This is a genomic window from Novibacillus thermophilus (genome assembly GCF_002005165.1).
Lineage (GTDB): Bacteria > Bacillota > Bacilli > Thermoactinomycetales > Novibacillaceae > Novibacillus > Novibacillus thermophilus.
Map to the genome: position 1 here is coordinate 1439687 of NZ_CP019699.1, position 57671 is coordinate 1497357.

At 48.1% G+C, this 57671-nt stretch carries 57 protein-coding genes and 3 pseudogenes (2 of these 60 running past the window's edge); 43 read left to right on the forward strand and 17 right to left on the reverse strand.

Annotation, left to right across the window (positions count from 1 at the left end; all coding sequences use genetic code 11):
• Both spoVAD and spoVAE read left to right on the forward strand, forming a co-directional pair.
• Positions 1-258, forward strand: partial view of a stage V sporulation protein AD gene (gene spoVAD / locus B0W44_RS07205; protein ID WP_077719469.1) — the 3' portion only. 744 nt of this gene lie to the left of the window's left edge; 258 of the gene's 1002 nt are visible here — the last part of the coding sequence; the start codon falls outside the window, past its left edge; it ends in the stop codon at positions 256-258.
• A gap of 83 nt (positions 259-341) precedes the next feature.
• Positions 342-691, forward strand: a pseudogene (gene spoVAE / locus B0W44_RS07210) (stage V sporulation protein AE).
• A 31-nt stretch (positions 692-722) separates the two neighbouring features.
• Here spoVAE and trhO read toward each other — a convergent pair.
• The gene (trhO, locus tag B0W44_RS07215) at positions 723-1643 is read right to left on the reverse strand and encodes an oxygen-dependent tRNA uridine(34) hydroxylase TrhO (protein ID WP_077719470.1); all 921 of its coding nucleotides are present in this window, start codon (positions 1641-1643) and stop codon (positions 723-725) included.
• A 218-nt stretch (positions 1644-1861) separates the two neighbouring features.
• Between trhO and ytxJ the strand changes: the two genes are divergently transcribed.
• Positions 1862-2209, forward strand: coding sequence for a bacillithiol system redox-active protein YtxJ (gene ytxJ, locus B0W44_RS07220; protein WP_077719471.1), 348 nt, complete (start codon positions 1862-1864; stop codon positions 2207-2209).
• Positions 2210-2291: 82 nt separating this feature from the next.
• Here the strand turns inward: ytxJ and B0W44_RS07225 are convergent, their stop codons facing one another.
• Positions 2292-3116: a PucR family transcriptional regulator gene (locus B0W44_RS07225; protein WP_149026947.1), complete on the reverse strand. Its 825-nt coding sequence runs from the start codon at positions 3114-3116 to the stop codon at positions 2292-2294.
• On the reverse strand, positions 3047-3490 hold the full coding sequence (locus tag B0W44_RS07230) for a PucR family transcriptional regulator ligand-binding domain-containing protein (protein WP_077719473.1): 444 nt from the start codon (positions 3488-3490) through the stop codon (positions 3047-3049). Before B0W44_RS07230 ends, B0W44_RS07225 begins: the two co-directional genes overlap by 70 nt.
• A 216-nt stretch (positions 3491-3706) precedes the next feature.
• On the opposite strand from B0W44_RS07230, the gene B0W44_RS07235 reads away from it, so the two are divergent.
• From B0W44_RS07235 to B0W44_RS07275, 9 genes and pseudogenes are all read left to right on the forward strand, one after another.
• The gene (locus B0W44_RS07235; RefSeq protein WP_077719474.1) at positions 3707-5170 is read left to right on the forward strand and encodes a CoA-acylating methylmalonate-semialdehyde dehydrogenase; all 1464 of its coding nucleotides are present in this window, start codon (positions 3707-3709) and stop codon (positions 5168-5170) included.
• A gap of 23 nt (positions 5171-5193) precedes the next feature.
• Complete coding sequence (gene ald / locus B0W44_RS07240; protein WP_077721288.1) at positions 5194-6297, forward strand: alanine dehydrogenase; 1104 nt, start codon at positions 5194-5196, stop codon at positions 6295-6297.
• Positions 6298-6344: 47 nt separating this feature from the next.
• Positions 6345-7694 (forward strand): aspartate aminotransferase family protein, encoded by a 1350-nt coding sequence (locus B0W44_RS07245; RefSeq protein WP_077721289.1) that lies wholly within the window; start codon positions 6345-6347, stop codon positions 7692-7694.
• Between the two features lie 32 nt (positions 7695-7726).
• The gene (locus B0W44_RS07250) at positions 7727-8812 is read left to right on the forward strand and encodes an ABC transporter substrate-binding protein (protein ID WP_077719475.1); all 1086 of its coding nucleotides are present in this window, start codon (positions 7727-7729) and stop codon (positions 8810-8812) included.
• Between the two features lie 13 nt (positions 8813-8825).
• Positions 8826-10103, forward strand: coding sequence for an NAD(P)/FAD-dependent oxidoreductase (locus B0W44_RS07255; RefSeq protein ID WP_077719476.1), 1278 nt, complete (start codon positions 8826-8828; stop codon positions 10101-10103).
• Positions 10104-10125: 22 nt separating this feature from the next.
• Positions 10126-11226, forward strand: coding sequence for a C45 family autoproteolytic acyltransferase/hydrolase (locus B0W44_RS07260; protein WP_077719477.1), 1101 nt, complete (start codon positions 10126-10128; stop codon positions 11224-11226).
• Positions 11213-12639: pseudogene (locus B0W44_RS07265) on the forward strand (NAD-dependent succinate-semialdehyde dehydrogenase). Before B0W44_RS07260 ends, B0W44_RS07265 begins: the two are co-directional and overlap by 14 nt.
• A 42-nt stretch (positions 12640-12681) precedes the next feature.
• The gene (locus B0W44_RS07270) at positions 12682-14238 is read left to right on the forward strand and encodes a bifunctional GNAT family N-acetyltransferase/carbon-nitrogen hydrolase family protein (protein WP_077719478.1); all 1557 of its coding nucleotides are present in this window, start codon (positions 12682-12684) and stop codon (positions 14236-14238) included.
• A 136-nt stretch (positions 14239-14374) separates the two neighbouring features.
• Positions 14375-15748 (forward strand): aminotransferase family protein, encoded by a 1374-nt coding sequence (locus B0W44_RS07275; protein ID WP_077719479.1) that lies wholly within the window; start codon positions 14375-14377, stop codon positions 15746-15748.
• 61 nt (positions 15749-15809) lie between these two features.
• Here B0W44_RS07275 and B0W44_RS07280 read toward each other — a convergent pair whose 3' ends face one another.
• The 5 genes from B0W44_RS07280 to B0W44_RS07300 form a co-directional block, all read right to left on the reverse strand.
• Positions 15810-16910, reverse strand: a complete 1101-nt coding sequence (locus B0W44_RS07280) for a polyamine ABC transporter substrate-binding protein (RefSeq protein WP_077721290.1) — start codon at positions 16908-16910, stop codon at positions 15810-15812.
• 48 nt (positions 16911-16958) lie between these two features.
• Positions 16959-17828, reverse strand: coding sequence for an agmatinase (gene speB, locus B0W44_RS07285; protein ID WP_077719480.1), 870 nt, complete (start codon positions 17826-17828; stop codon positions 16959-16961).
• A 12-nt stretch (positions 17829-17840) separates the two neighbouring features.
• Positions 17841-18629, reverse strand: coding sequence for a spermidine/putrescine ABC transporter permease PotC (gene potC / locus B0W44_RS07290; protein WP_077719481.1), 789 nt, complete (start codon positions 18627-18629; stop codon positions 17841-17843).
• Positions 18629-19429, reverse strand: coding sequence for an ABC transporter permease (locus B0W44_RS07295; RefSeq protein WP_228441650.1), 801 nt, complete (start codon positions 19427-19429; stop codon positions 18629-18631). The genes potC and B0W44_RS07295 overlap by 1 nt, the downstream gene beginning before the upstream one ends.
• Positions 19430-19536: 107 nt before the next feature.
• Positions 19537-20610, reverse strand: a complete 1074-nt coding sequence (locus B0W44_RS07300) for an ABC transporter ATP-binding protein (protein WP_418304077.1) — start codon at positions 20608-20610, stop codon at positions 19537-19539.
• A gap of 207 nt (positions 20611-20817) precedes the next feature.
• On the opposite strand from B0W44_RS07300, the pseudogene B0W44_RS07305 reads away from it, so the two are divergent.
• The 3 genes and pseudogenes from B0W44_RS07305 to B0W44_RS07315 all read left to right on the forward strand — a co-directional run bounded on the left by B0W44_RS07305 (position 20818) and on the right by B0W44_RS07315 (position 24182).
• Positions 20818-22433, forward strand: a pseudogene (locus tag B0W44_RS07305) (amidohydrolase).
• A gap of 53 nt (positions 22434-22486) precedes the next feature.
• The gene (locus B0W44_RS07310; RefSeq protein ID WP_077719484.1) at positions 22487-22699 is read left to right on the forward strand and encodes a hypothetical protein; all 213 of its coding nucleotides are present in this window, start codon (positions 22487-22489) and stop codon (positions 22697-22699) included.
• 4 nt (positions 22700-22703) lie between these two features.
• Positions 22704-24182: a sodium:solute symporter family protein gene (locus B0W44_RS07315; protein WP_149026948.1), complete on the forward strand. Its 1479-nt coding sequence runs from the start codon at positions 22704-22706 to the stop codon at positions 24180-24182.
• Here B0W44_RS07315 and B0W44_RS07320 read toward each other — a convergent pair.
• From B0W44_RS07320 to B0W44_RS07330, 3 genes are all read right to left on the reverse strand, one after another.
• Positions 24145-24405, reverse strand: a complete 261-nt coding sequence (locus B0W44_RS07320; RefSeq protein ID WP_077719486.1) for a hypothetical protein — start codon at positions 24403-24405, stop codon at positions 24145-24147. The two genes, B0W44_RS07315 and B0W44_RS07320, sit on opposite strands and share 38 nt — an antisense overlap.
• Before the next feature lie 116 nt (positions 24406-24521).
• Positions 24522-25295 carry a transglycosylase domain-containing protein gene (locus B0W44_RS07325; RefSeq protein ID WP_077719487.1) on the reverse strand — a complete coding sequence of 258 codons (774 nt, stop codon included), beginning with the start codon at positions 25293-25295 and terminating at the stop codon, positions 24522-24524.
• Between the two features lie 357 nt (positions 25296-25652).
• Complete coding sequence (locus B0W44_RS07330) at positions 25653-25880, reverse strand: hypothetical protein (RefSeq protein ID WP_077719488.1); 228 nt, start codon at positions 25878-25880, stop codon at positions 25653-25655.
• A 399-nt stretch (positions 25881-26279) separates the two neighbouring features.
• On the opposite strand from B0W44_RS07330, the gene B0W44_RS07335 reads away from it, so the two are divergent.
• Positions 26280-26819 carry a DoxX family protein gene (locus B0W44_RS07335; protein WP_418304078.1) on the forward strand — a complete coding sequence of 180 codons (540 nt, stop codon included), beginning with the start codon at positions 26280-26282 and terminating at the stop codon, positions 26817-26819.
• A 105-nt stretch (positions 26820-26924) separates the two neighbouring features.
• On the opposite strand, the gene B0W44_RS07340 is transcribed toward B0W44_RS07335, so the two are convergent.
• A complete protein-coding gene (locus tag B0W44_RS07340; RefSeq protein ID WP_077719490.1) occupies positions 26925-29018 on the reverse strand; it encodes a DNA topoisomerase III in 2094 nt (697 codons plus the stop codon).
• A 177-nt stretch (positions 29019-29195) separates the two neighbouring features.
• Between B0W44_RS07340 and B0W44_RS07345 the strand changes: the two genes are divergently transcribed.
• On the forward strand, positions 29196-29678 hold the full coding sequence (locus tag B0W44_RS07345; RefSeq protein WP_077719491.1) for a glutathione peroxidase: 483 nt from the start codon (positions 29196-29198) through the stop codon (positions 29676-29678).
• Between the two features lie 72 nt (positions 29679-29750).
• Positions 29751-30848: a YifB family Mg chelatase-like AAA ATPase gene (locus B0W44_RS07350; protein WP_077719492.1), complete on the forward strand. Its 1098-nt coding sequence runs from the start codon at positions 29751-29753 to the stop codon at positions 30846-30848.
• Here B0W44_RS07350 and B0W44_RS07355 read toward each other — a convergent pair.
• The 3 genes from B0W44_RS07355 to B0W44_RS07365 form a co-directional block, all read right to left on the reverse strand.
• Positions 30790-32403 carry a recombinase family protein gene (locus tag B0W44_RS07355; protein WP_077719493.1) on the reverse strand — a complete coding sequence of 538 codons (1614 nt, stop codon included), beginning with the start codon at positions 32401-32403 and terminating at the stop codon, positions 30790-30792. The two genes, B0W44_RS07350 and B0W44_RS07355, sit on opposite strands and share 59 nt — an antisense overlap.
• 323 nt (positions 32404-32726) lie before the next feature.
• Positions 32727-33308: an ImmA/IrrE family metallo-endopeptidase gene (locus B0W44_RS07360; RefSeq protein WP_228441651.1), complete on the reverse strand. Its 582-nt coding sequence runs from the start codon at positions 33306-33308 to the stop codon at positions 32727-32729.
• Positions 33309-33436: 128 nt separating this feature from the next.
• On the reverse strand, positions 33437-33781 hold the full coding sequence (locus tag B0W44_RS07365; protein ID WP_077719495.1) for a helix-turn-helix domain-containing protein: 345 nt from the start codon (positions 33779-33781) through the stop codon (positions 33437-33439).
• A gap of 180 nt (positions 33782-33961) precedes the next feature.
• On the opposite strand from B0W44_RS07365, the gene B0W44_RS07370 reads away from it, so the two are divergent.
• Complete coding sequence (locus tag B0W44_RS07370; protein ID WP_077719496.1) at positions 33962-34156, forward strand: helix-turn-helix domain-containing protein; 195 nt, start codon at positions 33962-33964, stop codon at positions 34154-34156.
• Between the two features lie 564 nt (positions 34157-34720).
• On the opposite strand, the gene B0W44_RS07375 is transcribed toward B0W44_RS07370, so the two are convergent.
• Positions 34721-36385 carry an IS1634 family transposase gene (locus B0W44_RS07375; protein WP_077719125.1) on the reverse strand — a complete coding sequence of 555 codons (1665 nt, stop codon included), beginning with the start codon at positions 36383-36385 and terminating at the stop codon, positions 34721-34723.
• Positions 36386-36570: 185 nt separating this feature from the next.
• Between B0W44_RS07375 and B0W44_RS18060 the strand changes: the two genes are divergently transcribed.
• From B0W44_RS18060 to B0W44_RS07415, 9 genes are all read left to right on the forward strand, one after another.
• Entirely contained in the window at positions 36571-36996 is a 426-nt protein-coding gene (locus B0W44_RS18060; protein WP_169835466.1) for a hypothetical protein, read from the forward strand.
• Positions 36977-37552: a transcription termination/antitermination NusG family protein gene (locus B0W44_RS07380; protein ID WP_237087420.1), complete on the forward strand. Its 576-nt coding sequence runs from the start codon at positions 36977-36979 to the stop codon at positions 37550-37552. Before B0W44_RS18060 ends, B0W44_RS07380 begins: the two co-directional genes overlap by 20 nt.
• 210 nt (positions 37553-37762) lie before the next feature.
• On the forward strand, positions 37763-39976 hold the full coding sequence (recD2, locus tag B0W44_RS07385; protein ID WP_169835468.1) for an SF1B family DNA helicase RecD2: 2214 nt from the start codon (positions 37763-37765) through the stop codon (positions 39974-39976).
• The gene (locus tag B0W44_RS07390) at positions 39973-40815 is read left to right on the forward strand and encodes a hypothetical protein (RefSeq protein WP_077719499.1); all 843 of its coding nucleotides are present in this window, start codon (positions 39973-39975) and stop codon (positions 40813-40815) included. Before recD2 ends, B0W44_RS07390 begins: the two co-directional genes overlap by 4 nt.
• A 120-nt stretch (positions 40816-40935) precedes the next feature.
• On the forward strand, positions 40936-41592 hold the full coding sequence (locus B0W44_RS07395; RefSeq protein WP_077719500.1) for a hypothetical protein: 657 nt from the start codon (positions 40936-40938) through the stop codon (positions 41590-41592).
• A 68-nt stretch (positions 41593-41660) separates the two neighbouring features.
• Positions 41661-42155: a hypothetical protein gene (locus B0W44_RS17730; protein ID WP_149026950.1), complete on the forward strand. Its 495-nt coding sequence runs from the start codon at positions 41661-41663 to the stop codon at positions 42153-42155.
• 39 nt (positions 42156-42194) lie between these two features.
• A complete protein-coding gene (locus tag B0W44_RS07405) occupies positions 42195-42590 on the forward strand; it encodes a DUF6075 family protein (RefSeq protein ID WP_077719502.1) in 396 nt (131 codons plus the stop codon).
• Positions 42565-42951: a hypothetical protein gene (locus B0W44_RS07410; protein WP_077719503.1), complete on the forward strand. Its 387-nt coding sequence runs from the start codon at positions 42565-42567 to the stop codon at positions 42949-42951. The genes B0W44_RS07405 and B0W44_RS07410 overlap by 26 nt, the downstream gene beginning before the upstream one ends.
• The gene (locus B0W44_RS07415) at positions 42909-43349 is read left to right on the forward strand and encodes a RusA family crossover junction endodeoxyribonuclease (protein WP_077719504.1); all 441 of its coding nucleotides are present in this window, start codon (positions 42909-42911) and stop codon (positions 43347-43349) included. The genes B0W44_RS07410 and B0W44_RS07415 overlap by 43 nt, the downstream gene beginning before the upstream one ends.
• On the opposite strand, the gene B0W44_RS18065 is transcribed toward B0W44_RS07415, so the two are convergent.
• Positions 43327-43626 carry a hypothetical protein gene (locus B0W44_RS18065; protein ID WP_169835469.1) on the reverse strand — a complete coding sequence of 100 codons (300 nt, stop codon included), beginning with the start codon at positions 43624-43626 and terminating at the stop codon, positions 43327-43329. The two genes, B0W44_RS07415 and B0W44_RS18065, sit on opposite strands and share 23 nt — an antisense overlap.
• A gap of 578 nt (positions 43627-44204) precedes the next feature.
• Here B0W44_RS18065 and B0W44_RS07430 point away from each other — a divergent pair.
• The 15 genes from B0W44_RS07430 to B0W44_RS07505 form a co-directional block, all read left to right on the forward strand.
• Positions 44205-44711, forward strand: a complete 507-nt coding sequence (locus B0W44_RS07430; protein ID WP_169835470.1) for a metal-dependent hydrolase — start codon at positions 44205-44207, stop codon at positions 44709-44711.
• Positions 44712-44736: 25 nt separating this feature from the next.
• The gene (locus B0W44_RS07435; RefSeq protein WP_077719508.1) at positions 44737-45312 is read left to right on the forward strand and encodes an SAF domain-containing protein; all 576 of its coding nucleotides are present in this window, start codon (positions 44737-44739) and stop codon (positions 45310-45312) included.
• The gene (locus B0W44_RS07440; protein ID WP_149026952.1) at positions 45312-46544 is read left to right on the forward strand and encodes a TadA family conjugal transfer-associated ATPase; all 1233 of its coding nucleotides are present in this window, start codon (positions 45312-45314) and stop codon (positions 46542-46544) included. Before B0W44_RS07435 ends, B0W44_RS07440 begins: the two co-directional genes overlap by 1 nt.
• A gap of 21 nt (positions 46545-46565) precedes the next feature.
• Complete coding sequence (locus B0W44_RS07445; protein WP_077719510.1) at positions 46566-47423, forward strand: type II secretion system F family protein; 858 nt, start codon at positions 46566-46568, stop codon at positions 47421-47423.
• A gap of 2 nt (positions 47424-47425) precedes the next feature.
• On the forward strand, positions 47426-48211 hold the full coding sequence (locus tag B0W44_RS07450) for a hypothetical protein (RefSeq protein ID WP_077719511.1): 786 nt from the start codon (positions 47426-47428) through the stop codon (positions 48209-48211).
• A gap of 119 nt (positions 48212-48330) precedes the next feature.
• Positions 48331-48519, forward strand: a complete 189-nt coding sequence (locus tag B0W44_RS07455) for a hypothetical protein (RefSeq protein ID WP_077719512.1) — start codon at positions 48331-48333, stop codon at positions 48517-48519.
• A 23-nt stretch (positions 48520-48542) separates the two neighbouring features.
• Entirely contained in the window at positions 48543-48734 is a 192-nt protein-coding gene (locus tag B0W44_RS07460; protein WP_077719513.1) for a Flp family type IVb pilin, read from the forward strand.
• A gap of 107 nt (positions 48735-48841) precedes the next feature.
• Complete coding sequence (locus B0W44_RS07465; RefSeq protein WP_149026953.1) at positions 48842-49237, forward strand: hypothetical protein; 396 nt, start codon at positions 48842-48844, stop codon at positions 49235-49237.
• Positions 49179-49688, forward strand: coding sequence for a hypothetical protein (locus B0W44_RS07470; RefSeq protein ID WP_149026954.1), 510 nt, complete (start codon positions 49179-49181; stop codon positions 49686-49688). Before B0W44_RS07465 ends, B0W44_RS07470 begins: the two co-directional genes overlap by 59 nt.
• A complete protein-coding gene (locus B0W44_RS07475) occupies positions 49681-50190 on the forward strand; it encodes a prepilin peptidase (protein ID WP_228441652.1) in 510 nt (169 codons plus the stop codon). The genes B0W44_RS07470 and B0W44_RS07475 overlap by 8 nt, the downstream gene beginning before the upstream one ends.
• Positions 50191-50322: 132 nt before the next feature.
• Positions 50323-52449, forward strand: a complete 2127-nt coding sequence (locus B0W44_RS07480) for a Kelch repeat-containing protein (protein WP_228441653.1) — start codon at positions 50323-50325, stop codon at positions 52447-52449.
• A 117-nt stretch (positions 52450-52566) separates the two neighbouring features.
• Entirely contained in the window at positions 52567-52803 is a 237-nt protein-coding gene (locus B0W44_RS07485) for a hypothetical protein (protein WP_077719518.1), read from the forward strand.
• Between the two features lie 508 nt (positions 52804-53311).
• The gene (locus tag B0W44_RS07495) at positions 53312-54115 is read left to right on the forward strand and encodes a TraC-like domain-containing protein (protein WP_077719520.1); all 804 of its coding nucleotides are present in this window, start codon (positions 53312-53314) and stop codon (positions 54113-54115) included.
• 3 nt (positions 54116-54118) lie between these two features.
• Entirely contained in the window at positions 54119-55987 is a 1869-nt protein-coding gene (locus B0W44_RS07500; RefSeq protein WP_077719521.1) for a VirB4 family type IV secretion system protein, read from the forward strand.
• A 17-nt stretch (positions 55988-56004) separates the two neighbouring features.
• Positions 56005-57671 carry the 5' portion of a hypothetical protein gene (locus tag B0W44_RS07505; protein WP_077719522.1) on the forward strand. 541 nt of this gene lie beyond the right edge of the window, so the window shows 1667 of its 2208 coding nt (coding positions 1-1667); it begins with the start codon at positions 56005-56007; the stop codon falls past the right edge of the window.

A 57671-nucleotide genomic window follows, 5' to 3' on the forward strand; every position in this document is an offset into this window, starting at 1 on the left:
GGCTTACAGTTGCCGCAAGACCGTTTGAACGACTGCGGGCTGATGATTTACAGCGAGGAACAGCCGGTTCAGGCGGGCGCCAGCGGCGCCGCGTGCTCGGCTTGCGTCACGTACGGTCACGTTTTAAACCGCATGCGGTCAGGTGAACTGAACAAAGTGCTCATTGTGGCGACCGGGGCTCTCCATTCGCCCATCAGTTATCAGCAGAAGGAGAGCATTCCTTGTATCGCACACGCCGTCGCCATCGAAGCGGGGTAGTCCATCATGCGGAAGGTGCGGTGCCATCACGTCACGGGTAAGGTCTCTGTCGAGGATAACGCTACAAGGAGGATGAACGAAGGATGATCTTTTTCTGGGCCTTTGTCGTCGGGGATTGATTTGTGTCGTGGGTCAACTCATGCTCGACGTGCTGAAGCTCACACCTGCTCACATGACAAGTATTCTCGTGGTCATCGGGGCACTTTTGGACGGTTTTGGTCTGTACGAACCGCTCATTGACTTCGCTGGCGCCGGCGCGACCGTGCCGATCACGAGCTTTGGCAATTCCCTCGTGCACGGAGCGATGGCTGAAGCGGAACAGCACGGATTAATCGGGGTCATAACCGGAATTTTTGAAGTGACGAGCGCCGGTATTTCGGCGGCGATTATTTTCGGTTTTCTAGCTGCTTTGCTGTTTAAACCGAAGGGATAGAAAAGCCGGAGTCGTCATTTTTCTCCGGCTTTTACGCGTGGATCGTCTCTTTTTCTAATTTGTACCGGTTTAACGGGTGGTTGCGGCATTTTTCAGAACAGGAGCGTTTGTACTTCTCCTCGCACTCGTGGCAGCAGATGTGGTGGAAATGGCACTCCGGGTTGGCACAGTTGACGTAGCGCTCTTCCGGCTTGCCACAGTAATAGCACTGACCGACCACCTTGTGCTCCACCTGGTTGATCGGCACGGAAATTCTTTCGTCAAACACGTAGCACTTGCCGTCAAACAACCGGCCTTTCACTTCCGGATCTTTACCGTACGTCACAATCCCCCCGTCTAGTTGGGAGACGTCTTTGAACCCTTCTCTTAAGAAAAATCCCGATAGCTTCTCACAACGGATACCGCCCGTACAGTACATGATCACTTTTTTGTCTTTGTACTGGCTTAAGTTTTTGCGCGCCCATTCCGGGTATTCCCTGAACGTCCTCACTTCCGGCTTGATGGCTCCCCGGAAATGGCCGATATCGTACTCGTAGTCGTTGCGAGCGTCGATGACGACGACATCGTCGCGCTGCAAGTGCTCGTAAAATTCCTTTGGAGAGAGCCGTTTACCGCTCAGTTTGTTTGGGTCCACGTCCTCTTCCAAGCGCAACGTGACCAGTTCCCTTTTTGGTTTGACAGAGAGCCGTTTAAAGGCGTGTCCGTCTGCTTCATCCACTTTAAATACCATATCTTGAAACCGCGGGTCCCCGTGCATCGCCCTCATGTAGATGTCGGTCTGTTCAGTCGTGCCTGAAACGGTTCCGTTGATCCCTTCTTCTGCGATTAAAATGCGCCCTCTCAATCCGAGCTCTTTACAAAATCGCAAATGGTCTTCAGCGTACTGACGGGGATCTTCAATGTGCACGTATTTGTAATACAGCAAAATTCTGTACGGTTTACTGTTTGGCATGTCGCTTCACCCTATCCACATGTGGAGTAAATGGACTGACGCCATATATATTAGCATATCCACTTGGCGTGTGCCACGGCTTGAGACACAGTTGTCACCGGGGGCGGGATCAGAGTTTGCCGCGATGCGGACGGAGAGTGATGTCATCCAAAGGGGTGAACTTCAATGAAGACGGAGGCAAGATGTGTTAACATGATGGAAAAGACAAAACGAGGTGAATGCCGTTGGCAGAGTGGAAAGAAATGAAAACGTTAGCGGATTGGGAAGACGTGCTGTCCCAATCAGAATCTCAGCCTGTATTCGTGTTTAAACACAGTACGACGTGTCCGATCAGCGCGAACGCGTGGAAGGAGTTTACGGCGTACTTGGAAAGTGAACCGCGGGAAGATGTCTCTTATGTGATGGTGAAGGTCATAGAGTCCCGTGATGTCTCGAACAAAATTGCGAACGACCTCGGCGTGAAACACGAGTCGCCGCAAGCCATCGTGGTGAAAGATCGGAAAGAAACGTGGAATCGCTCCCACTGGGACATTACGCAACAAAGCATTCGGGAGGCTCTCAGTTAACACGCTTAAAAAATGACACTCCTTATTCTCGAAAAAGTGATGACCGAGGCGAACATAAAGAGACGACCTGAAGGAGAAGGGGTTACGAATCGGCTGGAGGGCGATCGTATTCGTAGGCTGCGATTGCAAACTCGATGGCGAGGCGTTTCTCGGGGAGCATGAAATCAGATCCGAGCATCTCTTCCAGCTTTTCCAAGCGGTTGTACAACGTTTGACGGACGATGTACAGCTTCGCGGCTGTCTCCTGTTTCGACCCGTTACAGGCGAGGAACACTTTAAGTGTTTTCATCATCTCGCCGCCATGTTTTTGGTCGTATTCAATGACAGGTCGCAAATAGTCCATCATAAATTCGTAAAGTCTGTCCGTATCTTGAAAACCGGAGATGATGCGGAGAATGTGTAGATCGTCATAAAAGACGTCTTCCCCCTCACCTGTTTTTTGTTGAATGTTTAACGCTTCCTGAGCGGTCTGGAAGCTTTTGTGCAAACGGCTCAGTTGTGCCACGCGCTTGCCAATGCCAAATTGCACAGAAGGAGCGGGGAGTCGGAGAGACTGTTTGACAGATTGAATCCCCTTTTGGATACGCTGTTTCCAGTTTTCTTCTAACCCGTGGTCGATGAGAATGTACACGATGCGTTTATCGTCGCCGATTGGGAACAGCGAAAAACGCTGTCCGGAAAATGCCGTGCGAGAGACGATGCTCAACCGCGCAAAAGTCGAATCGCGCAAAGGTTCATGACCGAACGCCAGGATACACGCGACGACGCCATTCGCCTTTTCTGATGCATGATGTGTGAGAAGATGGCGGCGTACGTCTTCTTCTCCGAACTTTCCCTCTAGCCAGTCGCGGATCCAACGCTCCTCTTGGAGGTGTTGTTGCTTCGCCTCATGTATGACGGTATGCAAATCTTGTGTGATGTCGATAAAGCGGACCTCGTTCGGGAATACGATGAGGGGAAGTCGTGTTCGTCTGCCAGCTTGCGCATATCGTCTGGAATATCTTTGAAAACGAGTCCGAGTTCGACACACAGACCGGCACAATCCCGCTCGATGAGCTGCTTGAGAAAAGAAAGGCGGCTCGCTTTCGTTTTTCCCCACCCGACCCCAGTGGTGAGAATGAGCTCATTCCCGTTGAGCAAGTGGCGGATTTCCTTCACTTCTACGATGTGAACCCAGTTCACGACTCGGTAAACGCCCTTTTGGCCTGATATGAGCGTCGCGCTTTTAAAGTGCGGGCGTTGCAGTACGTCGCGAACCGTCAGTTTAAAGGAATAGGCCATGTCATTCCTCCCTTTCTGTCATGTGAAAGTAAACCGGGTGGCGAAGGTTTTGTGCGAAGATAGGGACTGTTTACACAATGTCAAATCGTGCAGTGAAAACGATTAACACATTGCATAATGATATTGGTAGCGCTGTCATTTATATTGTATGTGTAAGCTTATTCTATCACAGCTTTCATCACTTGCGAATTAATCGCCTGTTAAGGAAGGGATAAGATGAATACTGCGACTAAAAGCGTTTCACTGCTTAAAAATTACATCGGCGGAAAATGGGTGACGGCCGAGACAGACCGGGAAGAAGTCGTCCCCAATCCGGCTACAGGTGAACCGCTGGCACGGGTGCCGATCTCGCGTAACGCCGATGTGGAGAAGGCTGTACAGGCTGCACGGGAGGCGTTCGACACGTGGAGACGCACACCGATTCCGAAACGAGCCAGAATGATGTTCCGCTATCACCAGCTATTGACAGAGCACCATGACGAACTGGCCAAAATGGTTACGCTAGAAAACGGTAAGAGCTACAAAGAAGCGTACGGCGAGGTGCTGCGGGGAATCGAGTGCGTCGAGTTTGCGGCGGGCGTTCCCACGCACATGATGGGAGAAACGTTATCGACCATCGCGGGCGACATCGATTCAGAAATGTTTCGCTACCCACTCGGCGTCGTTGGCGGCATCACGCCGTTTAACTTTCCGATGATGGTACCGTGCTGGATGTTTCCGCTGGCCATCGCCTGTGGCAACACGTTTGTTCTGAAGCCGTCGGAGCGGACCCCGATGTTGGCAAACAAACTAGCTGAATTGCTGACACAAGCAGGGTTGCCTGACGGGGTGTTGAACGTCGTGCACGGGGCCCATGACGTAGTGAATGGCTTGCTGGAACACCCAGACGTTAAAGCCATTTCGTTTGTCGGATCGCAGCCGGTGGCGAAATACGTCTACGAAACGGCAGCCGCCAACGGCAAACGCGTGCAAGCCCTGGCCGGAGCTAAGAACCACCATATCGTCATGCCCGACGCCAATATCGAAAAAACGGTTGAAAGCATTGTCAACTCTGCCTTCGGCAGTGCCGGTGAACGGTGCATGGCGTGCAGCGCCGTCGTCGTCGTCGGAGACAATGACGCATTTGTTCAGGCGTTAAAGGACAAAGCGGATGGAATCACAATGGGCGACGGGATGGAAGATGGGGTATTGTTAGGCCCCCTCATTCGTGAATCCCACAGGAAGAAAGTGCTCGACTACATTGAAAAAGGAATTGAAGAAGGGGCGGTGCTCATTCGCGACGGGCGTCAGGACATGCACGCGTTTAAACAGGGATATTTCCTGGGGGCGACGATATTCGACCGTGTCAAGCCGGAGATGACTATTGCGCGGGAAGAAATTTTTGCCCCGGTCTTAAGCTTACTGCGGGCGAACGACCTCGATGAAGCAATGCAAACTGTAAACCGCTCCAGGTATGGCAATGCCGCCGTCATTTACACTGACAGCGGAAAAGCAGTGCGCAAATTCAGAGAAGAAGTAGAGGCTGGAATGCTCGGAGTGAACGTTGGAGTGCCGGCTCCGATGGCGTTTTACCCGTTTTCTGGATGGAAAGATTCGTTTTACGGCGATCTCCACGCGAACGGTAAAGACGGGATCGAATTTTACACTCGCAAAAAAATGATTACGTCGCGTTACGTTTAGTTTCTGAAGGAGGGGGTCACGTGATGATTGTCGGTGTGCCGAAAGAAATCAAAAATAACGAAAACCGTGTGGCGATTACCCCTGCCGGCGTTACCGAATTTGTAAAGGCCGGACACGGTGTCGTCGTAGAAAAAGGGGCAGGCGAAGGCAGCGGTTTTTCAGATGCAGCGTACCGTGAAGCTGGGGCGAGCATCGCCTCGGTGCAAGAAGTTTGGAATCAAGCTGACATGATTCTGAAAGTGAAGGAACCGCTGGAGTCTGAGTACGCTTATTTCAGGGAAGAACTGATCATCTTTGCGTACTTACACCTTGCGGCTGCTGGAAATCTCGCGTACGAGCTGATGAAGCACAACGTGCATGCCATCGCCTACGAGACGATTCAGCTCCCCGACGGTTCTCTTCCTTTACTCCAGCCGATGAGTGAAGTGGCCGGGCGTCTGTCGGTCCAGATCGGCGCTCACTATTTAGAGAAACACAACGGCGGACGCGGGGTTTTACTGGGAGGTGTCCCCGGTGTTGCACAAGGAAACGTCGTCATCGTCGGCGGCGGGGTCGTGGGGACGAACGCGGCCAAAATGGCGTTAGGTCTCAGGGCGAATGTGACCGTTTTGGAAAACAATCCGAAGCGACTGCGCCAGTTGGATGACCTGTTCGCAGGTCAAGTGCATGTTCTCATGTCGAACGCGTACAACATCGCCGCCGCTGTCAAAGAAGCGGACTTGCTGATCGGAGCGGTCTTGTTGCCTGGGGCCAAAGCGCCGCAACTCGTTACGGAAGAGATGGTCAGACAAATGAAAAGAGGATCTGTCATCGTGGACGTCGCGGTGGACCAGGGGGGATGCATTGCCACCGTTGACCGGGTGACGACACACGACGCCCCTGTTTACGAAAAGTTCGGGGTACTGCATTACGCTGTGGCGAACATACCAGGAGCTGTCCCGTACACGTCCACATTGGCGTTGACGAATGCTACTGTGCCTTATGCGCTGCAAATAGCCAATAAAGGTTTAAAGCGGGCGATGGAAGAAAACGAGCCACTGCAAAAAGGACTGAATGTCAGCAGAGGGCGTGTGACCAACCAAACAGTGGCGAAATCGTTAGGCCTCGACCCGCATACGATGAACTGAACCAGACGATTGCGTTTGAAAACAGTAAAAGGAGAGGGGAAAAGTTGATGAGTGTGGACACACAGTCGTGGGTGGAAAAAGACAAGAAGTACATTTGGCACGCGATGTCCCGTTACGACCCAAAAGCGTCACCACTGGTGGTGACGGAGGCAGAAGGAGCGTGGATTACTGACATCGACGGTAATCAGTATTTAGATGGCATGTCGGGGTTGTGGTGCGTCAACGTCGGTTACGGTCGGAAGGAGCTGGCACAGGCTGCTTACGAGCAGTTGAACGCGATGCCGTACTACCCGCTCACCCAAAGTCACGTGCCGGCCATCCAACTGGGGGAGAAATTGAATGAGTGGCTCGGCGGCGAATACATCGTCTTTTTTTCCAACAGCGGCTCCGAAGCGAACGAAACGGCATTCAAAATTGCTCGCCAATACCATCAGCAGAGAGGAGAGGGATCGCGTTACAAATTTATCTCCCGCTACCGGGCGTACCACGGCAATTCCATGGGGGCCCTTTCGGCGACAGGCCAGGCTGAGCGCAAGTACCGCTACGAGCCCCTCACGCCGGGATTCATCCACGTTCCACCTCCTGACACGTACCGTCGTCCCCAGGGGATGGATATGGAGGCGTACGGGAGAGAAAGTGCTCGGGCTGTCGACCAAACGATCATGTGGGAAATGCGTGAAACCGTCGCCGGAGTCATCATGGAGCCGGTCATTACGGGAGGCGGTGTCATCGTCCCGCCCGACAACTATTTGCGAGAAGTGCAGGACATCTGCAATAAACACGGTGCTCTTTTCATCATCGACGAAGTCATATGCGGCTTCGGGCGGACAGGAAAACCGTTCGGCTTTATGAACTACGGCGTTCAACCAGACATCGTCACGATGGCGAAAGGGATTACGAGTGCTTACCTGCCCCTGTCCGCTACCGCTGTCAGAAGAGACTTGTACGAAGCGGCGTTTGCGGGGACAGACGAGTACAACCGTTTTCGCCACGTGAACACGTTCGGCGGCAATCCAGCCGCTTGTGCGTTGGCCGTTAAAAACTTGGAGATTATGCAGAACGAAAAACTGGTTGACCGTTCAAGGGATTTGGGAGACAAACTGCGGGAAGAATGGACGGAACTGGAAGCTCACCCCCGCGTCGGGGACATTCGGCACAAAGGGCTGCTCTTCGGCATTGAGCTGGTGGAGGACAAGGAAACGAAAGCACCCGCTAAGTCGGACAAAGTGAACAAAGTGATTGACGCATGCAAAAAGCGAGGCCTCATCGTAGGAAAGAACGCTGACACGGTCGCCGGGTTCAACAACGTCGTCACCTTGGCGCCTCCCCTTTGTCTGACCGATGAAGACGTTACGTTTATAGCCGACACTGTCAAAGAAGCTGTAAACGCCATTTAAAAAATAAAAATGAGGAACTTGGAGGGCTTTACATGAATGGGGATCAAAAGTTCAGTTTGTTCGCCGCTTTCGTGCTGACGCTGTCGGTCGTGCTGACGGCTTGTGGGGGAGGTGACGGTTCGGGTGAAGGAGAAGGAAATGGGGAAAGTGGTGGAGCATCTGGGGAAAAAGTCGTCAACATCTTAAACTGGTCAGAGTACATCCCGGACGATGTCATTAAACAGTTCGAAGAGGAGACCGGGATCAAAGTGAACTACAGTACGGTGTCCTCCAATGAGGAAATGGTGGCTAAATTGAATGTCAGCGGTTCCGGTTTTGACCTTGCCGTCCCGTCGACATATTTTGTGGAAGCGTTGATCAATGAAGGTCGGCTGGAAAAAATAAACAAAGACAACATTCCGAATCTAAAAAATATCGGCGAGGAATTTCTCGGATGGGAGTTCGACCCGAATGACGAGTACTCTTTGCCGTTCATGTGGGGAAGCGAAATTATCGCCTACAACGAAGATTTAGTCGACATTGAGATCAAATCGTACAGAGACTTGTTTGACCCTTCCCTGGAAAACAGCTTGGTCGTTCTCGATGATCCCCGCACTATGCTAGGTGCGATGCTGGACATGTTAGGCTACTCTCCGAACAGTACAAACGAAGCTGAAATTATGGAAGCGGGCGAAGAACTGCAAAAACTGCTGCCGAACATCAAAGCTTTTAACAGTGACGACGCCAAGAGTCTGCTTACGAGTAACGAGGTAAAAGCTGGAGTTGTCTATGCGGCGGAAGCTCTGTTGGCCCAGCAAGAAAACCCGAAAATCAAAATGGTCATCCCTGAAGACCACTTGAGCTTGTGGCAGGACAACTTCGTCATACCGAAAGGGGCGCCCCACAAAGAAAACGCAGAGAAATTCATTAACTTTATATACGAGCCGGAAGTGAGCAAAGAGATCACGATGGATTACCCGTACAACAATCCAAACGTCGAAGCACTGAAACTGTTGCCTGACGATATAAGGGAAGCGCTGGAAATCTCGCCAGAAGATTTAGAGAGGGGCTCCCATGCCACCGATGTCGGAGAAGCGCTCCAGTACTACGACAGGGCGTGGTCCATGGTTAAAAACTAGAAGGAGTGACAGCATGAACAGCATGTCTGTATGGGAAGCGACCGCGAACGAACGCCCGAAACGGCCGGTACTACAAGGAGAAAAGACGTGTGATGTCGTCATCGTGGGCGGCGGTTTTACCGGCCTTTCCGTCGCGTACCACTTGCAACAGCGCAATGTTGAAACTGTCGTTCTCGAAAAAGGCGTCGTCGGCGGAGGAGCCAGTGGCCGGAACGGCGGCGAAGTGTTGATCGGATACGTTGAATCGATGCGCTCCCTGGCCAAAAAGTACGGCCGCGCTGCGGCAAGGCAAATGTTTCAAATGTCCCTCGATTCCATTGACTTAATCGAGCGCATTATACAGGAAGAGGACATCGCGTGTGACTTTCAGCGGAACGGAAATCTGTTGGCAGCGTACAAACCGTCCCATTTGGACGATTTAAAGCGGGAACAACAGTTTTTGTACGAGGCGTATCAATTTGAATCAAAAATCGTGGAAAAGGAAGACCTGCACACAGAACTGGATTCTTCTTTTTACCACGGAGCGTTCGTTGATGAAAGGAGTGCCATTTTTCACCCGTTAAATTATTGCCTCGGTCTAGCGAAGGCGGTCGAAAGACGTGGAGGGACCATTTACGAACATTCCCAAGCGACTAAAATTGAGCGCGTCACACCTGATAAAGTCATCGTTGAGACACATAACGGACGCATCGTGGCACAACAGGTTGGTCTCTTTGTCAATGCCTACACGACTGGACTGCACGACGTCATCGATCGGGCTATCGTCCCCGTCGAAAGTATCGTCCTCGCGACGGAGCCGCTTCCCCCTGCGTTGTGTCAACAGCTGATCAAGCACAATCGGGCTGCATCGGATACGAAACGCCTGCTCTACTACTTCCGCCGTACGGCAGACAACCGGATGGTGTTCGGCGGTTCCGGCAGGACAGCGAGCAAGCGGGATGCACGAACCCTTTTCGACAAGCTCCGCGAGGGGATGGTGACCGTCTTTCCGACGTTAAAAGACGCCAAAGTCGAATACAAGTGGAGCGGCAAAGTCGGTTTTACGTTCGAAAGGATACCGTATATCGGCCAACTGGAAGATGGCACCCACTTCGCCTTCGGGTATGCAGGACACGGTGCGGCGATGTCGACGTTGCTCGGAAAACTGGTCGCCTTGAACATGCTAAACGAAGGCGATCGGCACAACCCTTTAGACCGGTCCCGCTTGAAGCCGATCCCCTTTCACAGCCAACATGCGAGAGCCGTCGGCATCATGAAATACTACTTTAAGTTTTTGGATTACATTTCTTAGCCGCAGAAAGGATATCGTTTTCATGATCAAGCGATTGGAATTGAAAGGAACCCCGCGGGAAATCGGGGAGGAACACGGGCGCGCAGGGGTAAAAGAAATTCAAAACAGTTTGGAAACGTACGAAAAGCTGTTTTTCGGCTATCACAGAATCAGCTGGAAAGAAGCCCGTGAACGGGCCCTCGTTCATCTGAAAGCTATAGAAGCGTACGACTCCGATTTAATAGAGGAAATGGAGGGCGTCGCAGTCGGTGCCGGCGTCGACTTTGAGGATATTTTAACGTTAAACGCCCGCAGTGAGATCGCCCTGACCGGGCGGAAAGACATCGCGTTTGCGGACGGTTGTACGGCCATCGCCGTCACGCCTCCGGCCTCTAAGGATACGATCATCGGGCAAAATTGGGACTGGAAGGGCAGCCAGATCGACAGTTTACTGCTGCTGAACATCGAGCAATCCGACAAACCGAATATCACCATGGTGACAGAAGGGGGCATTATCGGGAAAGTCGGGTTCAATTCAGCAGGGGTGGCTGTCTGTCTGAACGCGTTAATTACGGACAAAAAGTCCGAGGAAGTCCCGATTCACCTCGGTCTGCGGGCCGTGCTCAACGCTTTCTCTTTTCACGAAGCGATTGCGAAAGTGAAAGACGGCCAAATGGCTTCGACAGCCAACTTCCTAATGGCCAGTGATGAAGGTGACAACCGAACGATGGCCGCTAACGTAGAGGTGTCTCCTTTCGGAATCGACCTTTTACCCAACCCGGAAGGGACACACGTTCACACGAACCACATTTGTTCACGGTCTTTGATGAAAAAAATCACCGACTTAAACGAATTTAAATATGAAGACTCGATGGTGCGCAAACAGCGGGCCGAGCAATTAATTTACTCGGCACTCAAAATGAGGCCGGCCATTAATGAAGATTGCTTTAAAGAGTGGTTTTCCGACCAGTTTAATTATCCGAACTCGATCAATCATTTTCCGAATGAAAAAGCGCCAGAGCACCGGCGCTCGGAGACCGTGTTTTCGATCATCATGAACTTGACCCGGAAACGAATGTTTCTGTGCGTGGGTAAACCGTCGAGCCATCAGTACGTGGAGGTATCATCGCATGCTTTACATTAACGGAGAATGGAAACAGGCCCAATCTGGAAAGACGGTGCCGGTCAAAAATCCGGCGACAGGAGAAGTGATTCAACACGTTGCTTACGGCGGTGAACTGGAGACGAGACAGGCCATCGCTAGCGCGAAGGAAGCTTTTGATGGGTGGAAAGGAAAAACCGGGAAAGAGCGGGGAGCTTTTTTGGAACGGATCGCTGAAAACATGAGGCGGGAACGAGACAATATCGCAGAGGCCGTTACTCGGGAGATGGGAAAACCCCTTGCCGAAGCCACAGGGGAAGTGCAGCTTGCCATCGAGTACGTCGAATGGTATGCCGAAGAAGCGAAGCGTGTATACGGCGACGTCATTCCCGCTTCCCATGAAAATAAACGTTTGATGGTCTTTCGGGAACCGGTCGGAGTCGTAGCTGCGATCACCCCGTGGAACTTCCCCGTGGCGATGATTACGCGCAAGCTCGCCCCGGCCCTTGCGGCAGGGTGTTCGTTCGTGTTGAAACCGGCATTGGAGACACCAGTGTCCGCGGTTAAAGTCATCGAATGCTTTCACGAGGCGGGGTTGCCTCGGGGGTAGCAAACCTCGTGATCGGGCCGGCGCAAGAGATCGGAGCCGAGTTGACGCGAAATCCTGACGTGCGCAAAATTACCTTTACCGGTTCAACGGAAGTGGGGAAAAAACTGATTCGCCAGTCGGCCGACACGGTGAAAAAAGTGTCGATGGAACTGGGGGGACACGCGCCGTTCATCGTCTTTGCCGACGCTGATCTGGACGAAGCCGTCGAAGGCGTGATGCAGACGAAATTTCGAAACTGCGGACAGACGTGTATCAGCACGAACCGCATTTACGTCGAAGACAGCGTAGCAGATGACTTTGGAGAAAAATTGGCCCGGCGGGTCGCCTCGTTGACCATCGGCGACGGGATGCAAGAGGGAACGGATGTGGGCCCGCTCATCAACCAATCGGCTGTAGAAAAAGTGCAAGACCACATTGAGGACGCCATTCAGAAAAAAGGGAAAATATTGTGCGGCGGCAGACCGACGACGGTAGAAGGGCTGTCCGGGCACTTCTTTGAACCGACGGTGATTCACAACGCTTCGGACGAGATGAAGATTGCCCGGGAAGAGACGTTCGGGCCGGTTGCGCCGATCTTCACCTTTCACGGGATAGACGATCTGGCAAAAAAGGTGAACCATCCGGAATACGGACTGGCCGCCTATTTTTACACGAAGAATGTGGATCGGGCGTTTCAAACAGTGTCCAAACTGGAATACGGGATTATCGGGGTGAATGACCCCCGTCCGGTTGTCGTCCAGGCGCCGTTTGGCGGTGTGAAAGAGAGCGGTATCGGCAGGGAAGGCGGAACTTCTGGCATCCTCGAATTTTTGGAAGAGAAGTTTGTATCTTTCCGAATGACGTAATCCACGTTAAAGAGTCATCTCGTGAAGGGAGTGCAGACGGAGATGTCAAAAGTGGAGGTAGCGAAGTTCGAGAAGAAAATCACCGTCCGTCAGATGCGAAAAGAAGACATAGACGAAATTGTCGAATTAGCCAATCTCAGCTTCGGCATTCCGGGGGTCGCGTTTGAACGGGAGCATTATGAAAGCCACATCCGCATCTTTCCCGAAGGGCAGTTTTGTGTCGAATACGACGGCAAGATTGTCGGCTCCTGTTCCAGTCTCATCGTCAATTTTGACGAGTACGGGGAAGAGCACACGTTTGATGAAATATGCGGGAACGGATACATTGAGAACCACAATCCGAACGGGGAAAATTTGTACGGGATTGACGTTGTCGTCCACCCCGATTACCAAGGACTAAAAATTGGGCGCAGGCTGTATGAAGCCCGTCGAAAGCTGTGTCGGCAATTAAATCTAAAAAGTATTTTGTTCGGCGGGCGCATGCCCAATTACCACAAGTACGCCGATAAACTGACGCCACAGGAGTACGTGGAACAAGTGTTGAAACGTAACATATACGATCCGGTGATCACGTTCCAGACGATGAACGGTTTTGTCGTGCGCGGCATTTTGCCCAACTACTTGCCCCACGACAAAGAGTCGTTAAAGTACGCGACGTTGATGGAATGGCGCAACGAGGAGTACCGCCCCGATTTGAGTCTCGACTACCGCCGTTCGTTGCCAGTTCGCATTGCGTCCGTTCAGTTCCGTTTAAAACAGATCACATCTTTTGACGACTTTGCGGCCCAGTGTGAATACTTCGTCCGCTCCGCTTCAAACGTCCGCGCAGATTTCATCGTGTTTCCTGAGGCGATGACCTTGCAGCTCTTGTCACTCGAAAACGAAAAGGTTCCGAGCAGACAAGTGCGGAAGCTTACCCGGTATACCGAAAACTACGTGCAACTGTTCTCTGAGATGGCTGTCAAGTACGATATCAACATTGTGGGCGGAACGCACTTCGTCGAGGAAAACGGCTCCCTCTACAATGTGGCGTTTCTTTTCCAGCGCGACGGGACGATAGACAAGCAGTACAAACTCCACATTCCGTGGAATGAGCGGAAGTGGTGGGGCGTTCAACCGGGGGACGGCCTTCGCGTGTTCGAGACAGATTGCGGCAAAGTTGCCATCCTCATCGGTTACGACATCCAATTCCCGGAACTTGGCCGCATGGCCGCAGAACAGGGGGCCAACATTCTGTTTACGCCGTTTTCGGCTGAGGACGAACAAGGTTACATGCGGGTGCGCTACTGTGCCCTAGCACGGTCCGTGGAGAACGAACTGTTTACCGTCGTGGCCGGAACCGTCGGTCATTTGTCTCATGTGCCGCAGACGCCCACACAATTCGGACTGTCGGCTGTATTCTCACCGTGCGATTACGCGTTTGCCGGTAACGGAGTGATAGCAGAAGGACAGCCGAACAGTGAAGCGATGGTCGTCGGAGACATCGATTTGGAACGGTTGTGCCGCAATCGTGAAACAGGTTCCGTCACCCCGCTCAAAGACCGCCGGCCACACATCTACCGCTTGGATGAAACGGAAAAAAGTGGAGTAGTTCAGTAGATTGGGTGTACCTAGGGACACCCTTCTCCACAACGGGTGACATGTTGATGCTGACGTTAGCAGGTGTCCCGCAACTTGCGGCCACGGTCTGTCACTGGAAGAGAAACAGCGTATAAAGTGTGAGGAGGTTTTGTACATGGCAGAGCGATTGGCACAAACGACAGTTGAACAGTTGGCGGAATGGGACAAACAGTACTTTCTCCATCCGACGACCTCTCCTAAGGCTCACGTCGAACAAGGACCAAAACTGATCTTTTCCGATGGAGACGGCATTTATGTCAACGACGTCAACGGAAACGAGTACATTGACGGCATTTCTATGCTTTGGAACGTCAACTTGGGCCACGGTCAGCAGGAACTGGCGGAAGCGGCAAAAGAACAGATGGCGAAACTGGCATTCAGCTCGTCGTTCGTCAGTTACTCTAACGAACCGGCTATTCGCCTCGCGGAAAAACTGGCTTCCCTCGCACCTGGGGATTTGAATGCGGTCTTTTACACGTCAGGCGGTTCGGAGTCGAATGACACCGCGTTTAAACTCGCCCGCTTTTACTGGCGGATGAAGGGAAAGCCGGAAAAAACGAAAATTATTGCCTTAGAGCGCAGCTATCACGGCGTGACAATTGCCGCGCAAACGGCAACGAACGTTCCGGCATTCCATCAGTTTTCGGGCTCGAAAATTCCGGGCATCTTTCACGCAAGACCCCATCGCGTCGACTGTGAGAGGGGGGAGGCGCACGAACACGGTTGCGGGTGTATCCGAGATCTTATCGAAAGAGAAGGGGCTGACACGATTGCCGCTGTCATTTTAGAACCGGTGCAGGGCTCGGGGGGTGTCTACATCCCGCCGGACGGTTACTTAGAAGCCGTACGACAATTGTGCGACGAGCACAACATCTTGATGATCGCCGATGAAGTCATTTGCGGCTTCGGTCGTACCGGAAAGATGTTCGGAGTCGAAAACTGGGGCGTCGTCCCTGACTTGATGACGATTGCCAAAGGAATTACGAGCGGATACGCCCAATTAGGGGGAGTGCTCATCCGGCAACACATCCGGGATGCACTCGTCCAGTACGAAGATGTGCTCGCCCACGGATTCACATACAGCGGGCACCCAACGGCTTGTGCCGTCGGCTTGAAGAACATCGAAATCCTCGAGCGGGACAACCTCATCGACCATGTGCGAAAGATGGAGCAAGAGCTGAAAAAAGGCTTTCGCTATTTGGAAGATCGACACAGCATCGTGACGAAGACACGGGCGATTGGGCTATTAGCCGGCTTTGAACTGTACGCAGACCGTGACAGCGAGACGCCGTTTGACCCATCGGTTAAAGCGGGGCTTACCTTCGTGGAAGAATGTTTTAAACGCAAATTAATCCTAAGGGCGCTTCGCGCCAACGAAGGGTACAACATTATTGCCGTCTCACCGCCTTTGACTATCAGCGAGGAAGAAATGGAAGAGATGATCCACATTATGGACGATGCGCTTCAAGCCTTCAAAAAGAATTTGTAAGTGTTCCTTAAGGGTCGGCTCTTTTCCGACCCTTTTTTAGTGAGGAATATTCGTCCGCTCCTTAGTGCTGCTTAATTTCTGACCATACGCGGTCGTACTCCAAAATGGCGTCTCCGATGTCAGTAAAGTACTCGCTCTTCTCAATAAACTCTGGCGGAGAGTAGACAGCGGGGTCGTTTAAAATTTCTTCGTCAATCAGTTCGTGGGCGGCTTTGTTCGGGTTGGCGTAAGGGAAGTCTTTTGATATTTCCGCACTGATCTCTGGCCTTAAAATAAAGTCGATAAACGCTTCAGCTGCCTGTTTGTTCGGCGCACCGACAGGGATGACAAAGTTGTCCATCCATATGTTCGTGCCTTCTTCCGGCAGTACGGCTTCAATCGCCGGGTTTTCCCGTTTGGCGAGGTGCGCTTCAGCCCCCCAGACGATGCCGGCTGTCGCTTCCCCGTTGATGAGCATCGTCTTTGGACTGTCGCTGTCGTACGCTTTAATGTTGGGCAGTAAGTCCAACAAAATGTCTTTCGATTTCTCGATCACGGCAGGATCAGTCGCGTTCATCGATTCTCCTTGCAGTTTGTTCGCAATGCCGATTAAGACCCTTTGGTCGTCCAGGACGACGAGGGAGCGTTCAAAATCCGGGTCCCACAAATCTTCGTAGCTATTCACATCCTGGTTCACGGCGTCTTTATTGACGGCGATCACGACATTCCCCCACATGTACGGCACGGAATGTTCGTTGCCTGGGTCGAAGGACTGATCCAAAAACTGCTCGTCAATGTTTTTCAGATTCGCGATGTTGTCCTTGTCAATCGGTTCAAGCAAATCTTGTTTGAGCATAATTTCCACCATGTAGTCACTGGCGACGGACAAATCGTAACCGGCTGCACCGCCGCTAATTTTGGCCAACATTTCCTCGTTGGATGAGTACGTGTTGTAGTTGACCCTGATCCCGTACTCTTCTTCAAACTTTTTAATGACACTGTCCGGCATGTACTCTGACCAAATGAACAAGTTGAGTTCGCCGGAAAGCTGTTCGTCTTGACTGCCCTCTGATGTGCTGCTGTCACCCGACGTGTCGCTGCTACTGCACCCAGAGATGAATGCGCTTACGGATATAACTAAAACTAAGAGAAGAAAGGACAGTTTCTTTGCGTTTGTTTGCATAATCACTCGAAACCTCCCTTTGAAATCTACAATGCGTTAACATGTCGCCTAAAACCAGTAACTGAGGATCGCTTCCCGAACGAGTTTTGCGGCTGTCATATCTGTAATACCGCTATGGTCGAGATGGGGCGACACTTCGACGAGATCCATGCCGACGACATTTAATTCCTTCAAGAGGTGGATCGCTTCAAAGGCTTCAGCGGAAGAGATGCCGCCCGGTTCCGGCGTCCCTGTTCCGGGGCAGTAGGCCGGATCGATGCAGTCGATGTCAAAGGTGACGTAAACCGGTCGGTTTTGCAGGTGCTTGATGTCGTCTTTAAGTGGAGACAGAACGGTGTAGCGACGCATGTGCGACATGGCGTCGGCGTAGCGGAACTCGTGCTGTTCTCCGGAGCGGATGCCGTAGTGGTAAACTTTCCCCTTCCCTAACAGCTCAATCACCCGGCGGATGACCGTGGCGTGGGACCGCTTTTCCCCGAAGAACGAATCCCGCAAATCCGTGTGGGCGTCAAAGTGCAACACGACGAGATCAGGGTAATGTTCGGCCACTGCTTGAATGCACGGCAGTGAGATAAGGTGTTCACCGCCGAGAACGAACGGGACCTTCTTGTCTTGAACCACCTCCTTGACGCCTTTATAGATGATGTTCAAACTTTCATCGACATTGCCGAAAGGAAGGACGAGATCACCTTTGTCGTAGACCGGTACATTTGATAAGTGTCGGTCGACGTAAGGGCTGTATTCTTCTAAACCGTAAGACGCATGGCGTATCCCCTGGGGACCGAAACGCGTCCCGGTTTTAAAACTGACCGAGTAGTCCATCGGTGCGCCGACAATGACCACTTTTGCTTGGTCGTAATCCGATTGCGTGTAGTTGAAAACACCTGTTGACTGCCATTTGCGGTTGAGTTCTGTCAATGTCGATACCTCCTAAGATACATTTTCTTTTTTCATGCGGATGCGTTCAGCAATAATGACAATGGTGAGCGTCACGATTAACATGATCGTCGAAAGGGCGTTAATTTCAGGCGTTACTCCGAACTTCACCATCGAGAAAATTTTTAACGGCAACGTCGTACTGCTCGGTCCGGCAACGAAGAAACTGATGATGACGTCGTCAATGGAAAGGGTAAAGGCGAGCAGAGCTCCGGCGACAATGCCAGGCGCGATAATCGGGAGGGTTACTCTTACAAACGTCTGCCACTCATTGGCGCCGAGATCCATGGCCGCCTCTTCTATCGACCGGTCAAACCCTTCTAACCGGGCACGGACGACGACGACGACAAAGGGAACGCTGAACGTAATGTGGGCGATGACTAATGTTGTGATCCCCAGCGGTATTTCGACAGTCGCAAAAAAAGCTAACAAAGAAATGCCCATCACGATTTCCGGGATCACGATCGGCAAGTAGAGCATGCCGTCTAAAGCTGTTTTTCCTCGAAAGTGGTAGCGGTACATCCCGACGGCTGCTAATGTCCCGATCATGGTCGATGCGATTGTCGAAATGAACGCCACTGTCAGACTGACTTTTGTGGCATCGAGAACGTCGGTGTTTTGCAGCAGCGCCCCGTACCAGTCAAATGTGAACCCTGTCCAGACAGCATTTAAGCGCGACTGGTTGAACGAAAAGGCGATGAGGATGACGATCGGGATATACAAAAACGCGTAAATGAACCCGGCGTACAGGATGGATGGCCAACGGTTCAGTCGGCGTTTCATTACAGCACCTCCATTCCTTTCTTGTCCCCGCCAGAACGCAAGTAAATGAGAACAAATATTAGCGTGAGGATCATCAATATGACGGAAGCGGCTGAACCAAAGGGCCAATCCCTCGCCGTTAGAAATTGGTTCCTGATTAAGTTTCCAATGAGCATGGTCTTCGATCCTCCCATTAAGTCAGGGATAAAAAACAGACCTAATGTCGGGATGAAGACGAGAAGGCATCCGGCGACGACGCCTGGCATCGTGAGCGGCAGGGTCACTTTCGCAAACGTTTGCCAAGGTTTGGCGCCTAAATCGCTGGCCGCTTCTAGCAGATTCTGGTCTAGTTTCTCGATAGATGCGTACAGCGGTAAAACCATGAACGGAAAGAGGGTGTACGCCAGCCCGACCATAACTGCCCCAGTGTTGTACAGCATCTCAAACGGTTCAGAAATGACGCCGAGCTGTAAAAGGACGGTGTTGATGACGCCTTCTGTCCTCAACAGCACAATCCACGCATACGTTCGGATCAAAGAGTTGGTCCAGAACGGAACGACGATGAGCATGAGCAGGATGTTGCGGTATTTCCGCGGAGCCCTTGCGACGATGTAGGCGAACGGGTAGCCAAATACGAGGCAGATGACAGTCGTCAAGGCAGCAATCAAAATCGACTCCCACAAAATGTTTAAATAGAGGGGGTCAAAAAAGCGAACGTAATTTTCAAGAGTAAAAGAGTACTCAACGCCACCGTAGAGGCCTCGCACAGCAAAACTCATCATGAAAATGAAAATTAAAGGAAAGACGAAAAATAAGATCATCCAGAAGGTGACAGGAGATATCGTCCAGCTCAGTCCGATTAAATTTCTGAAGCGTTGTGAATGAAGTCGTTTCGAAACGGCTGTTTGACTGAGGTTTGATTTGCTGCTCATGATTTGACCACCACAGCTTTTTTCGGCTCCCAGCTGACGAAAACGTCGCTGTTTGGCTGGTAGACGTGTTTCTCGTCAGGGACTGAACTGACCGTGATGTGTTGCTGCCACGGCAGTGAAACCGTCGTTTTGATCACGGACCCGACGTATATGTGTTCCACAACTTTTCCGGGGATCTTGATCGCCTGCTCGGACACGTCGTCTACAATTTTCAGTTGTTCTGGCCGAATGGCAACAGTCGCTGACCCGTTCATTTTCAACAGTTCTGACTGTGGAACGGGGATTTTATGACCAGAAAGTTCTATATAGGCGTAACCGTTCTCAAAACCGACGACTGTTCCTTCGAAAATGTTGGTCTCCCCGATAAAATCTGCGACGAAGCGAGAAGCGGGCCGCTCGTAAATTTCATCGGGCGTTCCGACTTGTTCAATCACCCCGTGATTCATCACCGCGATTCGGTCAGACATGGTCAGGGCCTCTTCCTGATCATGAGTGACGTAAACAAACGTAATCCCCAGTTTTTGCTGCAGATGTTTTAATTCAACTTGCATTTGTTTCCGCAGCTTAAGGTCGAGGGCGCCGAGGGGCTCGTCCAACAGCAGGACTTTCGGACTGTTGACAATCGCTCTGGCAATGGCGACGCGTTGTTTTTGGCCGCCGCTTAACTGGTCCGGCTTGCGGGTTGAGAAATCTTCCAACTGGACGAGTTTTAGCGCTTCACTTACACGGGGTTCAATTTCGCTTTTCTTCAATTTTTTCATTTTCAAACCGAACGCGACGTTTTCGTAGACGCTCATGTGGGGGAAGAGGGCATAACTTTGAAAGACAGTGTTGACGTCCCGCTTGTGGGGCGGGATTCCGTGTACGACTTGGCCGTCTATCGAAATCTCGCCTTCAGTCGGCTGTTCGAAGCCGGCAATCATGCGCAATGTGGTCGTTTTCCCGCATCCAGAGGGACCGAGGAGCGTGAGGAACTCCCCTTTGTTAATGTGCATGGTGACGTTGTTCACGACGACGTTGTCAGAAAAACTTTTGACCACGTTGTGTAACTGGACCATGTGTTGCTTCAAACATCTCCACCCCTTTTTGTCTTTCGGAGTCCAAACGAGACAGCCGCAAGTTTTTGGTTGTGAACTGGAGGAGGGAAAGGCGCATTTTCGTATCATTAATGTAAATGATAGCGCTAACAATTGCACTAGCCAAATTGTTAAAAATCGTTGTACAATAATAGACATACTGTAAACATACGTATACAGTCGAGAGAGGTGATCGATGTCTTGTATGCCGACAAAGCGTTTTTAGGCGGGCAGGTCATCACAGTAGACCGCGAGCATCGCATTCAAGAAGCCGTGGCGACGAAAGGGAACCGCATTTTGGCTGTTGGGAGCAACGAGGACATCAAGCCGCTGATCGGCAAGGATACGACGGTGATCGAGTTGGGAGGCAATAGCGTCTTGCCAGGTTTTGTCGATTCTCACCTGCACATGACGATGTACGGTACGAATCAACTTGGCATAAGTTGTAAAGCGCCCCACATCCAGTCGATTGAAGATATTCTGGACGCATTGCGCCAAAAGGCTCGCGAGACACCTAAAGGCCAATGGGTGAGGGCGTGGGGTTTTAACGAATTAAGGATAAAAGAAAAGCGGTATCCGACAAGGAAAGAGTTGGATGAAGTTTCCCAGGAACACCCGATAATCGTCATCCGGACGTGCGCCCACATCTCCATCGTGAACAGTTTGGCACTAAAACTGGCCGGCATCGATGAGCATACCCCTGATCCGGAGGGCGGAAAGATCGGCCGCGATGAGAACGGAGTGCCGAACGGGGTGATGATCGAAGCGGCCCATATGCACATGTTTGAAACGGCGAAGTTCAGTGACGACGAGATGCGGAAGGCGTTGACTTTGGCATCAGAGGACTTTGTGCGGGCCGGGATTACGAGTGTTCACGACGCGGGAGGGTATGGGCCCGACAATTTGAGAGTGATGCATCAAGCCGTTCAGTCTGGAGATGTGAAGGTCAGGATTTACGCCATGGTGTGCGCTTTGAACAACTCCGAAGAATTTGTGGACAAAATGATCCAATCCGGCGTGACGACGGGTCTCGGGACGAAAGGTTTAAAATCGGGCCGGCAAAAGTCTTTACAGACGGGAGCAGCACCGGCCCAACAGCGGCGACGCGGCAACCGTACACGAACAACCCAGAAGATTGCGGAGTGCTGTATTACAGCCAGGAGAGATTGAACGCCGTGCTTGGCCGCGCCCATGAAAAAGGATTTCAAATTACAGCCCACGCACAAGGGGACCGCGCCATTGAAATGGTGTTGAACTGCATTGAAACGGCTCTAGCCAAACATCCACGCCGCAATCACCGTCACCGGATTGAACATGCAGGCATAACGATGCCGGACTTGTTGGCCAGAATGAAGGGCCTCGGTGTCGTCCCGATCCCGAATCCCGCCTTTTGCTACGAATTCGGCGACAGCTACCTGGAATACTACGGTGACCGCGTTCAGCACATGTATCCAGTCCGAGACTTTGTAGATAACGGGATGATGGTGGCCGGTGCTTCTGACAGCCCAGTTACACATTGCGACCCACTGCTCGGCATTCACGCTGCGGTGAATAGAAAAAGCGAGTCTGGAAAAGAGATCGGGGCCAATCAGCGCATCAGCGTGTTAGAAGCGATCAGGCTGTATACGTGGAACGGTGCGTACGCCAGCTTTGAGGAGAAGATCAAAGGCAGCATCGAAACTGGAAAACTGGCAGACCTCGTCGTGCTCAATGAACCGATATTGAATGTGTCGACTGAGCGCATTAAAGATTTGCAGGTGACGATGACGCTCATAGACGGAAAAGTTGTGTATAGCGGGGATGAACCGTTATTTTGAAATTGCAGAATAGGCGATATGTTGTGTAAAATGGTGAAATGGAGGTGAATGCCATGAAGCGGCACACGTTTGACAAAGTGTATTTTACTGTCACGATCGCACTGTTTTTAACTGTCTTGTTTCCGGTGTTTCAACTGGGCAATAAAGCGTTTCCGATTGTGTTTGGATTGCCCTTCAGTTTTTTTTGGGTGGTGATGTGGGCTGTCGTTACGTTTACCGCCGTCTTAATCTTGTATGTCCTGGATCCAGATAAAAGGGGGGAATAGAAGCGTGCAAGACTGGCAAATTGCTTTAGTGTTAATGGTCGCTTATTTGGTCATTGCTCTTTTAATCGGAATACTGGCCGGCAAGGGAAAGGGGCACGTGACACTGGATGAGTTCACAGTGGGCGGAAGAAACCTCGGCCTCTTGGTCACCTGGTTTCTCATGGGGGGTGCCATATTCAGCGCCTTTGCGTTTTTAGGGGCACCGGGGTGGGCTTATTCCCGCGGTGCACCTGCTTTGTATGTGTTGGCTTATACGGCATTTGCCATTTTGCCGTGGTATGTCGTTGGCCCGAAAATTGGCCGCATCGGGCGCAGGCGCGAATTGTACTCTCTCGTCGGATTTTTACAGGGTCGTTACCCGATGAAAACACTCGCCGTGTTAGTCGGACTGATTGTGTTTTTTGCTTCCATACAGTATCTGGCCACGCAGATGAAAGGGATGGCCATCATCTTCAATATCATGACGGAAGGGCGCGTCCCCTTTTGGTTAGGGGCGTTACTGGCCTACGCCATTGTCGTCATTTACGTGGCGACGGGAGGATTGAGAGCGGCGGCGTGGTCAGACGTGTTTCAAGGGTTGCTCATGATCGTCATATCGTGGACGGTCGGGTTTGCCGTCGTCATTCAACTTTACGGAAGTACGACAGAAATGTTCACTCGCATTGCCCAGACCAACCCCGGGTTTTTGGAAATCGGGACAGAAGGTTCGACGATGTCCCCCATGGCCTACACTACCCTTATTCTGGTTTCTGCCATTGGCTTTCTCATGTGGCCGCACCTGTTTTCCAGGTCTTATTCTTCCAATGCGTTGACTGTAAAACGGACGGTGATCGCGTATCCTGTGTTTGCCCTGTTTGTCGTCCCCTTGTTGTTAGTAGGATTTGCCGGAGTTGGATTAGTGGAGCAAGGGCAACTGGGCGAACCGGATCAAATTCTTCCCTATTTAATTACGACCGTTTTACAAATCCCTGGCTGGTTGTACGGACTCGTCGGAGCAGCCGCCCTGGCAGCAGCCATGTCCAGTGCCGACGTCATTACCCACAGTGCCTCCCTCGAATTTACGGACGGTGTAATCAAAAATTTGTGGACGAACTTATCGGATAAAACGGTACTTCTCGTGATACGTACCGCCGTTGTCGTCATCGGTGCTCTGGCTTACCTCGTAGCCGTGTTCGGCGGCCAAGGGTTGATTGCCCTTTTGGCAGGAGCATACGGCTCGATTGTCCAGTTTGCCCCGGGAGTCTACAGTGCGATGTACTGGAAGCGGGGAACGCCGGCAGGGGTCGTCGCAGGATTGGCTGCGGGGTTTGCCGTCAATTTTTACTACCAAATTGTAAACCCCGTCACACCGCTGGACATTCACGCCGGGATACTGGGACTCGCGGTCAACGTTCTCGTCTTCGTTGTCGTGAGTTATGTGACGAAGCCGCAATCTGAAGATATCGTCAAAGACTATGTGGAAACGAACGGAACAGCCAGTTGACGGCCATGGGGGGAAAGCCGTGTAAAACACCTATTCGTTTGTAAGCTCTGGATTTTCGTTGGCCAATCACCGCTTTTGTGCTGTCGGTTACGTGCTTAACGAGTAAGTCCGGGTCGAAGATGTGTTTGACGTGGGCGGCCAGAGCTTTCAAGTACTGGTGTAAAAAGGCGTCCGTATCCATGGGCAGCAGTGTGCCGTCTAAATCAAACAGAATCGCTTTCATCCCCGTTCTCCCTTTCCTGTGAGATAAAGTTTTCGACACGTTCAGCGTACCAATGCCAGCCCGCGATGTCGATGGAAGGGACAACCGGTGACATGATAGAAAGGAACGGGCACCGTCTACTCCGTTTCCGGGGCGTTAGACGCTATGATGTTGATGGCCTGATGCATGGCGGTTTTGGACGTGTCTTCCGTGATGAAGCCGACGTCAACCATCCGCGACAAAACGAGGTTGCGGCGATGGAGCGCTTGTTCCAAATTTTTAAGGGGAGAATAGTGTTCAGGCGCTTTGGGCAGAGCGGCAAGGAGGGCCGCTTCGCTTAAAGTGACCGTTTCTTTTTCTGAATGGTCGGCGCGCACAGTTTTTCCGAAGTAAAAGTTTGCCGCCGCTTCAATGCCGTACTTCCCGTGGCCGAAATAAATGTGGTTCAGGTACAGCCCCAATAGTTGATCCTTTGAGAGATGCCGTTCCAAGCGGACGGCAATGATCATTTCTTTTATTTTGCGACTCAGTTCTTTCTCGTGTGTCAAAAACAGATTGCGCGAGAGCTGCATTGTAATCGTGCTGCCGCCCTGAGCTTTGCTCCCTTCTAGCCCGTTCACCCACAGCGCCCGTACAAGACCGATCCAATCGATACCGCCGTGCTGTTTAAACCTGTGGTCTTCTATGGCGAGAAAACCTTCCCACACGTATTCAGGCATTTCATCGGTCCGAACGTAGCTCGAGTTCTGTGATAGAGCCATTTGTTGAAGGTGATCGAGTTGTGCTTCGCTCACGAGGTAATGACCGCTCGCCAAAATACCGACCCAGCCGCCCAATGACAGTAAGGTTACGAGCGCTGCGGACAGTATCAGCCGTTTTAACCTTGATCTCTTCTGTTTCCTTTTAGCCATGTGGGATGTTCCCTTCTCGAATCTGATAACAGTATTGTAATTGTAAAGGATTAATGGAAACTTGCCTCCATCTTAAAAATTCCTTAATTTTCAAAGTTACACCTCGCGAGCCTGCACGTGACGGTCGTTTTTTGTGGTTGTATGCTTCGTCACCTCCGATTTTTGAGCAGGTTGGCGAACAGCTTTGCCCAAGGGATCGAGAAGCTGTTTTCTGCACGGACTGGCTCTTCAACGACGGTGCATTGGGTGTATCGTAGGCCCGAGAGAGAAGGGGGATGGGGTGCAGGAAACGTTCGGGATGAAAGTATCGTGAACCGTCTGTGCGATTGCGTCGTGGTGTTTATGGGCGACATATTTTTAAACGACGGCGTCGTCGGCCGGTTGAATCCGATCGATTTGGTGAATGTCGATGGACAGAACCTCTTTTCGATCGACATCGTACAAGAGCAACGTTTTCAAGTGTGAATCGTATTTCAACATCCGAACACTTAACGACTGTTTTCCCTTTTTCCTCAAGAGAATTTCAACGTGAAGAAGTTTTTGTTCGTTAATCCAGTTTTGAAACAGTAATAATTGCTCATCCATGGCAGTAAAACTTCCTTCCTTCATAGGACTACAATCTCATAGTTGAGTCTTATATCCTATATAGCGAACCTTTTCCGTGAGATTCAAGTCCCGTTTTGAAGGGAATGTGAACGTTACGTGAACAAATCAAGACAAATGTACGAGAACGTTCAGAACGAATCCCATCGACCCGATAATTATTACTGTAAAGGTGTGAAAAGCTCGGTGGGGGATTCAGGATGAAACTTTAGAAAACCTGATTGAAGGAGGGGACTGTCTTGTTCTCGCCACCGCGATGTCGGTCATCCTAAAAAGACGCGACCAAAGGAAGAAGGTAAGAGACCGTACAAAACGAACGGATACAGTGATCCGTATGGCTGACAAAAAGTCACAATACGATTACATGAGGAGAAGATTGCGGTGAAGAAAGCAAAAGAAATTGTTGTCCCTGAAAACCCTGTGTCATGGTATTTGTTTTCCAGTACGCGGTCGGCTTGGCTATGGCTGATCATTCGGTTGTATGTCGGTTATGCATGGTTAACGGCCGGATGGAAGAAGGTAACAGCCGACGAGTGGACAGGGGAACAGGCAGGTGCCGCCGTGCAAGGCTTTGTGCAAGGAGCACTGGAAAAAGAAGACGTATCCTCCTGGTATGCAGCCTTTTTGGAAAACGTCGTGTTGTCCAGTCCTAAAGTATTTTCATTTATGGTGGCTTACGGGGAGTTGTTCGTCGGTTTAGGGCTCATTCTCGGTTTGTTCACGGGAATAGCGGCATTTTTCGGAGGTTTCATGAATGTCAGCTTTTTGTTTGCCGGGACGCTGAGCACCAACCCCCTTTTGTTTGTGTTAGCGACGTGGTTGGTGCTCGCCTGGAAAGTGGCCGGATTTTACGGCCTAGATCGCTGGGCGCTTCCGTTGTTGGGAACACCGTGGCAAAAGAACGGCGTCCATTTCCGCTGACACGGTATCTTCAGGTATAAGCTGGGGAGGGCCGCCGCCAAAGAAACTGAAATGAGCGATGGTTTCTGTAATATACGATACCGTCAAAGTCGGGCATCCAATGAGCTATTCCTCCCTTTTCTGCAATGCCGCTTTTAGAGCCTCGCCCAGGTTTGTTTTTAGCGACTCGTGCCCGGAGTATTTTTTCAACAGCTGGCGCTCTTCGCGTTTTGACACGTTTCCGGTTGAACGGTCCTTTTTTTCCACGAGGTTGCACGAACGGCATTGAAAGTACGGCCCGGCTTTTCCCTGGTGTATTTCCATCCGTTTACGGCACTGGGGACAGCGGCGGTTGGACAGAACCGGGTCCTTTCTGCGACGGTAAGTGCACCGGCGGTTGGAGCAGACGAGCATGGTGCCGTTTTTTCTTTTGACTTCTTTTAGTTTTGCCTCACATTCCGGACATTTGCTGCCGGTCAAGTTGTAGGCGCGATACGTTTGGTCGCTCGTTTTGATTTCGTTCACAAGTGTGTAGGTCTGACGACGAATGTTGGCAAGAAATGTTTTGGCATTTCCTTTGCCCCGGGCTATGGCCTCCAGCTCCCGTTCCCAACGCGATGTCAATTCAGGAGATCTCAATTCTTCGCTTACCAGGTTGATCAGCTGTTTTCCCTTTGGTGTCGGGCGGAAACGGCCGTTATGGCGGGTGACCACTTCAGTTTCCAGCAAACGCTCTATTATGTCGGCTCGTGTGGCGGGAGTGCCGAGGCCATGTTTTTCCATGCGTGCGAGTAAGTCTGCTTCATTCAAGCGAGCCGGCGGTTCCGTGTATCCTTTTTCCATCACGATGTCTTTTGGAACGACCGTTTGGCCTTCTTTTAAAGGAAGGGGTTCACTCTGATTTGCGGCAGCGCGCTCCTGTCGCATGACGACAGTAAACCCTCGTTCCACCTCTCGTGTTTCATGGGTCACGAACGTTTCCCCCGCAATGTCAATCACTGCCGTGATGACGCTATAACGGTGTGGCGGGTGAAATAGCGCAAGAAAGCGGCGGACAATCATGTCGTACACTTTGCGTTCGTCGGCGGACAGGTCGCTTAAGACCAAAGGCTCATCCGTCGGAATAATGGCGTGGTGATCGGTTACTTTGTGATCGTTGAATACGCGTTTTGCCAATAGAGGGGCGTTTCGGCCGAGGAGAAGTTTCACTTCGTCCCGGTATCCGTCCGACAGAGCTTTCAGTCTTTTGGGCATGGTGGTTTCCATGTCTTTCGTCAAGTAACGGGAATCGGTTCGTGGGTAAGTGATGAGTTTGTGATACTCGTAAAGCTGCTGTAAAATGTTTAACGTTTTCTTCGCAGAAAAACCGTACCGCCTGTTGGCGTCGCGCTGCAGCTCGGTTAAGTCGTACGGCAGTGGCTGCGGCTCGCGTTTGGTTTTCTGTTTGACAGAGCGGACGACGCCTTTTTCTCCCTTCAATGTTGAGGACAGCTGCTCAGCCCGTTCGAGGTCAAACAGTCGTTTGTCCCCGTTTTGTTCCCATTGGGCAGAAAAGCTGCCGAAATGTGCCGTCAATGTGCGGAATTCCTTCGGGACGAACGTCTCGATTTCGTGTTCCCGTTCGAGGATGATGTTTAGCGTGGGAGTTTGTACTCTTCCGGCCGAAAGAGGGTCGTCGTATTTCGTTGTCAGCGCCCGTGTCACATTGAGGCCGATGAGCCAGTCCGCTTCTGCGCGGCAGACAGCGGATGCGTACAGCGCATCGTATGCGTGCGCCGGTTTTAACTGTTTAAACCCCTCGCGAATGGCGCGGTCCGTTTGAGATGAAATCCACAGCCGCTTCACTGGCTTTCTCCAGTGTATTTTTTTGATAATCCAGCGGGCGACGAGTTCGCCTTCCCTGCCCGCGTCTGTTGCGATCACGAGTTCTTTGATGTCTTTCCGTTTGGTCAACTTCTGGATCGCTTTGAACTGCGCGCTCGTTTTGCGAATCACTTTCAGTTCCATTTGTTCCGGAATGATGGGCAAGTCTTCCATACGCCACGTTTCATACCGCTTGTCGTAGTCTTCCGGCATTTTCAGTTCAACGAGATGTCCAAGGGCCCATGTGACGATGTAACGGGAGCCTTCTATGTAAGTTTTATGCTGTTGACGGCAGCCGAGTACACGGGCCAGGTCTCGTCCGACACTCGGCTTTTCCGCTAATACGAGCGTTTTCATGCAAGAACTCCTTCCAAAGGCGTCTCCTTCGACGATATAACGGTTGACACCCCGTTTATTGTACCGCGAGGCTGAGTGTCGTGCAACGGGGTACAGCGTTTGAAAACTGGCGTACGTTTGGATGTTGAAAGAATAGTATAATGAATTTAAGCATTGTATGTACACGGGGGGATATGGGTGAGTGTCTATCAGTTTTCAGCTAAGACGATCGACGGCCAAGAGATGTCGCTGGCCGAGTTTAAAGGTCGGGTGCTCCTTATTGTCAATACGGCGAGCAAATGCGGGTTTACCCCGCAGTACAAAGAGCTGCAGGAGTTGTACGAAAAGTACCGGGACGAAGGTTTTACTGTCCTCGGTTTTCCATGCAATCAGTTTATGAATCAAGAACCCGGCAGTCACGACGAAATACGATCGTTTTGCCAGTCTCAGTACGGCGTCAGCTTTCCCATGTTTCAAAAGGTGGAAGTAAACGGTAAACAGAGACACCCGCTGTTCCGATACTTAACAAAACAGAGTAAAGGATTGTGGGGCGGGGCGATTAAATGGAATTTTACGAAATTTTTGGTCGACGCGACAGGTCACGTGTACAAACGGTACGCCCCGATCGTGAAGCCGTTGGACATCGAAAAAGACATTCGTGCGCTGTTAGCCAAAACATAGTGTACGCATTTTTGAACGGCGGGAAATTCCTAAGTGAAGTTGGTAGAGATAGCTTGAAAGGGGTCATCAGTTTTGTACGCCAAACTGTACAGTGCGACGGTATCCGGCATTGACGGCCATATCGTCGAAGTGGAAGTGGACATATCAAACGGCTTGCCGCAATTTGATATCGTCGGACTACCCGATTCAGCTGTAAGAGAATCGCGGGACCGGGTGCGGGCGGCGATTAAAAACAGCGGACACTCTTTTCCCATGCAACGGATCACGACCAATCTGGCACCAGCCGACATGAAGAAAGAAGGCTCCCGTTTTGACTTGGCCATCTCCCTCGGCATACTGCTGGCCAGCGGCCAGCTTCAAGCGGAACCGTTACAGCACACGTTGCTGCTGGGCGAACTGTCCCTTGAAGGCGTCCTGCGCCCGTTAAACGGCGTGTTGCCCATGGTCATGGAGGCCAAAGCCCGTGGCTTTACCTCTGTCGTGCTTCCAGCCTCCAATGCGGAGGAAGCGGCGTTAGTCGACGGCCTCGACGTCTTACCTGTTGAAACGTTACAGCAAGCAGTCGCCTTTTTGCAGGGAGAGACACATCTCGAGCCATATGTTCGAACTCCGGTCGATCACGATGACCGACGTGTGTCGGAAGACTTTTCCGACGTGCGCGGGCAACATCACGTCAAACGGGCGTTGGAAGTGGCGGCGGCTGGCATGCACAACATTTTGCTCATCGGCCCTCCCGGTTCGGGGAAAACGATGCTGGCGAGGCGCATTCCATCTATATTACCAAATCTATCTGCAAAAGAAGCATTAGAAGTGACGAAGATCTACAGTACCGCCGGGCTTTTGACCGAACGGGGCAAACTGGTGTCGTCACGTCCCTTTCGGGCACCCCACCACACCATTTCCGCGGCTGGGCTCATCGGTGGCGGCACGATTCCGAAACCGGGTGAAGTGAGTTTAGCCCATCACGGGGTCCTTTTTTTGGACGAAATGCCGGAGTTCTCCAAAAACGCGTTGGAAGTGTTGCGCCAACCGCTTGAGGACCGGGAAGTGACCCTCAGCCGGGCTAGAGCTCAGTTCACGTTCCCCAGCGCTTTCATGCTCGTCGGGTCGCTCAATCCGTGTCCGTGTAGTTCTGACCTATGGAAAATACATAGTTTATCTGGATATTAGCTTTATCGCGTTTTTTACCAGGTGTTTTAATTGTATGAACAACAATATCACTGACTAGCGAATGAATGATTTCCCTTTTCTCCCTATAAGACAAATCCTTATTAATTTTTTTTCTTAACTCTTGTAGTACTTTTTCAGCAGAAGACAATCGGTTTTTTACATCTTGGTTTTGCTTATTTTCTGCTTGCCATCGATGTAATTTTTCTAATAATTCTTGTTTTTCATCGTTAATCTTTTTTAATTGAAACTCAACATCTTCTGGAGTAATTAACTTTTTTCTAAACAAATCGAGAATGCTTTGTTTTTCATTTTCCTTTGCTTCGATTGTATTTTTTAGAATTCCAATCTCCAAATCTGCATTTTTGTTAGTTGAGTTTTCTTTCTCAATATTCAATTCTCGCACAATCTCTTGTATTACCGACTTTGGTTTATCCATAAACTTAACAATATCTTGCCAAACTAATTCTTCAAGCCAAACTTTAGGTACGTTTTTACTTCTACATTTATCATAGACTGAACTTTCACCTACTTTTCCTGAACATACAAAATAATACTTAGGAGGTTTTTCTTTTCCTCCGTTGTAATATAAGGCATAATACTTTCTCCCGCACATTCCACACTTTATAAGTCCACGTAAAAGATTTTTTTCGTCTCTACTTTCATAAGAAGACAGGTTGTGATTTTTGATTGTATTTACAGCTTTTTCCCATAATTCGGGTGAGACAATTGCGGGAACTTGCCTTTCTATAATTTCTCTGTTTTTGTTCGATCTCTTGCCATAATAATGCATGCCTTTGTATGTTGTGTTATAAATAATGGATCTTACTCTGGATGATCTCCAATATCCTGACGTTTTTACCTTCCTCTTTCCTCTTTTTACTTTCCTGTTATCTTTAATATAAGACGTAGGGACCGCCATAGAATTGAGCAACTTGGCAACCTCCCTGGCTGAATGTCCCTTTTCTCCGATCAAATGATACATCATATATACGATGTCTGCCTCGGATTTTTCTAGTTTTGGAAGTGGAGTTTTATTTATCTGCAGATAACCTTCTTCATCAACGTAATAACCATATGGAACAATACCGCCTAGCCATTTTCCTTTGCGGGCAGCTCTGTTTGCTCCGTGCCACATGCGTTCAATAATGGTTTCACGTTCGAGATCAGCAACCGCCGCAAGCATAGTGACAAGAAATCGTCCGGAGGGACTTCCAGAATCAAAATCTTCAGTCATTGATTTTACTTTAATACCGTGTTGATCCAGTTCATGTATGGCATTTAATATGACTCTTGCTGATCGGCCTAGGCGGTCTAGTTTGTAGACCAATATTACGTCGGCATGAATCTTTTGATTTTTTATGTCACTTAAAAGTTCGGCTCCACCGTTACGATCTCCAAGCTCAAGTGTCCCGCTAATCCCATCGTCTTGATAGATTTTAACCAAGTTCATTTGATGTAGTTCAGAATACTTTTTTCCAAATTCAAGTTGCCCTTCGATCGTTCCTCTTTCTGACTGATCATCCGTTGATACCCTGGCGTACAAAATTACGTTCATACTATGTTCCACCTCGCTTGGACATGGACAATTCTTCTTCCATGCCGATCATTCGAATAATTAGACGTTTTGATGTCACTCAAACTAATACCTTTCGCTTCAGACCTTTGTTTTATAGCACGAAGGTTATTTTCCAAATTGATTAGGCCGTTCGGGGTGTATTAGTTGCTCGGACATTAAAAACGGAGATGCCTATTTTTTCTTCAAACCCATCAAGGGGCTTGTCATGGCCATAGTCACATTTTTTTAAATATACGATATACCATAACGGACATAATTTGCATTCAACATAAATCATAGTAATCAACGGGTTGCATATACAATCACGACCTGACGCCAGTCTGCCGATATAGTTTGTCTAATGCTCTTTGTGTCTCCTTTGACCGTCTCCTTGGTTGAGAAATAGGAGTGGTAGTCGTATTACGAAGATACAAGGCTGAATATATTCTTTGCTTGATTTGTTGCCATCTTTTTTTGGCAAGTTGGTGAGTAACTATGAAGGTATCGGATAGTTGCTCTATAATCAGTCTGTCTTCACTGGGGAAATTCAGTTTCTTAATCATATAAAAAGGTATTGCGGCATATAACTGAAAAATTTTCGCTTGGTTTTCCTGATAGTTCCGAAAATCAGAACACATGTTAAGTTGATTTCCCACATGTAAAATTGGATGGGCGAGTTCGTGAAAGAATATTTCCCTCATTTCTGGGAGAGACTTCGTAGAATCAAGAAATATAACAGACATTCGATTATCCCAGATAGCGCGTTCAGGAGTACTAGAAATGTAGACAATTTGTATGTTAAATACATTAGATAAATATTCAATACTTAGTTCGGACGGATTTATAATGCCTTTTGAACTAAAAAGACGTTCAATCTTTTCCTCAAATGGCGTTTTGTAGTACATTTGTATCACTATATATCCCTCCCATAGTAAAAAAATAATAGAACATTTGTTCTATACATTTTACCAAAAAAAACCTATGTGAAAAGACCATAGGCTTATTTTTTTACAGGGAGGTTGAGACGTGCTATTTATTTTTCTTTTTTCTGTTCCTTTTTCAGCTTTCTAAAAATCTCCAATTGCATATCCAAATAATTTTTTTCTTCTTCTGTCAATCCATCAAGGTTATAAAAGGCAGTGTTAATTTCCGATTCCTGCTGGGAAGTTGTGACGGGGTCATTAGTTCGGCCTAAGAGCCAGTCAGAGGATACGTTAAATATATCAGCAAAAAGTTTTAATTCATGATCTTCAACAGGTCTTTTACCTGATTCTATTCGTGAAATCACGCTATTATTTATTCCGGTTTTTTCTGCTAGGTATAGTTGAGACCATCCTTTTTTTTGTCTTAGAAGTTTTATTTTTGATCCAACACTCAACTAGTATCACCAACTTTCTAAAACAACAAATATCAACATTAATCAGCTTATCATTTTTCTGTTTTGGAAAAAACTATTTTTGCTATTTTAACAAATAACACTTGACTTTGCTATTTAGGCAAAGTAATATGTTTATAAAGGATTTGCTAAATTAGCAAATAGGAGGGATAAATAGTCTTAATGATTAACCTAGTTTTTGTAAAAAACAAACGCCAAAAATTAGGTATTACCTTGCAAGAAATGGCTTTTGAACTCGGCTTTAAGAACGCATCAACCTACAGGAAATATGAGAACGGAGATTATTCATTCAAAGCAAATCATTTACCTATCCTAGCAAAGAAGCTAAATTGTCAAATCAACGACTTTTTTAAATGATAACTTTGCTTAAATGACAAAAACAAGGTGTAATTTAATGATCAGTTATATTCTAACCAATCATTCAGAAATCATACACCAAAGGGATAAATGTTACAAAAATTAATTAATCTCAACTTTATCAGATTAGAAAGAAAGGAGAAATAGTTGTAAGTGACAAGAAAGCAGTATAAGGCATCTAAAGGAATCACAGTTACAAGGACTTATACCCCAGACAAAGAGGCAATGAAAAGGGTAATCATGATTATTCTTCGTTCTAGCCCAAAACAAATAAATAGCGAAGCATCGGACAGTTAACATCAAAACAGGTGCAATCTGTCGGGTGTAACCTTCTAAAAAGAGCAGAGTGAAAGTGATCCAAGGGCCATATTGGGGAATACACTTAAATACCGTGCGCCTGAACAGCAGGACACGCTAAGACGGTTAAAGTTCCTTACGTAAATTGATGTATTCGGGAGAGGAGAAACATGAACCCGAGTTCGACAGTTGCTAGGTAAACGAATGCCCCTCAAAGCTTTGTGTATCAAGGTTTTGAGGGGTAAAAAGGGCATAATTATTGTGTTACTAGCTTTTCGGTTTGATTTCTAAAATTTCAGGAGGCAGATTCACGCCTACTTTATTGAAAATCTCTTTCTGTTTGGCGGTTGGTGTCGTCGTACGATATAGATCTCCATCCTTCGTGGTGAAATGACCCACTTGAAGCCTTTGGACCTCACGACGCACGGAATCCCAACTCGAGCCGGTTTCATTTTCAATCAACCTGACAAGCAAAAGTGCCAGCCAATTAATGATGATATGAGCTCGAATTCGTCTCTCTAGCCGATGGTACATCGGCCGTATGTTTAATGTGGACTTTAACGTTCGAAAAGCGCTTTCGACTTGAAGTAACTGCTTATACCCTAACGCAATATCCTCAAGGGATAACGTATCGTCTGATGTCCGGATTAAGTATTTGCCATCGTATTTCTCTTCATCCCGTATGGCTTGCTTATTCAGTTTCAAGGTACCATCTTTCAATTGGCGGATATATTTCCCGTACACTTTATGCACCCGTAAAGCACATGCCCGTTTGTGGTGGGCTTCATTCGGTAATTGTTTCAAATTTTCAAGCTGCTCCTCAACGGCACAGATGATTTCCTTTCTTTGACGGCGGTCACGTTCGGCTTCTTCCGGATTATAGGCGATCACATAGCGTTTTCTGGCTTCGCCATCTCCAACAATCGATTCTTTTACTAAGAGGTTTTCACGAATGGCATGGAACCGTCCACGTTTATTAAGTGCAGCTTCCACATCCTTTTTGCCTGCCCGCATCCGTTCGCCAATAATATAATGTCCGGCACCACGTTGTAGGATGCGTAGATTTTCTTCGGAGGAAAAACCACGATCCATCACATGGATTATGCGCCCAAGGCGCCAACCCATCAAATCTTTCTTCACTTCCTCAATCACATTCATATCCATCGTGTTTCCTGGCCAAGACCACACTTTAATGGGAATGCCTTCACGTGTAACCGCTAGTCCAATCACCGTTTGTACGAGGTCCGGACGTTTATCTTTCGAGTATCCTTGAAGCCGAAAATCGTCATCTTCCGGGGTTTCGTTGGGAGCGACTTCAAAGTAACTGGATGTCGTATCGAAATAGAGAAGATCAACTTCCAGATTGAACAGGTTGGAAACATTGTCAAATACACGATCTTCCAACAAGCTTTGGGCATCCAATAACTCGTCCATGGCACGGTAAAGCTGATGGCAATGAACACTTGGAAGCCCAGGGAGATAGACATCTTCGGATATCCATTCTTCCATTCCTAATTTACTGGAAGGGGCAAGCGCACGGTTTGCGACCATTGCAAAAATGGCACGTTCTAAATTGATTTCGTGCTTGCGCTCTTTAAAAATCTCTTCGAGAATCGTATCCATCCCTAATTTTTTCCAAAGTTGATCAAATAGCCAAATGCCACCCAGTTGCTTGACAGACCGGAATAAAAATTCAGCTGTATCTCTAATTTTTTGTTTCGACTTCAGTGCCTCTTCGGGTGAGAGGAATCTATTGATACTTTGGGCCAGTCGTTCGAGTACGTCCATATCGAGATCATCTTCACGACCGAATGAATAGATCACCTTCGCTTTCGCATATTTGGCCTTCGGATCCCACACGTTATGAGCGAGCTGAATGTACGAAACTCTTGATCCATCTTTGTTTTTGCGAGTCACCCTTCTAATATACATGCCTATATTATAATTCATAAACATTATAATGTAAACACAAATTTTATTAAACGTGTGCCTATGTAAAATTCAAAAAATTTTAAGCACAAATCCACGAAAAGATTGATATCATAGGAAATACATTTTATTAAAAAGTGAATTTGTGCCTATTTACTGTCGAACTCGGGATGAACAATTTTCTCATATTGAAAAAATCCTATCCAACGAGCGTTAGAACATTGGAATCATGTTTCCGAACAGATGAAGATGATGAATACTCGCGTAAACAAGGAACGGATTACGGCAATGAAAGATACAGAGTGAGAAGTTATTTACAAAACGAAAGGATAAAAAAACAACTGGATATGGAACGTGTCAAGTTTGCTTATCTTTCGGCACGCAAGCAACTGGGAGTCCCGGTTATGGCAAAGCCGGGGACGAAAGCGTTCAGAGAGTACCTTTTGCATAAAGAAATTATATCGTCTTGCAAAAGTAACATTGCCTATGCTTTGGGACACATCAATTCGCATGTCCGTTATGGAAAAGGAGGGAATCACCGTGTTTTATCTGGCCGTGCAGGTTCTGACGAAAAAGGAATCCAGGATAGCGTGCATGATCGAAAAGGAAGGTGAACGTCACGGTGTCAAATTGGACGTTTTCGTACCGGGAAAAGATGTCAGCAAGTATGACGAGAAAAAAGTGGATGGTATACATGTTGCAGAGATTCCTGGTTATGTCTTTGTTGGTTTTGAGTGCTGGGAAGACCGGCTGTACCGTATAATCAAAGACACTTATGGGGTTATACGCGTATTGATGGGGCAATTAATCCCGCACCATGTATGGCGAAAAGGGGACAAAAGACCCAAATATACATATTATGGCACCGGCATCATGTCTAAAGACAAACTGGTTCCCTGGATGTCCCGTTCAGAAGATGAGGTGGCAGTGGAAATTACTGAGGATAAAGAGGAACTGGCAGAAAGGCTGAAGCATCAAATCGCTAAATGCAGAGAATTTGTTGAGCAAAAGAGGACAAGAACAAAACGGTGGTTAGCCGTGTCGGTCCATTTGGTCAAAGATCTTTTCGATAACGCGACCCTTGAATTTTTGATGAACGAAAGGGGGACAGGTTTCAGAAGGATTTGGAACAGATTATCCATGTACTTAAATGAGAAAATGGTCTGTTGAGTAGGTTAAAGTATTGGCCGTATTTGGACCTGTCAGTTGTGAGACGGATTTCATTGCGAGGGTTGCGTTAAAGCAGGCGGATAATTGTGACGGTGTGGTAAACAAAACTGAATCGATTACTGCTACTGCCTGAATCTGTTCCGGATTGTGGGATAGCGAAGCTATGCTCAATTTATAACCATTATTTTCCAACAGAAGGAGGTGACTTTTGTGTCAAAGTGTTTACAGGGCGAACTTGGCCGTATTATCTACCGCAACGATGATTTTCTCATTGCGCTCCTAATAACCGATGATGGCCAACATATCGTAAAGGGATCAGTACTTGGCGTAGAAAAGGGCGAAAAAATCATGGTACATGGCGAATGGTCGGTACATCCAAGGTATGGTCGACAGTTTGAAATAGAGCGGTGGGAGCGTCCCCTTCCAGCCACAAAAGAACAGGCGATTGCCTTCCTCTCAAGCGGATTGATTAAAGGTTGCGGCCCTAAACGGGCCAAAGTGATCGTTAACCATTTGGGAGCGTCTGCTGTTGAAGTGATGATGGAACAGGGTGAATCCGCCATCCGGCACATCAAGGGCATAGGGGAAAAGAATGCCCGTACCATTATTAAAAGCGTAAAATCCAATTTTGAAGTACAGAAAATCATTGGTAAACTCAGCCAGTACGGAATCAGCACAAACATGGCTATGAAAATTTACAAAGAGTTTGGTTCAAACACCGTCAGTGTGGTCAAGGAAAACCCGTACCTGCTTACAAAGCTGGACTTGGTTGGTTTTCTGAAGGCAGATGAGATCGCAAGAAAAGTGGGCGTATCTCCCTTATCCGGCTATCGGGTAGAGGCGTGTGCCGACTATGTGCTGAAAGAGAAATGTTTGTCACTGGGACATTGTTATCTGCCGGAAAACGAACTGATAGAACAGACACTTAAAGTTTTAAACCATAACCAGTCGGAAAACGAGCAAGTCACATGGGAGGATGTGAGTCGATCCATTTACCAGTTGGAACTCAAAGGGCGGTTGATCTTTGAGGAAGGTTCTGTTTATCCCAAGTACTTACACACATATGAGACACTCACGGCCTGCAAACTGTCAAAACTGACAGATTGCCGGGATGGGGACGGAGCGATGCCTGAACAACTGGACGCATGGATCAAGGATTATCAACGCAGAAACGGCATTGTTCTGGCGGAACGGCAACGGGACGCCATTCGACGGTTATTGGCGTACAATGTCCTTATCCTGACAGGCGGACCTGGTACTGGGAAGACAACAGTCACGAAGGCCTTGATCGACATTTATCGACAAAAGAACAGGGATGCTTATATTGGCTTATGTGCCCCAACGGGAAGGGCAGCACGGAGACTGGCTGAAATTACAGAAATGGGGGCATCCACCATCCATTCCATGATCGGTTTCCGGCAAGGGGAGGAACTCGAATACGACCGGCACAATCCGTTACCCTATGACTTCATCATCGTGGATGAAGTGTCCATGATGGACATTCAGTTGGCCCATTTTCTTTTGGACGCTGTTAAACCGGGAACCAAAGTCCTGTTTGTGGGAGACGTGGATCAGTTGCCATCTGTCAATCCGGGTAATTTCCTGAAAGATATGATTGAAGCCGGTATACCAACGGTCAGGCTCACGGAAATCTTCCGGCAGGCACAGGAGAGTCAGATAGTCGTCAATGCCCACCGGGTCAATCAGGGTCTTCCTGTTGTCATCGACGAGGCGAAAAAGGATTTTTACTTTATCCACCAGGAAAAGCCGGAATATATCGCTCAATTGATCAAAAAAAGCGTTCTCCGTTTCGTGCAGTTAGGTTACCGTATTGAGGACATTCTCGTTTTAAGCCCCATGAAAAAAGGGGTGATCGGGACAAAAGAATTGAACCGCATTTTGCAGGAGGCCGTCAATCCCGCCCATCCTTCCAAAGACGAATGGAAAGTGGGAAAGACCATTTTCCGTCAGGGAGACAAGGTGATCCACACCAAAAACAACCGGAAGAAGGGCCTGAATAACGGTGAGATGGGCGTTGTGAAACGTGTAGGTGTTTATTATGACGAGGACGGACAAGCCCATGAAGCATTGTATTGCACTTTTATGGGGCAGGAAGTGTTCTACCTCAAAGATGAATTGAAGGAACTACAATTGGCCTATTGTATCACTATTCACAAGTCTCAAGGTGGTCAGGCCCCTATCGTAATCATGCCGGTTTCCACAAGCCACTACATTATGCTGGCAAGAAATTTGATCTATACAGGCATGACAAGGGCTGAACAGAAAGTGGTCATGATTGGGACCAAAAAGGCCCTTAATATAGCCATTCGTAACAACAAGATCGCCGAACGGAACACTAAACTAACAGAACGGTTGATCAATGGATTGGCAGAGGTTGTGCCTGAAAAAGAGGTGGTTCCATGAGTGTTGTGCACGACATCCGGCAGGAATCCGGCGGGTTTTGCGAATACATTGATCCGGACACGGGCCTTCGTTGCAATCAGCCGGCCCCCGGTGAACCACACCACATTCGCACCAGAGGGGCTGGCGGTAAGGATGTTCGGGAGAATCTGATTCACCTGTGTGGGGTTCACCATGCACAGATACACGGCGGAAACATTGACCGCCACCATCTTATTGTGGCGGTGGCTCGGAGGGAAAACAAGACCGTTGATGAGATGTACGACACGCTGAAACTGATACAACCGGAAAATATCCGGCCTATTAACGAACCGGCCAGCGATCCTTCTCTGGAAGAATTGCTGACTGCTTACGTTCAAGTGGAGGAAAGCGAGCAGGAGGCCCGTTGGATCAAGGGCCAACTGTTGGATGAAATGTTCAAACGGGGAGTCAAACAGACGTGGCTCTCGTCCCAATTGGGGATCAGCCCGGCGCAGATCAGGGAACTGGTCAAGGTGTACAGGGCTTTTCCTAAGCCGGAGATGAGGATACCGTCCCTAAGCTGGTATCATCATCGGGTGGCCGCCAATTCGCCCGATCCTTCAAAATACATTCAGAAAGCCAATGACGAGGGGCTTTCGACAAGAGAACTGAGGAAAAAGATATTGGAAGACGAAGGCAAGGGACGTATTGTCCGAACCGAAACGGAACAGCAGTTAGAGCATGCCAAACGAATCTATCAGCAGGTGGAAGAAATCATCCGAATAGGCGGGGAGCCTGCCGACTGGCTTAAAGGTCAGATGGCGGCTCTTTTTGATTGGCCAAAGGAGGTGCAACATGACGACATCGCAACGTACAGCTAACAGATGTTTTTTGTATTTCAGGTTTGGCAAAGGAGAAAGGGGTTGCCACAACTGCCTGTGGGTTCGATCCTGCAAGAAGCACGGATGCCACATTCTGCCCAAAAAAAGAGGTGAAGTGCCGTGAAAGAGGCATGGGATCAAGCTGAACGTAACGCAAGGGAAAGAGACTTATTGAACAGTCATATTAACCTTGATGTTGTCAATCAAGAAGAGCAGAAGGCGAATGAGAAAGGGTTTGTGATAGTCAAAAAGAAGGAAACAAACAGTGCCGGGTTTGTGCAGACGCTGAAAGGCAACATCCGGGTTTTAATCGAGAAGGATTACCTGTCATTTAACGAGCTTGGCTTTTTGATTGGGATGACCGATCTGTACGAGATGCATTCAAACGCCATCGTACACCCGGAAACCAAACGGTTTATGTCCGTGAGTGAGATCGCAGAGTGCTTGAACTGTACAAGAGAACATGTAAGCAAGATAATTAACAAACTCATAGAGAAGGGGATCGTCTATGAGTTTGCCAATACTGATGAGATACGAGAATTCGGGCGTCCAGTAACCGAACGTCCTCTTTTTGTTAATCCGGAGATCGTGTTTTGCGGAGAGCGAAACAGAATCAACCCCACGTTGGCCCGACTCGCTATGCGGTATGACAAGCTGGAAAAGAAAGGGGTGTTACTGGAATGGAAAGTGTGGCTCCATAGTGGAAAGGAGTACGGGAAGCTCGTCAAGCGCAAAACATTCCTGAAATATAAGAAAGAGCAAAAATCGAAAAAATAACCCTATAAATCGACATGTATAATTTGAGGAAACCCTTGCCGTACAAGGGATTGGAGTAAAAAAGAAGTGTGAATTATCGTTCACACATGTGTGAACAATCGTTCACACCTCATATTGGCCAAAAACCTTGTCAAATCAATGTTTATGACGTTTTGGCTGGTCGCCCCTATTCTCACTCTCTAAGTATACAATCGACTTCCGGAAAATGGGAAATACGATCAAAGGCGTGTTTTTTTGATGGCAACCATCCCGTGGCTCCATGTCCACGTACAAAGGTTTCGCTATACCGTGGCGTATCCGGTGGGAAACAAAGACGCGTAAACGGCCTGAATGGCAAGGAAATGGTAAAAAGCCTGATACCTCACACCACTTCTTTTGCAGGTGCTTCTGTTGCGAAAAAAATATTCTTTCAAAGGGCTGGTGAGGGAACGGGAAAAGTGGCCTGTCCAGCCCAAAAAGACTGGAACCTGGTAGGGGACATTTGGGGCTGGAGACAGATGTTTCCGATGGGTGAGTCTGTTTCAGTCTTCGCCTTCCAGCCCCTCAGAGCTTCTGTTGGCTAAACGATTCCAGTTAGGCATACCACGAAAAGGAGGGGAAATTTGGGTACCAACTTTCTTTCCAAAGACCATGCGGTTCACTTTGGCCAATTGCGTTCCATGTTGCCTGAACGGTACAGAAACAACAAAGAGCATTTGTCACTCGTCTACCTCATCAGCGGAAATGAAGAACTGAGACAGAAAGCATTCCCGTACTACAAGCCGGACAAGGGGGTGTTTGAATTTACGGAGATGTTTGCCGAGCAGGATTTTTCAAGTGGTATGCGTATACTGGCAAAGCTGGCAGTGGTTTTGTACAACCGGGGGATGGAAGTGACGGTCAATGAATTGTTCAAACTGGATGTTCATAATCTGGAATTGGCTTTGGAAGCGATCCGGTTCAGATTAACGACACACGAAAGGGGGTGTTCAGTTGGGCATTCTGAAACAGTTGAATGACCAGTTTCAAGCGTTGGAAGTCATGCGGAAACAGTTTGACGAATCGGTATGGATGGTTCAGTTCTGGCATATCTACAACGCCAAAGGTGGTCCTGAACATTTTTTCAGGTTCGCCCATTTAGAGAAACGTGTCTGCATTTTGGTTGACGTAAAAGCGTGTGATGTATCCAAACTGGATGTATACCAACTCATAGCTTTAGCAGAACACATCCGGATGCTGGCAGAAACGAGCAGAGTCGTTTTTCCGTACGAAGAGATGACGGACGAACGTTTTGCGTCATGTTTGGCTGACAAAACATCATTGCCCGGTTTTGCCGCATGTTGTCTTTCATCCAGGGAGATACAGGACATTGTGGCTTAAGGAGGGAGGTAGAAACAATCAAGATTATTGTGAGCGGACGTCCCGTTCCCAAGAGCCGGCCAAGGTTGGGGATGAGAGGACGAGCGGCTTTTGTGTACACCCCGGAGAAGACAAAAGCATACCAGCAGTTGGTGGGATGGGAGGCAAGGAAGGTCTGTAAACAGCCGTTAACAGGTCCGGTGGAAGTTTCCATGAAATTGTTTTCCCGAAGCCGATTTGATCTGGACAATGTGGCCAAGAGCATTTTGGACGGCATGTGCGGCATCTGTTATGTGGATGACGTGCAAGTAGAAGTATTGCATGTGACGAAGCAGGCGGTGAAAAACAAGAGAGAAGAACGGGCGGAGATAGAGGTGCGCCCGCTGGAAAAAACGGTCATTCCATCACAAAGTCAATGAAATCTTCAGCATGGATGGTATTGCAGTTTTGGCTCAGGATTCTGAAAGACCAGTTTTTGAAGTCGAAATGCTTGAGACCCGTCCCAAAAGCGGGATAATGTTCTACCCCGATGTCCAGAAACCATTCAAACAAGTCATGTGTTGCCGTTTCCGGAAGGGTCCACTCGGATGTGTGCAACTCAAGCGGGATCGTGATGCTGTTATTCTGGCTTTCAAAGTTGATGGCAGCGTCTTTGGAGTAAATGTTGAACGGACCGTACATCAGCTTTTGAACCATTTCAGTAAAACAGAGGTCAGGGAGGCACTTGCTAGTGCATGTAGGACAGGCTATTCCTTCATCAAGCCGTTTAATTTCACTTTCAAACAGAAGTATGGAAGGAGAATGATCTGCTGTTCGTTTTTGCAAACAGCGGGTACACGTCAAGACCAAACAGGATTGACGATAAGTGGGTGGGCTGTCTTTTACGATATTGTTTGCCATCAGTGTGTTAAAGTCTTTCATTCTATCACCTCATTGCCCGTTTGGAAAAATTGTACATGAGCAAAAGAAATGTCTCAACCTGGGAGGTCAGAAAGAAGGTGAACGAAAGGAAGTGATTAACCATCACAAAAACGGAACAGGTTTCTTTTTACAACATACCGTTTAAGGCTGATAAAAGTTTTTTACAAGCCTGGTATATTGTGCATAAAGTGTTACCTAGTTGTATGGAATGTGGTAATTCAATTGCATTAGGAGAAGAGGTGATGTGGAAAGTTGAAAACAGAAAAAGGCCAAGGAACAAAAGATTTGTTTGCTACCGCTGTTTTGAGTAAAAGACGGATAAGGCCGGCTTTGGTGGCGGCTTATCCCATATTTTGTTATTAATAGAAGAGTATTGGAGTGAAATATCTGGCATGAAAGCATCTACACACTTTTTAGGAGGGGTAGTGGTAGGCTACACCGTCTACCCTTCCATCACTGGTGCTGTGATAGGAGGTGTAGCGGGTCTCCTGCCGGATATTGACGATAATCGCAGCTTTGCGGGCAGGGTATTTTTCTTTATATCATGGCCATTGCGGCATATCGTAGGGCATCGCACTCTTTTTCACTCATGGATACCGGTTTTGTTACTGACCATTTGTGCCCTTATATGGGAAGGTGGGGTCACATTAGCCATTTTAACAGGATTCTCTTCACATATTTTGCTCGACATGTTCGTCGGAAGAGTACAATTTTTCTTTCCTTACGAATTAAAAATCGGTGTAAAAATGCCGTATGCCCTCTATGTTGTGGTTGATTTAATCACACGGATTGGATTAGCGGCCGTAGCTTTGGTTTTTGTATGGAACACGTATCTTTCAGAATGGTTTTCTTGGATATGAAAAATTTTTAAAGGAGGACTTACTTGTGGGGAAAACTGTGAAAATCGTTTTATCATTCCTGATGGCCGTGGTCGTAGCAGGAGGATACGCCTATTATGTTCAGGCTTCTCAAGAGAGCGATGTGCGAATCGTCGTTGCCGCGAAAGATATATCAGCTGGGGAAACGATAGAAGACCACCACCTCAATCAAGTGGCTGTTATGGGGGAGGCAGTTCAAGCACTTGATCCTGCTGAATTATTAGGGAAATCAGCAAAAAAGGATATTAAAGCAGGGGAGTTTATAATACCAGAGTTAGTCACTGAAATAACCGATGAAAACACAAGGCTTTACACAGTCGATGCTACATACACAACGGCTAATGGTCCTGTAATTGAACCGGGAATGAATGTTGAAGTGTGGGTTCAGGCAACAGAGGAGAGACCGGCTGCTCTCGTAACAGAATCCACAGTCTATTCAATCATCGGGAAGGAAGAACCGATTGAATTGGGATCGGATGTAGGGGTGACCTTACAGGTTCACCAAAAAGAGATAGAGGCACTGGAAACAGCGCGAGCACAAGCTCCGCTTTTTTTAGTAGTGAAAGGTGAGGATGTCCATTGATGGAAGGCGTTTCTCAACTTGCTGAACGTGTCAAAGAACGGATCATTCAAAACACGGACAATAATGATTTGTTTCGTTTAGCTCGTGCAGGGGATAAAAAAGCCGTCGCCGAGACCAAGACATTAGTGCGTGAGCAATTGTACGACATGCGGATTAATGCAACGAATGACTTGATACAGGATATTTTTAATGTCATTTGGGGGTTAGGACAGATTCAACACCTGTATGACGATCCGGAAGTCAACGAAATATGGGTCAACGGTGCAGGAGAAAATGTATGGGTTGAAAGGGAAGGGCGACGGGTAAAAGCACATGGCGTCATGTTCCAACATGACGATGAAGTTATGGAAATACAGGCAAGGCTATTGTCGAACGAGAACAAAGAAATTAACCGTTCCACCCCGGTAGTAGAAGCCAAGATGGCAGATGGATCACGCATTACCCTGACGCGCCCGGATGAAACACCACATCCCACCATTACTATTCGCAAACACCGGATAAAAGGATTGACGACGGAAAAATTATTGTATTATGGCACGTTGAACCAAGAAGTGGTAGATCTCCTTGCGCAACTGGTGAGAGGACGGGCGAATATTCTTCTCATCGGGCCAACGTCATCAGGAAAAACGAGTTTATTGCGTTGGTTGACCCAATTTATTGACCCTAATTTACGCATTGGGGTATTGGAAAGTACCTATGAATTAGCGTTAGATCAATATTTAAAAGGGAGGAACATCATTACGTTTGAAGAACAAAAACACCTTGACAGGACGTTACTCAACCAATTTCATACCATGTTGCGCCTGTCGCCGGATATTGTCATTTTAGGGGAAGCACGGGGAGCAGAGGCCGATCAATTAGTTAAAACATTCCGCCGCGGACATCCAGGTTCGATGGGGACAATCCATTCTAATTCACCGGAAGCGTCCATACAGGATCTGGTAGACATGATTATGGAAGACGGTCGCAGCTGGGATTCCAGCCACTTGTATCTTCGTGTTGCGCGATCCGTCGATGTGGTCATACAGCTTCATGTGGAACCGGGAACAGGAATTCGCAGGGTATGGCGCATAACCGAAGTCCATTGCACGGAGACGGACAACAACGTGCAGTTTCGTGATTTGTGCCGGTTTACGGGTGACACATGGGAAATGCCAAACGCGATATCTGATCTACTGCAGGCTAAACTCAACCTGTTTGATCCGCCCGAGGACACTTTTAAGTTAGCTTAAGGCAAGGGAAGGAGGAGTAGAGTGTTTTTATTGAATGTTGCTGTTCCAGTCCTGCTTTTTGTTTTGATTTTCTCAGTATCCTATATGTTCATGAACAGGAATAGAATGCACGAACCAAAGCAACATGTAAAAAAAGCACCGAAATGGTTTCGGCCGATTGCTCAATTATCGGACGCCGCAGGCCTCTCTATAACTGCAGACAGATGGCTCTTTTATACCGCTATTGGCGTGGTGGCCGGCGCAATCGGTGGATATGGATTAAAGAATGTCTTTGTCGGTATGTTGCTGTGTATTCTGTTTGGGTATCTTCCAACTTTCTTTATCGCTTACAAAGCCACACGTTACCGTATGAATATGATGGATAGTTTATCGTCAGGCATTGAAGTGTTTAGTGCCGAATATGTGGCGGTAAAAAATCTGGCCAGGAGTTTTGATCATGCGTCAAAACAACTGCCGGAACCGATCAAATCGGAGTTTGCGCGAATCGCAAGAGAGATGTATACGGGGTATCGGGTGCATGAAGTACTGGAAGGGTTTAGGCGACGTGTAAATAACCGGTGGGCAAGACAGTTTGTGAATCTTTTGTTACTCAGGGAAGAACGGGGAGCAGACATCGAGGATGGTCTGTTTAATTTAGTGAAACAGATGAAAACGAGCCAAATTGAAACACAGCGGGAAAAAGCGGAGATGGCGCAAACGCGCATGATTCATTTGATCCTCATGATATCGGCGATGGGGCTGTTTCTTTACAATCTGCCAGGGAATTATGGGTTTGTTACCACTGAACCGCTGGGACGCAGTATCGTGACGGTTGTAGCCGTTCTTCTCTTGGTGAGTTTAGCGATCTTTATTATGTTGGATAGAAAAGAGGTGGAATGAACGTGCTGACAGCAGCAGTTTCCTTAGGGGTTGGAGCCTGTTTTGGGTATGGTGTTTATCAATTGCTAACCGGGTTCAAGAACAAAATCGAGACAACCCCTATTAAATCTGATCCTAAACTTGAAAAGGCTCTTGCAAAGTTAGAGTTGCCTTTTACCGTGACTCCCAAATCGGTTGTGATCGTGGAAAAGTGCCTGTTTTATACAGGAATATTACTTGGGTTATATTTCTTTCTTACGGGGGAGTGGATGACCGGCTACTTAATATTTGCCGCATTTTTCTTTTCTGCGACCTTTTTAAAGCGGATTTTGATTCATCTATCCAAAAAGGAAGAAGAAAAACTTGCCTTTGAATTGCCAATCTTTTTAGATGCCTTTATTAGTCTTGTGAAATCAGGCAGTACTATGGAACAAGCGTTGAGGGATTCCATCCATGTATCTCAACCGATTTATAGGCAAATGAAACCTGTTTTGGACGCATGGCACAACCCAAAAGGTCCCATTGAAGCTATCATAAGGCTGGAAAAAAGCGATGTGATTCAGTTGCAATTACTATCTGGTTTGCTCGTTCAGCTGGCACAAGGAAGTGAACATGCCATTGTGATGTTAGAAAACTACAAAGAACAGGTGTCTCAGACCAATCACTATAAGCGGATACAAAACGCTACTAAAAAGCCTGTTTACCACACGTTGTTACTCATGGTACCGTTCAGCGCGGCCGTAATCTCGTGGTTTTATCCCCTTATTGTTCAGGCATTAAGCATGTTTGATGGGTTTACGATAGGTTAATCTAAATTAAACACATCCAAAGGAAACGTTATTGATCAACGTTTCCTTTTTTTATGCCTATAAGTGAAAGGTGGTGGTGAAGATTTAAGAAGAGAGATTAAAGAGAATGGAGGGATTGCATGAGGCGGAAGCTCCAACGTTGTTGGAAGGATCACGAGGGGGTGAGCACACTCGAATTTTTGATTGGATCAGCAGCTGTGGCCGCGATTGCCATTGCCGCTTTTGTATTTGCGATTCAACCAGTTGTCAAAGAACAAAAGGAACTGGCGCCGGATCAGTATGAAACAGACTGGTATCAACCAAATTAAACGATCTAGGAGGAATGATTTGTATGGTAAGAAGCATTCAACAGTTCTGGAAAGATGAAAGTGGATTAAGCACGCTGGAGTACATTGTGGGCGCAGGTGTTATGGTGTTATTAGCCCTCTTCGTATTTACCGGAGTATTTAAACCTGAGATTGAAGGGACAGCGGATAAAGTTGGACAAGCGATAGAAGAAGCGGGTACAGAGGCAACAAGATAAAAAAACGCCTCCCATGCCCATCACAGGGGGATTTTCCTCCCTTCGACTTTTTTTTATAGCCGGAAGGGGGAGAAGTTATTAAACGATGCATTATAGATGAACGCGGAATGTCAACTGTAGAGTTTATGGTTGGTGCTTTAGTCATGACATTTGTCATGTTCTTTCCAATAGCGGTGTTGGTTGAATTCCAATCCATTAACACCTTGCAGCAACAACTCGACCGTGCACTTGAAATGGCGGCGGTTGAAGGAGGGGTAACGACCGCAATAGAAAATACAATCAAAAGCGACTTAGAACGACAGGGAATACAAAATGCCAGTTTCACATCAGATACAACCAGAGGTCGGGTAGAAAAAGGAAGTGTCATCGAAGTAGGGATTACAGCTCCTCGCCCAGGAAAAAATTTATATGGTGCCATTATGGGATTAATCGGAGGTGATAACCTTGACAACGATTATCTCTATCTTAAAGGCACCATTATCTCGGAATATATTCCGCAATGAGCAAGGGATGGCCACGATTCAATACATGTTTGTGATCGTGACCATCACCCTTTTTATGTTTTTTGTTGTGACACAAGCGGTTAACATAACCGCTCAACACCAACTAAAAAGTGCCGTCAATCGGGCCGTTAAAGCCGCAGCTCATGCGTATTCAGATGATGTTTTAGCACTTGAAGGCAATGTAGACTTTGATGAGGCGGAGGCGAGGCAAAAGTTTGATCAGTACCTTGAAGACAATATAAGAGGAATAGACATGTGGGATGTGGAGACGTTTCAAGTCGTAGAAGGAGGAACATTCCCGAGAAGTGTTTCCGATGGGAGATTAACCCATATGTTTGAAAATCCGGGGATTTGGGCGGTTGTAAAGGCTGACATCCCCAAATTCGGCGGCGGGATGACTACCCTTTATACATCGGCAATAGCTGAGGTGGCGGTCACGGTTGATGATTGAACCTTTGCTTTTGTTACTGTTGGGCTTTGCCGTCGCCTACACGTCTTATACTGATTTTAAGTATTTCAAAATCTATAACAAGGTGCTCCTATTCATTTTGGGACTAGCTATAATGTTGCACGTATTGCAAGGGACATGGCGAGCGTCCATTGAAACGCTGGCCGTTAGTTTTACGATCTTTTTCGTTATTTACCTGATTAAAATGACGAGTGCGGGAGACGTGAAGCTGTTTGCCGTTTTGGGTAGCATTACAGCAGACATTCGTATGATGGGGCTCGCTTTTATCCTTTACATGACAGGGCATCTTTTGATCGGGATTGTTCATTTAGTTAAACAAGCCGATTATAAGCCGGGGCAAATTTTGACTTTGTTAATACAAGACGTAAGGGGGTTTGTCAGCAAAACAGGATCTGGTATCCAACCTGTCCGCTTTCCTGCGGCTTTTTTAATTGGTATGAGTGTAATCGTCGCTGGTGTAGTGCAAAAGTTTTTTATGGTGTAGGGGGAGGTTTTCTTATTGTTTAAAGGAAAAAGGGGATTAATAGTTATCGTCACTCTCGTCCTCTTTACCTCTATAATGTTCCCTCATGAAGGTGTACAGGCAGCTGACGGAAATTGGCGGCGTATTGCCGATATGAATGAAGCAAGGGGGCATGGGCCAGCGGGGGTAGTACTGAATAATGGAGATTTTCTTGTAATTGGGGGTGCGTCGGGAGAAAAAACAAATCAAATTTCAAGGACAGTTGAGTTATATGACAAAAACCGGGACAGGTGGGTATACAAAGCCCCTATGAAAGAAAGGCGGTTAGAAATAGAAGCCGTTACACTGGATGACGGGAGAGTATTAGTACCTGGCGGTCGAACCAAATTTAGCCCAGATCCGAAGCCAAGAGCGACAAATACAGTTGAAATATACAACCCCAAAACCAATACCTGGTCGTATGCGGCCCCAATGAAAACGCCCAGACGTAATTACCGGATGGTCAAACTTCTTGACGGACGTGTATTGGTTGCCGGTGGTCGCAATGATGAGACCCAACGGATACGATCGATGGAGATCTATGATCCTAAATCGAACACGTGGTCATCGGTCGGAAATATGAGAACGACACGCTTTAGTTTTGTGATGGAAGTATTGGCAAACGGAAAAATCCTTTTTGCTGGCGGGACCGATGATAACGGTAAATACCAAAGCTCAGCTGAAATATATGACCCTCAAACAAAAAAGTGGACAACCGCTGCCAGTATGACGGAAGCGAAAGCAGCGGTCAAATCGGGTAGACTAAGAGACGGCAGAATTTTGGTAATGGGGGGCCGGAGGAGTGGAACTAACTTAGATACGGTAGAAGTCTATCGTCCTGAAGACAACTCCTGGGAGAAGATAGGCGAACTGACTTCAGTGCGCAGGCTTCCGGCTGCTGCTATTCTTCCGGACGGCCACGTCATTGCAGCTGGAGGGAGGAACCGTAACAATAAAGAGTTGAAAACGGCAGAAATCGGATACTTCAACCATGCTCCCATTGTAAAACTGTCCTCACCGGCTAATGATTCCGTCACAAATGCCAACAACAACCGAATCGAACTAAGGTGGACGGCTAGCGATATAGAAGGAGATCGTATTACGAACTACAGGCTAAAAATCGGAACATCGCCGGGGGCCTCCGACGTTGCCAATACCTCCGGAAGTTGGCGCACATCCTACACCTTCGATTTTTCCGAACGTCCACCTAATCAAACTTACTACTGGACAGTCATGGCCCGTGACGAGTTAGGGGACTGGTCGGACTGGGCACCAACAAGGTCGTTTACAGTGCGAAACAGAACGCCTGAAGCAGTCTTTCAGTTTAGTCCCAGTAAAACGGACAGATTGCGCGATGTCTCGTTTGTTAACATGTCAAGTGATCCAGATGGCGACAGCTTGACGTACAAATGGGAGTACCGTTTGCAGGGATCATCGGGTTGGAAGCAGTTTTCAACAACAAAAGAACCGCGTGTTAAGTTCCCAGAGGTTGGTATATATGACCTGCGCTTAACGGTAACCGACCCGTATGGCGCATCTCATTCCAATACAAAAACCGGATTGGAGATATATAATCTAGCACCTGAGATCGAACCATTATTTCCTCCATCAGGTTATGTGACAGAGATGGGTCAAACAAAAGTCGAATTAAAGTGGCGGGCGAACGATCCGGAAAAAGACGGAATGAATCAGTACCGGTTAAAAATCGGGACAACTCCGGGTGGAGATGACGTATTAAGTATTTCCGGAAATTGGATCACAACTTACACCTTCGACTTTTCTCATCGAAACCCGAACCAGACGTACTATTGGAGTGTAATGGGAAGGGATGTACACGGCGATTGGTCGAGTTGGTCTCCAGTCCAATCCTTTGTAGTCCCCAAACAGTTAGAAGCACGTGTGGAACATGCCCCGAGGTGGGAGGAACTTCGTCGGGAAACCGGTCGTGCAGAGCATGAGTTTCTCGCCGGTGAGCCGTTTATTATCGTCGCCGAGACGAGTGATAAAGCGGTAGAGGTGTTTGTGGAATCGCCTTTCGATACGGGGCCAAAAAGGGTGGAATTAACTAAAGATGGGGATGAGTGGAGAAGTTCTTTTTACGATCCCGTATATGAAAATCTCACGCCTGGAACGTATGAATTTAAAGTGACATCGAGATACCATAACGGGTACGAGGAGAGTGTGAATGTACCAATAACCATAAGAGGCAAATTAAGTGTTAAAGTGCACCGTACCTATTAAGGAACGCCTATCCGCGTTCTTTTTTTTATTCTCTTAGGGTGAGGGGGTGAGACTGATGTAGAAAAAGGATTATTGGCTGTTAAAAAAAACTCGTTCACGCAAGAGGAGGTCTAAAAAGTGGCGATCGTCAAGTTAATGGAGAGAAGGAAAGTCTTGATTTTAGCAGTTTTGGCGGCGGTATTAGTGAGCATATTTGTCGCAAGCCCCGCTGAAGCTGCGCTAGATGTGAAGCCCAATAAAAACGCCCTTAAAAATGAAGTGAATACCGCGGCAGATAATATTGTCACTTTTGTCCGCACCATCTTTGGTGTCATTGTAGCGGTTCTCTTCGTTTGGGGGCGTTTCTGTTATTAGGGGGGTCAAGCAATCCACAACGCATGGCGTCTGCTAAGTCGAAATTCGGTTACGCTATCCTTGCGCTGATTGTCGTCTTCATGGCGGACAGGATTGTCTCGTTGATTATGGGTCTGTTTGGATTAAAACTTTAAAGGGGGAATGCCATGTTTGGAGAACACCATGTGTTGCCATATAAATCTCAAGGTGAGAATGAAATTGTCTGGCGGTTCTCCTTCCGGCAACTCGGTTGGCTAGCCGCCGGTTCCGTCATCAGTGTAAAGTTAGCGACTGCATTTCCTCCCATTCCGGGATTGGGCATTTGGGGATATTTTCCCTACTGGCTTCCTTTTGGCGTGAGTGCCATATTTGCTTTTGTGAGACATCCTGGGACAGGGATGACATTTGGGACGTTTATCGCGGAGTGGGTAAAGTGTGCGCGAAGACAAAGAGTATATTTCAGACCTTAAGCCGCATTTTGCGGCTTTTTTTGTTTCCCTAAGGGTAGAAAGAGGAAAGGAGAAGCGAGATGACATTGTCATGGAGTGATTTATTGTTAGTTGTCCTTGGGATCGCGGCTTTTTTTCTGTTCCGGAGCAGTAAAAAGCTGAAAGCACCGAAAGAAAATACCAGTGATTTAATTCAGGTGGAACGTATTGATAGTGATGGATTAGTGGAGACAGAAGACGGCTGGTATGTCATGTATTTCCGGGTAACACCGGTGGCTTTACCGTTAAAGTCTCCACAAGAACAAAGCATGATTTGGAACAGTTTCCGGGATATTGTCAATACGCTGTCCCACCGCATGACGTGTCGTGCGGAGTCCCACCACTATGACATACAGGATTATTTTCAAGAGTATAAAGCTCAAGCGATACAGACAGAAGATGCGGATTTCATTCGCTATGCGGATGAACTGCGCGACTATTTTATATCACTGATGGAACAACAATCTGTTCGGGATCTGCAATATATTCTACGGTTGGAAATCAACCGAGAGGACTTATCGGATTTTGGTTTTACGTTTGGCAACCCGACCGTAGAAGAGTTACTCAAGAAAACCAAAAAACAGGACACGGTTTCCGATGAAGAGATGCGTGACCTGGCTAGACAAGAGCTAACGAACACTTACCGCGTCGTCAGAAATTACTTTAACCGGGTCGGGGTTAACATCAAACAGATGGAGAAAAAGGATGTGCTCGATTATCTGTACCGCTCGTCTAACCGGGATACGTCGCCGCTTCTCACGTGGGAGGAGATGGAGGATCACGGTGTGTTCCGGGAAAGTGAGAAAGTGAGCGTTGGAAAACTCAGGTTTGAAGGAGGTCATTAAGAATTGATCAAACAATGGTTTAAAAAGAAAAAGACCCGGGACAAGTTACACGGTATCGAAGAAAGAGAAGCGAGGGTGATTGGACCGCCTCTTGTTATTGAACGACGACCGGGAGAAGGCGACGGACTGGGTGGAGAATGCACAGACTATTGGGTGGAAATAGATGATGCGGGCTCCGGTCCGCGATATGTCCGGAGCTTATTTGCACAATTTAACGGAAGAACGACATGGTTAGGCATGCTAGATCCACTATTCATAGCGGAGTCGGGAGAGGGTGACATTGATGTCAGCTTAACAATCGATCCGAAAGATACGTATACCGAAATGCGCAAATTGAGTATTCGCGATGCTAAATTACGGGCAGATTTATTGTTGGAGGAGAGCCCAACCAAAATCAGTGAGATTCAGCAGGAATTACATGATTTGGAACAGCAGATTGCACGTCTTCGCGTCAATGCGGAAAAGAAATTCAATGTCTCCATGATGGTCAGTTACAGTGCCAAAGACCCGGATCGGCTGCGTAAGTTGGGACGGACGCTCGTGAAAAGGATGGGAAGCCAGGGCATACATTTCAAAACGGCAGATACACGACAACTGGAGGCGTGGCGGGAGGGACTGGGTGTCGGTGATCGTGAAGTGTTCCGGGATACTTTCGGAGACATGGAGTCGAGCAATGTTGCCGATTTGTTTCCGTTTGGGTATGGCGGTTTGTCCCATCGGACAGGGGTGATTTTAGGACTTGACCATTACAATCGTCCTGTTTTTTACGATAACTGGGATCGCAGGCTATCCAACTACAACATGGTCATATTCGGGCGTTCCGGTGCTGGAAAAAGTTTTGCCATCAAGACGATTACGCGGCGTTCAGCCATTGTAGGGATTCGGACGGCTATCATTGAGCCGGAGAGGGAATATCGAAACATACTGAATGCGATGGGATGCCCGTATATTGAATTGTCGCCGCGAAGCGAAAATCCGAGCCGTCTTAACATTTACGACGTAGAGGAAGAGGAAAACGAGGACGGACGGGTGGAAGTCAATTTAGAAGAGGCCATGCAATCCGTACGGGCGGTCCTGTACAAGATGATTCGCATGGTTGATCCCGAAGCTTTAACCGGACAAGTCAAAGTCGCGTTTCATGATACGTTGCGAGATCTGTATGTCAACAAGTTCGGGATAACGGAAAACCCAAACAGTCTCTATGAAACGGCGACACGCAAAAAAAAGATGCCGACACTGTCTGATCATTACGCCTTAATGAAGGAACATCCTGAACTGAAAGACGTCGCAAATATCATACGGCTGTTCACGCGCGACTACGGCAACAAGCAGCAATCCATCTTTGACGGACAGAGTACCGTTGACCTGAAAAATCCGATGGCGTTCGGCATATCCGTTGCGGATTTAGACGAGGAAATGATTAAACCGATCGGAAATCTGGTCGCGACTAAATGGACGTGGGAGCGGTTTGCCAAGAAAAATCCAAAGCAGAAAAAACGGCTCATCGTTGATGAAGCGCAAACTTTCATGGCACATGACGAAGAAGCCAATTGGTTTGAGAATGCGTACCGTCGTGCAAGGAAATTGAATACGGGAATGTGCGCGGTAACGCAGGGCTTTGAGGTGTTCATGCGTAAGGAACAAGGCATGGGGATTTTGAAAAACGCACCAACAAAACTTCTTTTGCGGCAAGAACCGATTGACATCGATTCTGTACAAGGCCGATTTGCATTAAGTGAAGGGGAGGCGAAGTTTTTGCTTTCAGCTTCAGATGGGCTTGGCATACTGAAAGTGGATGAAGAAAGCACCGTGGTGCAGATTCAAGCAACCCCGCAGGAATACTGGCTGTATACCACCAATCCGAACGATTAGAAGGGAGGGGATACGTGATGTGGAAGCGAAGGGCAAGCGCCTTTCTTGTCATCATCATCTTGGTGATGGGTTGCGCGCCTACTGTGTCGGCACAAGAAGACGTCAAACTGAATCAAGCCGAACAGTATATCAGTGACGGGCTTTTCGGGACGGAAGAAGAGGAAGGGGAGAACGATGGCCCCGGATGGCCGGTCAACAAAATGATCGAAGGCGTTTCGTGGTTTTTGGGAGATTTAGTCACGGGTTTCATCGAAGCTTTAGGGTTAGCGGACCCGGGACAATTAATTTTTAATAATTCCACGGCCATCGGGAAAGCCGTAAGCGATACGAAAGATAAAGAAAAGGCGTCGATCTATAACACATTTACACCGTCAACGTGGAAAATCATTGACACGTTCTATGAAATTGTCCGCGGCACCATCATATACTTACTGGTTGTCGCCCTCGCCATATGGGGATTTTTATTCGTGTTTCGTTCAGAATCGACTTTGGGGCAATACAATATCGGTGAAATGCTCAAAGGGTTCGTGACATTCTTTGTATTAATGCTCGGCATGAGTTATTTCATTGAACTGTTTTTCACGGTCAATGACCTTATGGTGAAGTGGGCCAAGTCTGTTGTGGGATCGTTTAATCTGTCAAACGGCGTGAAAATTACGGCAGACGGGGTGAGCTTTCTCAACATCATATTGGCTGCTACAGGAACAAAAGTTTACAGTGAAACCAATTTAGTGCTGGGAACCATCGCGTTATTGGTCGTTTTGTTGATTATGGTCGTCATCATCGGGCTGATTAACTATCAATATGCCGTAAGAATGGTATCGATCGGGATCTTAATTATTATTTATCCTATAGTCGCCTTTGCTTCTATCTTTCCGGCCCGGCAAAAAGCATTTGATCTTTGGGCAAGAGAGTTTGCCTCGCAAGTATTTATGAATGGGGCACACGCCATCATTTGGGCGTTTTTTTTATTGTTGCTATACAATAAAGCGTCGTTCTGGATACTAATCCCGATGCTGTTTTCCATCCCTGCCTTGACGTCACTTGTTCGCATCATGTTCGGGGCACAAATGCCCAGTGGTACGCTCGGTGCGGTAGGTGGTGCGATGGGAGCAGGAACGGTTATGGCAGTTACATCAATGGTTCGGTCATTACAGGGCAAAGGGACTGCGAAAGGCGGTTCAGAATCTGTGATTAAAGGAACAGGAGGTAGTGAAACCGGAAAAGGGGAAAACGTCAAAGCGTTGCCGAAAACCCGATCTACCAATGTAGCAGGGGCTCAAAATCGGGCTGGTTTTCGCCATGCATTCCGAAAAGGGATGGGGCAACTCGGTGATAGGGCAAAAACTGCCGGGAAACTGATGACAGCGGTCGGAGCCGGTACAGGCGCGGGCATGATGGTGGCGGCTGCCACGGGAGATGAGCGCGCGACAGGAACGGCTTCAGCCGTGACAGGCTTGATGGGATTAGCACAACACAAACCGGAGTTGCCGATGGAGGATGCGGATACAGACGACATACCGCTATCTGATAAATTAGCATCAGATTTCAACCATTTAAATGCAGAACAAAGACAAGAACTTCAGCGGCTGTTTCCGAATGTGAACTTTGAGGATCTTGAAAAGAAAACGGCGCCTTTGGCATCAAAATTGGCCAAGCAAGTACAAGGGTTAACACCGGAAAA

Bases quoted from the DNA above. Each gene is read 5' to 3' on its own strand.
- B0W44_RS07250 (WP_077719475.1), top strand. From the start codon at position 7,727: ATGAATGGGGATCAAAAGTTCAGTTTGTTCGCCGCTTTCGTGCTGACG.
- ytxJ (WP_077719471.1), top strand. From the start codon at position 1,862: ATGCCGTTGGCAGAGTGGAAAGAAATGAAAACGTTAGCGGATTGGGAA.
- B0W44_RS07325 (WP_077719487.1), bottom strand. From the start codon at position 25,295: ATGGCTAAAAGGAAACAGAAGAGATCAAGGTTAAAACGGCTGATACTG.
- B0W44_RS07355 (WP_077719493.1), bottom strand. From the start codon at position 32,403: ATGAACGTAATTTTGTACGCCAGGGTATCAACGGATGATCAGTCAGAA.
- B0W44_RS07455 (WP_077719512.1), top strand. From the start codon at position 48,331: ATGAGGCGGAAGCTCCAACGTTGTTGGAAGGATCACGAGGGGGTGAGC.
- B0W44_RS07415 (WP_077719504.1), top strand. From the start codon at position 42,909: ATGTTGTCTTTCATCCAGGGAGATACAGGACATTGTGGCTTAAGGAGG.
- B0W44_RS07270 (WP_077719478.1), top strand. From the start codon at position 12,682: ATGTCAAAAGTGGAGGTAGCGAAGTTCGAGAAGAAAATCACCGTCCGT.
- B0W44_RS07495 (WP_077719520.1), top strand. From the start codon at position 53,312: ATGACATTGTCATGGAGTGATTTATTGTTAGTTGTCCTTGGGATCGCG.
- B0W44_RS07340 (WP_077719490.1), bottom strand. From the start codon at position 29,018: ATGAAAACGCTCGTATTAGCGGAAAAGCCGAGTGTCGGACGAGACCTG.
- ald (WP_077721288.1), top strand. From the start codon at position 5,194: ATGATTGTCGGTGTGCCGAAAGAAATCAAAAATAACGAAAACCGTGTG.
- B0W44_RS18065 (WP_169835469.1), bottom strand. From the start codon at position 43,626: ATGGTTCAAAAGCTGATGTACGGTCCGTTCAACATTTACTCCAAAGAC.
- trhO (WP_077719470.1), bottom strand. From the start codon at position 1,643: ATGCCAAACAGTAAACCGTACAGAATTTTGCTGTATTACAAATACGTG.
- B0W44_RS07390 (WP_077719499.1), top strand. From the start codon at position 39,973: ATGAGTGTTGTGCACGACATCCGGCAGGAATCCGGCGGGTTTTGCGAA.
- B0W44_RS07360 (WP_228441651.1), bottom strand. From the start codon at position 33,308: ATGTACTACAAAACGCCATTTGAGGAAAAGATTGAACGTCTTTTTAGT.
- B0W44_RS07330 (WP_077719488.1), bottom strand. From the start codon at position 25,880: ATGGATGAGCAATTATTACTGTTTCAAAACTGGATTAACGAACAAAAA.
- B0W44_RS07475 (WP_228441652.1), top strand. From the start codon at position 49,681: ATGATTGAACCTTTGCTTTTGTTACTGTTGGGCTTTGCCGTCGCCTAC.
- B0W44_RS07310 (WP_077719484.1), top strand. From the start codon at position 22,487: ATGAAGCGGCACACGTTTGACAAAGTGTATTTTACTGTCACGATCGCA.
- B0W44_RS07235 (WP_077719474.1), top strand. From the start codon at position 3,707: ATGAATACTGCGACTAAAAGCGTTTCACTGCTTAAAAATTACATCGGC.
- B0W44_RS07230 (WP_077719473.1), bottom strand. From the start codon at position 3,490: ATGGCCTATTCCTTTAAACTGACGGTTCGCGACGTACTGCAACGCCCG.
- B0W44_RS07480 (WP_228441653.1), top strand. From the start codon at position 50,323: ATGAATGAAGCAAGGGGGCATGGGCCAGCGGGGGTAGTACTGAATAAT.
- potC (WP_077719481.1), bottom strand. From the start codon at position 18,629: ATGAAACGCCGACTGAACCGTTGGCCATCCATCCTGTACGCCGGGTTC.
- B0W44_RS07295 (WP_228441650.1), bottom strand. From the start codon at position 19,429: ATGATCTTATTTTTCGTCTTTCCTTTAATTTTCATTTTCATGATGAGT.
- B0W44_RS07375 (WP_077719125.1), bottom strand. From the start codon at position 36,385: ATGTATATTAGAAGGGTGACTCGCAAAAACAAAGATGGATCAAGAGTT.
- B0W44_RS07280 (WP_077721290.1), bottom strand. From the start codon at position 16,910: ATGCAAACAAACGCAAAGAAACTGTCCTTTCTTCTCTTAGTTTTAGTT.
- B0W44_RS07460 (WP_077719513.1), top strand. From the start codon at position 48,543: ATGGTAAGAAGCATTCAACAGTTCTGGAAAGATGAAAGTGGATTAAGC.
- B0W44_RS07245 (WP_077721289.1), top strand. From the start codon at position 6,345: ATGAGTGTGGACACACAGTCGTGGGTGGAAAAAGACAAGAAGTACATT.
- B0W44_RS07320 (WP_077719486.1), bottom strand. From the start codon at position 24,405: ATGAAAGCGATTCTGTTTGATTTAGACGGCACACTGCTGCCCATGGAT.
- B0W44_RS07260 (WP_077719477.1), top strand. From the start codon at position 10,126: ATGATCAAGCGATTGGAATTGAAAGGAACCCCGCGGGAAATCGGGGAG.
- B0W44_RS07380 (WP_237087420.1), top strand. From the start codon at position 36,977: ATGATCGAAAAGGAAGGTGAACGTCACGGTGTCAAATTGGACGTTTTC.
- B0W44_RS07275 (WP_077719479.1), top strand. From the start codon at position 14,375: ATGGCAGAGCGATTGGCACAAACGACAGTTGAACAGTTGGCGGAATGG.
- B0W44_RS07465 (WP_149026953.1), top strand. From the start codon at position 48,842: ATGTCAACTGTAGAGTTTATGGTTGGTGCTTTAGTCATGACATTTGTC.
- B0W44_RS07440 (WP_149026952.1), top strand. From the start codon at position 45,312: ATGGAAGGCGTTTCTCAACTTGCTGAACGTGTCAAAGAACGGATCATT.
- B0W44_RS07255 (WP_077719476.1), top strand. From the start codon at position 8,826: ATGAACAGCATGTCTGTATGGGAAGCGACCGCGAACGAACGCCCGAAA.
- B0W44_RS07370 (WP_077719496.1), top strand. From the start codon at position 33,962: ATGATTAACCTAGTTTTTGTAAAAAACAAACGCCAAAAATTAGGTATT.